This window comes from Polaromonas sp. CG_9.7 (assembly GCF_015752205.1).
Lineage (GTDB): Bacteria > Pseudomonadota > Gammaproteobacteria > Burkholderiales > Burkholderiaceae_C > Polaromonas.
This window is the reverse complement of record NZ_JADOVG010000003.1, coordinates 1-55,579: the sequence shown is the minus strand read 5'-3', so window position 1 is coordinate 55,579 and position 55,579 is coordinate 1. Positions and strand designations below refer to the sequence as shown.

54 protein-coding genes (1 of these 54 cut by a window edge) are annotated in these 55,579 nt (G+C 62.5%); 29 read left to right on the top strand and 25 right to left on the bottom strand.

The genetic code is table 11. The annotated features are described in order from the left end of the window. From IWX87_RS04140 to IWX87_RS04130, 3 genes are all read left to right on the top strand, one after another. Positions 1-239 carry the end of a DUF349 domain-containing protein gene (locus tag IWX87_RS04140; RefSeq protein WP_196862262.1) on the top strand. 2,623 nt of this gene lie to the left of the window's left edge, so only the last 239 of its 2,862 coding nucleotides appear in the window; the start codon falls outside the window, past its left edge; it ends in the stop codon at positions 237-239. Between the two features lie 182 nt (positions 240-421). Next, positions 422-655, top strand: coding sequence for a hypothetical protein (locus tag IWX87_RS04135; RefSeq protein WP_196862261.1), 234 nt, complete (start codon positions 422-424; stop codon positions 653-655). A 17-nt stretch (positions 656-672) separates the two neighbouring features. Next, positions 673-945 carry a hypothetical protein gene (locus IWX87_RS04130; protein WP_196862260.1) on the top strand — a complete coding sequence of 91 codons (273 nt, stop codon included), beginning with the start codon at positions 673-675 and terminating at the stop codon, positions 943-945. A 306-nt stretch (positions 946-1,251) separates the two neighbouring features. Here the strand turns inward: IWX87_RS04130 and kynA are convergent, their stop codons facing one another. Genes kynA through kynB form a run of 3 tightly spaced genes read right to left on the bottom strand, consistent with a single transcriptional unit; the run spans position 1,252 to position 4,082 of the window. Then, positions 1,252-2,100, bottom strand: a complete 849-nt coding sequence (gene kynA, locus IWX87_RS04125) for a tryptophan 2,3-dioxygenase (protein WP_196862259.1) — start codon at positions 2,098-2,100, stop codon at positions 1,252-1,254. Position 2,101: 1 nt separating this feature from the next. After that, the gene (gene kynU / locus IWX87_RS04120) at positions 2,102-3,379 is read right to left on the bottom strand and encodes a kynureninase (RefSeq protein ID WP_196862258.1); all 1,278 of its coding nucleotides are present in this window, start codon (positions 3,377-3,379) and stop codon (positions 2,102-2,104) included. 19 nt (positions 3,380-3,398) lie between these two features. Further along, entirely contained in the window at positions 3,399-4,082 is a 684-nt protein-coding gene (gene kynB, locus IWX87_RS04115) for an arylformamidase (RefSeq protein WP_196862257.1), read from the bottom strand. 170 nt (positions 4,083-4,252) lie between these two features. Here kynB and IWX87_RS04110 point away from each other — a divergent pair, with 170 nt between their 5' ends. From IWX87_RS04110 to IWX87_RS04090, 5 genes are all read left to right on the top strand, one after another. Further along, complete coding sequence (locus IWX87_RS04110) at positions 4,253-4,993, top strand: hypothetical protein (RefSeq protein WP_196862448.1); 741 nt, start codon at positions 4,253-4,255, stop codon at positions 4,991-4,993. A gap of 151 nt (positions 4,994-5,144) precedes the next feature. After that, positions 5,145-5,897, top strand: a complete 753-nt coding sequence (locus tag IWX87_RS04105; protein ID WP_196862256.1) for an SDR family oxidoreductase — start codon at positions 5,145-5,147, stop codon at positions 5,895-5,897. Positions 5,898-6,068: 171 nt separating this feature from the next. Then, positions 6,069-6,371, top strand: a complete 303-nt coding sequence (locus tag IWX87_RS04100; protein WP_196862255.1) for a FeoA family protein — start codon at positions 6,069-6,071, stop codon at positions 6,369-6,371. After that, positions 6,359-8,257, top strand: coding sequence for a ferrous iron transporter B (locus IWX87_RS04095; protein ID WP_370583770.1), 1,899 nt, complete (start codon positions 6,359-6,361; stop codon positions 8,255-8,257). Before IWX87_RS04100 ends, IWX87_RS04095 begins: the two co-directional genes overlap by 13 nt. Before the next feature lies 1 nt (position 8,258). Continuing rightward, a complete protein-coding gene (locus IWX87_RS04090) occupies positions 8,259-8,495 on the top strand; it encodes a hypothetical protein (RefSeq protein WP_196862253.1) in 237 nt (78 codons plus the stop codon). A gap of 28 nt (positions 8,496-8,523) precedes the next feature. Here IWX87_RS04090 and argF read toward each other — a convergent pair whose 3' ends face one another. Both argF and IWX87_RS04080 read right to left on the bottom strand, forming a co-directional pair. After that, the gene (gene argF / locus IWX87_RS04085) at positions 8,524-9,453 is read right to left on the bottom strand and encodes an ornithine carbamoyltransferase (RefSeq protein WP_196862447.1); all 930 of its coding nucleotides are present in this window, start codon (positions 9,451-9,453) and stop codon (positions 8,524-8,526) included. Positions 9,454-9,461: 8 nt separating this feature from the next. After that, on the bottom strand, positions 9,462-10,676 hold the full coding sequence (locus tag IWX87_RS04080; protein ID WP_196862252.1) for an aspartate aminotransferase family protein: 1,215 nt from the start codon (positions 10,674-10,676) through the stop codon (positions 9,462-9,464). Positions 10,677-10,926: 250 nt separating this feature from the next. Between IWX87_RS04080 and IWX87_RS04075 the strand changes: the two genes are divergently transcribed. Continuing rightward, entirely contained in the window at positions 10,927-11,244 is a 318-nt protein-coding gene (locus IWX87_RS04075; RefSeq protein ID WP_196862251.1) for a DUF3579 domain-containing protein, read from the top strand. Positions 11,245-11,492: 248 nt separating this feature from the next. Here the strand turns inward: IWX87_RS04075 and rpsT are convergent, their stop codons facing one another. Next, positions 11,493-11,813, bottom strand: coding sequence for a 30S ribosomal protein S20 (gene rpsT, locus IWX87_RS04070; protein ID WP_029525484.1), 321 nt, complete (start codon positions 11,811-11,813; stop codon positions 11,493-11,495). A 403-nt stretch (positions 11,814-12,216) separates the two neighbouring features. On the opposite strand from rpsT, the gene IWX87_RS20000 reads away from it, so the two are divergent. From IWX87_RS20000 to IWX87_RS04055, 3 genes are all read left to right on the top strand, one after another. After that, positions 12,217-12,585, top strand: a complete 369-nt coding sequence (locus tag IWX87_RS20000) for a hypothetical protein (protein ID WP_370583757.1) — start codon at positions 12,217-12,219, stop codon at positions 12,583-12,585. A 366-nt stretch (positions 12,586-12,951) separates the two neighbouring features. Beyond that, on the top strand, positions 12,952-14,280 hold the full coding sequence (locus IWX87_RS04060) for a sorbosone dehydrogenase family protein (protein WP_231374578.1): 1,329 nt from the start codon (positions 12,952-12,954) through the stop codon (positions 14,278-14,280). A 128-nt stretch (positions 14,281-14,408) separates the two neighbouring features. Then, positions 14,409-14,744 (top strand): c-type cytochrome, encoded by a 336-nt coding sequence (locus IWX87_RS04055; RefSeq protein WP_231374577.1) that lies wholly within the window; start codon positions 14,409-14,411, stop codon positions 14,742-14,744. Positions 14,745-15,020: 276 nt separating this feature from the next. Here the strand turns inward: IWX87_RS04055 and IWX87_RS04050 are convergent, their stop codons facing one another. Then, positions 15,021-17,117 carry a TonB-dependent receptor gene (locus IWX87_RS04050; protein WP_196862250.1) on the bottom strand — a complete coding sequence of 699 codons (2,097 nt, stop codon included), beginning with the start codon at positions 17,115-17,117 and terminating at the stop codon, positions 15,021-15,023. Positions 17,118-17,356: 239 nt separating this feature from the next. Between IWX87_RS04050 and murJ the strand changes: the two genes are divergently transcribed. After that, entirely contained in the window at positions 17,357-18,922 is a 1,566-nt protein-coding gene (murJ, locus tag IWX87_RS04045) for a murein biosynthesis integral membrane protein MurJ (RefSeq protein WP_196862249.1), read from the top strand. 93 nt (positions 18,923-19,015) lie between these two features. Beyond that, entirely contained in the window at positions 19,016-19,867 is an 852-nt protein-coding gene (locus IWX87_RS04040) for a SirB1 family protein (RefSeq protein ID WP_196862248.1), read from the top strand. A gap of 68 nt (positions 19,868-19,935) precedes the next feature. On the opposite strand, the gene IWX87_RS04035 is transcribed toward IWX87_RS04040, so the two are convergent. The 5 genes from IWX87_RS04035 to purM form a co-directional block, all read right to left on the bottom strand. Continuing rightward, positions 19,936-21,153 carry an MFS transporter gene (locus IWX87_RS04035; protein ID WP_196862247.1) on the bottom strand — a complete coding sequence of 406 codons (1,218 nt, stop codon included), beginning with the start codon at positions 21,151-21,153 and terminating at the stop codon, positions 19,936-19,938. A 164-nt stretch (positions 21,154-21,317) separates the two neighbouring features. After that, on the bottom strand, positions 21,318-21,995 hold the full coding sequence (locus IWX87_RS04030; protein WP_196862246.1) for a nitroreductase: 678 nt from the start codon (positions 21,993-21,995) through the stop codon (positions 21,318-21,320). A 157-nt stretch (positions 21,996-22,152) separates the two neighbouring features. Continuing rightward, positions 22,153-23,310 carry a flavin monoamine oxidase family protein gene (locus tag IWX87_RS04025; RefSeq protein ID WP_370583769.1) on the bottom strand — a complete coding sequence of 386 codons (1,158 nt, stop codon included), beginning with the start codon at positions 23,308-23,310 and terminating at the stop codon, positions 22,153-22,155. Between the two features lie 2 nt (positions 23,311-23,312). Beyond that, a complete protein-coding gene (locus tag IWX87_RS04020; protein WP_196862244.1) occupies positions 23,313-23,981 on the bottom strand; it encodes a cupin domain-containing protein in 669 nt (222 codons plus the stop codon). Between the two features lie 268 nt (positions 23,982-24,249). After that, positions 24,250-25,281, bottom strand: a complete 1,032-nt coding sequence (gene purM, locus IWX87_RS04015; RefSeq protein ID WP_196862243.1) for a phosphoribosylformylglycinamidine cyclo-ligase — start codon at positions 25,279-25,281, stop codon at positions 24,250-24,252. A 276-nt stretch (positions 25,282-25,557) separates the two neighbouring features. Here purM and hda point away from each other — a divergent pair, with 276 nt between their 5' ends. The 4 genes from hda (at position 25,558) to folK (ending at position 29,280) form a co-directional block, all read left to right on the top strand. Then, a complete protein-coding gene (gene hda, locus IWX87_RS04010; protein WP_196862444.1) occupies positions 25,558-26,244 on the top strand; it encodes a DnaA regulatory inactivator Hda in 687 nt (228 codons plus the stop codon). Next, a complete protein-coding gene (locus IWX87_RS04005; RefSeq protein WP_196862242.1) occupies positions 26,241-26,960 on the top strand; it encodes an HAD family phosphatase in 720 nt (239 codons plus the stop codon). The genes hda and IWX87_RS04005 overlap by 4 nt, the downstream gene beginning before the upstream one ends. A 111-nt stretch (positions 26,961-27,071) precedes the next feature. Next, positions 27,072-28,715, top strand: coding sequence for a polynucleotide adenylyltransferase PcnB (gene pcnB, locus IWX87_RS04000; protein ID WP_196862241.1), 1,644 nt, complete (start codon positions 27,072-27,074; stop codon positions 28,713-28,715). A gap of 16 nt (positions 28,716-28,731) precedes the next feature. Then, positions 28,732-29,280 carry a 2-amino-4-hydroxy-6-hydroxymethyldihydropteridine diphosphokinase gene (folK, locus tag IWX87_RS03995; RefSeq protein ID WP_196862240.1) on the top strand — a complete coding sequence of 183 codons (549 nt, stop codon included), beginning with the start codon at positions 28,732-28,734 and terminating at the stop codon, positions 29,278-29,280. A gap of 12 nt (positions 29,281-29,292) precedes the next feature. Here the strand turns inward: folK and pdxH are convergent, their stop codons facing one another. From pdxH to IWX87_RS03980, 3 genes are all read right to left on the bottom strand, one after another. Further along, positions 29,293-29,940 (bottom strand): pyridoxamine 5'-phosphate oxidase, encoded by a 648-nt coding sequence (gene pdxH / locus IWX87_RS03990; protein WP_196862239.1) that lies wholly within the window; start codon positions 29,938-29,940, stop codon positions 29,293-29,295. Between the two features lie 45 nt (positions 29,941-29,985). Beyond that, complete coding sequence (locus IWX87_RS03985; protein WP_196862238.1) at positions 29,986-30,504, bottom strand: superoxide dismutase family protein; 519 nt, start codon at positions 30,502-30,504, stop codon at positions 29,986-29,988. An 85-nt stretch (positions 30,505-30,589) separates the two neighbouring features. After that, entirely contained in the window at positions 30,590-31,138 is a 549-nt protein-coding gene (locus tag IWX87_RS03980; RefSeq protein ID WP_196862443.1) for a gamma-glutamylcyclotransferase, read from the bottom strand. Between the two features lie 107 nt (positions 31,139-31,245). On the opposite strand from IWX87_RS03980, the gene IWX87_RS03975 reads away from it, so the two are divergent. The 3 genes from IWX87_RS03975 to eda all read left to right on the top strand — a co-directional run bounded on the left by IWX87_RS03975 (position 31,246) and on the right by eda (position 34,478). Next, entirely contained in the window at positions 31,246-31,785 is a 540-nt protein-coding gene (locus IWX87_RS03975) for an OmpA family protein (RefSeq protein WP_196862237.1), read from the top strand. 198 nt (positions 31,786-31,983) lie between these two features. After that, complete coding sequence (gene edd, locus IWX87_RS03970) at positions 31,984-33,825, top strand: phosphogluconate dehydratase (protein WP_196862236.1); 1,842 nt, start codon at positions 31,984-31,986, stop codon at positions 33,823-33,825. Then, on the top strand, positions 33,816-34,478 hold the full coding sequence (eda, locus tag IWX87_RS03965) for a bifunctional 4-hydroxy-2-oxoglutarate aldolase/2-dehydro-3-deoxy-phosphogluconate aldolase (RefSeq protein ID WP_196862235.1): 663 nt from the start codon (positions 33,816-33,818) through the stop codon (positions 34,476-34,478). The genes edd and eda overlap by 10 nt, the downstream gene beginning before the upstream one ends. A 251-nt stretch (positions 34,479-34,729) precedes the next feature. On the opposite strand, the gene IWX87_RS03960 is transcribed toward eda, so the two are convergent. The 5 genes from IWX87_RS03960 to IWX87_RS03940 form a co-directional block, all read right to left on the bottom strand. Beyond that, positions 34,730-35,110, bottom strand: coding sequence for a cytochrome c (locus IWX87_RS03960; RefSeq protein WP_196862234.1), 381 nt, complete (start codon positions 35,108-35,110; stop codon positions 34,730-34,732). Positions 35,111-35,160: 50 nt separating this feature from the next. Then, positions 35,161-36,369 carry a sulfite oxidase gene (locus tag IWX87_RS03955; protein WP_196862233.1) on the bottom strand — a complete coding sequence of 403 codons (1,209 nt, stop codon included), beginning with the start codon at positions 36,367-36,369 and terminating at the stop codon, positions 35,161-35,163. 89 nt (positions 36,370-36,458) lie between these two features. Further along, a complete protein-coding gene (locus IWX87_RS03950; protein ID WP_196862232.1) occupies positions 36,459-37,058 on the bottom strand; it encodes a hypothetical protein in 600 nt (199 codons plus the stop codon). Further along, positions 37,059-37,619 carry an RNA polymerase sigma factor gene (locus tag IWX87_RS03945; RefSeq protein ID WP_196862231.1) on the bottom strand — a complete coding sequence of 187 codons (561 nt, stop codon included), beginning with the start codon at positions 37,617-37,619 and terminating at the stop codon, positions 37,059-37,061. It lies immediately after the preceding gene. A 27-nt stretch (positions 37,620-37,646) separates the two neighbouring features. After that, the gene (locus tag IWX87_RS03940; protein WP_196862230.1) at positions 37,647-38,639 is read right to left on the bottom strand and encodes a LysR family transcriptional regulator; all 993 of its coding nucleotides are present in this window, start codon (positions 38,637-38,639) and stop codon (positions 37,647-37,649) included. Positions 38,640-38,864: 225 nt separating this feature from the next. Between IWX87_RS03940 and IWX87_RS03935 the strand changes: the two genes are divergently transcribed. After that, positions 38,865-39,929 carry a YeiH family protein gene (locus IWX87_RS03935; RefSeq protein WP_231374592.1) on the top strand — a complete coding sequence of 355 codons (1,065 nt, stop codon included), beginning with the start codon at positions 38,865-38,867 and terminating at the stop codon, positions 39,927-39,929. A gap of 342 nt (positions 39,930-40,271) precedes the next feature. Here the strand turns inward: IWX87_RS03935 and gloA are convergent, their stop codons facing one another. The 3 genes from gloA to IWX87_RS03920 all read right to left on the bottom strand — a co-directional run bounded on the left by gloA (position 40,272) and on the right by IWX87_RS03920 (position 46,819). Beyond that, positions 40,272-40,682, bottom strand: coding sequence for a lactoylglutathione lyase (gloA, locus tag IWX87_RS03930; protein WP_196862228.1), 411 nt, complete (start codon positions 40,680-40,682; stop codon positions 40,272-40,274). 61 nt (positions 40,683-40,743) lie between these two features. Beyond that, positions 40,744-41,964, bottom strand: a complete 1,221-nt coding sequence (locus IWX87_RS03925) for a 6-phosphofructokinase (RefSeq protein ID WP_196862227.1) — start codon at positions 41,962-41,964, stop codon at positions 40,744-40,746. Positions 41,965-42,595: 631 nt separating this feature from the next. Beyond that, positions 42,596-46,819, bottom strand: a complete 4,224-nt coding sequence (locus tag IWX87_RS03920; RefSeq protein ID WP_196862226.1) for an ATP-binding protein — start codon at positions 46,817-46,819, stop codon at positions 42,596-42,598. 261 nt (positions 46,820-47,080) lie between these two features. On the opposite strand from IWX87_RS03920, the gene IWX87_RS03915 reads away from it, so the two are divergent. The 4 genes from IWX87_RS03915 (at position 47,081) to IWX87_RS03900 (ending at position 51,188) form a co-directional block, all read left to right on the top strand. Then, positions 47,081-47,242, top strand: coding sequence for a hypothetical protein (locus IWX87_RS03915; RefSeq protein ID WP_196862225.1), 162 nt, complete (start codon positions 47,081-47,083; stop codon positions 47,240-47,242). Between the two features lie 49 nt (positions 47,243-47,291). Beyond that, positions 47,292-48,482, top strand: coding sequence for an AAA family ATPase (locus IWX87_RS03910; RefSeq protein ID WP_196862224.1), 1,191 nt, complete (start codon positions 47,292-47,294; stop codon positions 48,480-48,482). Between the two features lie 212 nt (positions 48,483-48,694). Beyond that, on the top strand, positions 48,695-50,380 hold the full coding sequence (locus tag IWX87_RS03905) for an ExeA family protein (protein ID WP_196862223.1): 1,686 nt from the start codon (positions 48,695-48,697) through the stop codon (positions 50,378-50,380). Between the two features lie 4 nt (positions 50,381-50,384). Further along, positions 50,385-51,188, top strand: a complete 804-nt coding sequence (locus tag IWX87_RS03900; RefSeq protein WP_196862222.1) for a general secretion pathway protein GspB — start codon at positions 50,385-50,387, stop codon at positions 51,186-51,188. Between the two features lie 96 nt (positions 51,189-51,284). Here IWX87_RS03900 and IWX87_RS03895 read toward each other — a convergent pair whose 3' ends face one another. Beyond that, entirely contained in the window at positions 51,285-51,836 is a 552-nt protein-coding gene (locus IWX87_RS03895; protein WP_196862221.1) for a PaaI family thioesterase, read from the bottom strand. A gap of 53 nt (positions 51,837-51,889) precedes the next feature. On the opposite strand from IWX87_RS03895, the gene IWX87_RS03890 reads away from it, so the two are divergent. From IWX87_RS03890 to IWX87_RS03880, 3 genes are read left to right on the top strand one after another with little or no spacing between them, the layout of a single operon-like run. Next, complete coding sequence (locus IWX87_RS03890; protein ID WP_196862220.1) at positions 51,890-52,396, top strand: MarR family winged helix-turn-helix transcriptional regulator; 507 nt, start codon at positions 51,890-51,892, stop codon at positions 52,394-52,396. A 41-nt stretch (positions 52,397-52,437) separates the two neighbouring features. Next, a complete protein-coding gene (locus IWX87_RS03885) occupies positions 52,438-53,850 on the top strand; it encodes an MATE family efflux transporter (protein ID WP_196862219.1) in 1,413 nt (470 codons plus the stop codon). Between the two features lie 38 nt (positions 53,851-53,888). Next, positions 53,889-54,374: a MaoC family dehydratase gene (locus tag IWX87_RS03880; RefSeq protein WP_196862218.1), complete on the top strand. Its 486-nt coding sequence runs from the start codon at positions 53,889-53,891 to the stop codon at positions 54,372-54,374. A gap of 192 nt (positions 54,375-54,566) precedes the next feature. On the opposite strand, the gene IWX87_RS03875 is transcribed toward IWX87_RS03880, so the two are convergent. Beyond that, on the bottom strand, positions 54,567-55,175 hold the full coding sequence (locus IWX87_RS03875) for a hypothetical protein (RefSeq protein WP_280757661.1): 609 nt from the start codon (positions 55,173-55,175) through the stop codon (positions 54,567-54,569). Between the last annotated feature and the right edge of the window lie 404 nt (positions 55,176-55,579).

Genomic DNA, 55,579 nt, shown 5'->3' with positions numbered 1-55,579 from the left:
CAGCCGGAAAAGAGGCCGCTGAATCGCTGCTGCGCCTGGAAATGGCCGCCGAGCTGCCAACACCGGCCGAGCACATCAGCGCGCGCCGCATGTTGCAGCTGCAACTGCTGACCCGCCGCAATGCGCCGGCGCCAACCGAGACCTGGGGCGAGGACACCGCCAAGGTGCTGGCCGCCGAGTTCGACGCCAGCAATGCCCGACGCCTGCAAAACGCGCTGAAGGCCTTGCTCAAGCGCTGAAGCCGCGGGCCAGGTCCACAACGCAGCGTCGATGCCGCGTGACCCGGCCTCGATCAGCGCTGTCATTCCCGCGAAGGCGGGAATGACGAACGGAACCTCTGTCCCCGCCACCTTTTTCTTCCCACGCCATGACGCCCCAGGACTTTATTCAAAAATGAAGTCCCGGCGGCCCGGCGCACGGCATGAATGAAGAGCAGGGCGCGCAAAGCCATTTCCTGGACCTGTGCGAGCTGCTGGCCGTACCCAAGCCCGGCAGCGAAGCGGGCTATCTGTTCGAGGAAAAGAACAGCGTCATCGGCGGGCGCACGGGTTATGCCGACGTGTTCCGGCGCGGCGCCTTCGCCTCGGAAAACAAGGCGCCGGGCAAGAACCTCGACGCGCGCTCAAGCAACAGCTCAGCTACAGCCTCGCCCTAAGCAACCCGCCGATTCTGGTGGTCTGCGACCGCCTGACGATCCGCATTCACACCCAGTTCACCGGCCACCCGAGCGAAATGCACACGGTGCTGCTGGCCGAGCGCACACTGACCAAGCTCTACAACCAGCGCCCGGCGTGGCTGGACGCCGCCCACCAGGCGCTCGACGCCGCCGTGGCCGCCGCCTATGGCTGGCTGGACTACCGCGCCGACTTGCCGGACGAAGACATCCTCAAGCGCCTGCTGGCGCTGAACCTGCAGCGCGCCAAGACGCAGGGCGCTATTAAATAAATAGCTAATTAAGCATACGGGACGTGCGCAAAAGGCCTATTTGGTTAAAATTTTGCAAAGATTCACGGTTGAAACGCCTTTGCCCTCCCTGTCATTGCGGGCCTGACCCGCAATCCATGGCATCCCAGCCAGGCCGCAGCCAGGCAGCGGCTGGAACCCAGCGCACGTTTGACTGCGCAGGCAGGGCTGTCCGTCGGCAAAATTTTTTCGCTTGTCTGTCGTGCCGCATTTCTTTTCGGCCAGCGCCTGCGGTTTAGGGCTGAGACGCTTGATGCATCCAAGGGGTTTCTGGCCGATGCTGGCCGGCTACAAATCGGTGCGCAGCTTCCAGATTTCGGGAAACAGCACCACGTCGAGCATCTTGCGCAGGTAGCTCACGCCGCCGGTCCCGCCGGTGCCGCGCTTGAAGCCGATCACGCGCTCGACGGTGGTGACATGGCGAAAGCGCCAGAGCCGGAAGGCGTCCTCCAGATCGGTCAGTTCTTCGCCCAGCTGGTACAGGTCCCAGTACTTCTCGGGGTTGCGGTAAACCGTCAGCCAGGCGCTTTGCACCGCATCGTTTTCCGGGTAGCCCTGGGTCCAGTCGCGCTCGGTATGGCTGGCGGGCACATCCAGCCCGCGCCGGGCCAAAAGGCGCAATGCTTCGTCGTACAGCGACGGCGCTTCAAAAGCGGCTTGCACCTGTGCCAAAAGGTCGGGCCGGTGGGCGTGGGGTTTGAGCATGGCGGCGTTCTTGTTGCCCAGCGCAAACTCGATGCAGCGGTATTGCGCGCTCTGAAAACCGCTGGAGTTCGCCAGGTAGGGCCGTATGGCGCTGTATTCGGGCGGCGTCATGGTGGCCAGCACGTCCCAGGCGTGGACCAGTTGCTCCATGATCTTGCTGACGCGCGCCAGCTTCTTGAAGGCGCTGCCAAGTTCGTCCTGCGCCACGTTGGCAATCGCCGCATGCAGCTCGTGGAGCATCAGCTTCATCCAGAGTTCGCTGGTCTGGTGCTGGATGATGAACAGCATCTCGTCATGCGACGGCGACAGCGGCTGCTGCGCGCCGAGGAGGGCGTCCAGGTGCAGGTAGTCGCCATAGCTCATGCTCCGGCTGAAGTCGAGCTGCGCTTTTTCTTCGCGAACGATGTCGGCGGGTTGGGCGGTTGGGGTCATGTCAGGTCACCGCCTGCTTCTGGTTGAACCGGGCTTGCTGCCACTCGCCGGATTCCAGCACCTGCCGCAAATGCTCGACCGCCTGCCACACGTCTTCAAAGCCGATGTACAGCGGCGTCAATCCAAAGCGCAGGATGTCCAGGTGCCGGTTGCCGTCGCCCGCGCGGAAGTCGCCAATCACACCCCGGGCAATCAGCGCCTGCACGATGGCATAGGCGCCTTCGGGGCGCGTCAGGCAGACCTGCGAGCCGCGCTGCGCCGGGTCGCGCGGCGTTGCCAGCCCGAGGCCGTGGCCGGCGCAGCGCGCTTCAACCAGCGCGATGAACAGCTCGCTCAGCGCCAGCGACTTGGCGCGCAGCGCCGCCATGCCGCCCAATGGTTCGGCCGCCAGCACGGTGTCCAGCCCGCAATCGAGCGCTGCCAGGCTCAGGATTGGCTGCGTGCCGCACAAAAAGCGCGTGATGCCGGGGGCCGGGCGATAGTCGGGCGTGAACTCAAAGGGCGCGGCATGGCCCCACCAGCCGGCCAGCGGCTGCCAGAAACGGCTGGCGTGCCGTGAATGCGCCCAGACAAAGGCGGGTGCGCCGGGGCCGCCATTCAGGTATTTGTAGCTGCAGCCCACGGCGAAGTCGGCCTGCGCGCCGTTCAGGTCCACCGGCACCGCGCCGGCACTGTGCGCCAAGTCCCAGACCGCCAGGATGCCGGCTCGGTGGGCGGCCTGGGTCACGGCCGCGATGTCGTGCATCGCGCCGGTGCGGTAGTTGACATGCGTCAGCATCAGCACGGCAACTTCGGCGGTCAAGGCGCCGGCCATGTCCTCGGGCTCGACCAGCCGCAGTTGCAAGCCGCGTTCCCGGCACAGCGACTCGGCGATGTAGAGGTCGGTCGGAAAGTTGCTGCGTTCGCTGACCAGCACGGTGCGGACTGGCGCATCCTCGCGGGCGATGTTGAGCGCGGCGCTCAGCACCTTGTAGAGGTTGACCGACGTGCTGTCGGTGGCCACGACCTCGCCGGGCGCGGCGCCCACCAGCCGTGCAATCTTGTCGCCCAGGCGCTGCGGCGCATCGAACCAGCCGGCGCTGTTCCAGGAGCGGATCAGGCCCTGGCCCCATTCCTGCGTCACCGCCTCGGCCACGCGGGAGGCGGTGGCGGTGGGCAGCACGCCGAGCGAATTGCCATCGAGGTAAATCACGCCTTCGGGCAGCGTGAACTGCTGGCGCAGCGCGCGCAGCGGGTCTTGCGCATCCAGGGCGCGGCAGTCTTGCAGGGTGGGCGTCATGTCGGCGGTCTTTCAGGGTTCAGGGCAGTTCGCGCAGGATGGCGCGAACCGGCGAGGCGTCGGCCTGCATCAGCTTGAGGGGCAGGGCGATGAGTTCGTAGTCGCCTTCGGGCACGTCGTCGAGCACCAGGTTTTCCAGCACCCGCAGGCCGTGCGCCAGCAGCAGGTGGTGGCAGGGCAGGTCCTGGCTGGCGGCCGGGTCCACGCTGGGCGTGTCAATACCGATAAGCGCTATGTTTTTACTAGCTAGCAGCGCAAGCGTGGCGGGCGCAATCGCACTAAACGATGCCCAGGACTGGCTGGCGGCGCGGGATGTGCGCAGCAGCACTCGGGCGGGCAGGTTTTCAAGTGCGTGGGCCAGGTGCGCGGGCTCGATCAGCTGTCCGCTGTCCAGGCAATGGATGACGCGGCACGGCCCAAGGTAAGGCTGCAGATCGACCGCGCCAATCGCCGCTTCGCCGCTGGCGTAGTGCAGTGGCGCATCGGCATGTGCGCCGGTGTGCGGCGACAGCGTGATGCGGTTGACGTTGACCGGGCACTCGGGCGCGAGCGAAAAATGCAGTTGCTGCGAATAAGCGGTGTCGCCGGGAAAGACGTCGGAATGCGCGTCCACCGCAGGCGAGATGTCCCAGAGTTTCAGGCGCCTGGCGGGAGCAGCAGCGGCGGAAAAAGGGGAAGCAAGAGGGGAAGCGGGTTGCGTCATGCGGCAAAGGTAGCATTTAAGAAAAAGCCGCGGTGTCGGTTATTTCCAACTTATTTTGTAAATTTACAGTGAAGGCCACAGACCGGGCAGTTGCGCAGCGTCGGGGAAGGGCGGTGCGCGTGCGATGGATTCGAAAAACCTGGCGTGTCGCCGTGACTACACTGGTCCCGATGAGCCACCCTTATGAATCGCCTTTGGTACAGCACCGGCCAGTTTCGTATTACTGGAGCGGCGACGCCCTTCGCAGCCGAAGCGTCAGCAGCGTCGTGCTGTCTGGCACGGTCGATGTGCCTGTGCTGCCTGCCAGGCTGATGGCCGACTGGAACACGGACATCTCGCTGCGCCTGCAATTGGTCCCCGGTGACGTCGAGTCCCTGCCTTTGCCGCGCGCCCGTGCGCGCTGGCCGGACTACCGGCAATGCGTGCAAGCGGTGTCCGGCTGGACGACCTCGATCGGGTTGCCTGGCATGCTTGCCCAATGCGACGTCGCGCTGATGGTCTGCCGCGGCGCACGCTACCACCATGACGGCGCGCAGTACGGCAGCGCTGCGTTTTGCAATCTTTTTCTGAGCGACGACAAGGGCCTGGACCTGCATTTTCCGTCGAGCGGCCATCGAATTCCCCTGACAAAGGGAACGCTGGTGATCTTCGACACCGGCCAGCCGCATGCGGTTGTTCCGCGCGACAGCAGCGACTTTGATATTGGCGATTTCCCGAACGACCTCGACTGCACGCAGGTATTCCTGACCTGGGAGCTTGCCATCGAGCATGCCGACGTGGCGCGCGTGCTCGGGATCAAATTCGACATCGACAAGGCAGCATGTCTGCCATTGGATGAGGAGCAAGTCTGGCTTTACGGCGCACGGGCCGAAGTGTGTCCGGCTTCCGGCCGTTGGCGCCGCGTTGATTAATCCCCCAACCTGAAAAAATAGCCAGCTGGCCGACCACCATGGGCTGATTTTTCGTATTCATCATTTTGACAAGCATGGGCGAGAATCCTTGCTCGTGCGGCCACAGGGCTGCGTTGTTTCACGTTGACTTATAAAAGACAAAGGTTTTTTCATGACTTCAATCGACAAAGTGGCCCTCGTGACTGGCGCGGGAACCGGCATCGGCAAGGCGGTAGCGCTGGCGCTGCTGGCGGCAGGCTATCGCGTGGTGCTGGCCGGGCGCCGCATCGAGCTGCTGCAAGAGGTTGCCAAGGCTGCTGGCCGCGACCGTATCCTGCCCGTCGCCACCGATGTCAGCCAGCCCGAGTCGGTCGATGCGCTGTTTTCCACCATCAAGGAAAAATTTGGCCGCCTGGACGTTTTATTCAACAATGCTGGCGTCAATTCGCCACGCGCCGGCTTTGAAGACCTGACGTACGACCAGTGGCAAAACGTTGTGAACATCAACCTGACCGGTTCCTTCCTGTGCGCGCAGGGCGCTTTCAGGATGATGAAAAATCAATTGCCGCAGGGCGGCCGCATCATCAACAACGGCTCGATTTCGGCGCATGCGCCCCGGCCCAACTCGGCGCCTTACACGTCAACCAAGCATGCCATCACGGGCTTGACCAAGGCAATTTCGCTTGACGGCCGCAAGTACAACATCGCCTGCGGGCAGATCGACATTGGCAATGCGCTGACCGAGTTGTCGGCGCGCATGGCGACCGGCGTGCCGCAGGCGAATGGCGAGATCGCCATCGAAGCGATGATGGACGCGAGCGAAGTGGCCGATGCAGTGGTCCACATGGCAGCGCTGCCGCTGAGCACCAACATCCAGTTCATGACCATCATGGCGACGAAAATGCCATTTGTCGGCCGGGGCTGATGCCGCCAAAGCACTCTCCTGAAGGGCCTTGACGGCTTCAGATCGCCATCAGGCCGGCGCTTCGGCTTGGCAGGATGATCTGCATCAAGGTGATTCAGGCTGACGGGCATCACGATGCCATCTGTTACTTATACAATGAGAATCATTTTCATTTAATAGAGTGCGGCAACCATGACCCTGGCCCATTTATCCTCTGGTACGGCAGACATCGGACTCGATGAATGGCCGCAGCGCTTGCCCGCTCAGGTGCTCAGGCTGATGCCGCCAGGCGATGAGGAGGAGCGTGAAGTCTTGCTGCGCCTGCTGGAAATCGGTTTTCTGCCCGGCGAGCCGGTGCAGGTCATGGCGCGTGGTTTTCCGGGCAACGATCCGCTGGCGGTCAGGGTGGGGCATACGACGTTTGCCCTTCGGAGCCATGAGGCCGCGCTGATTCGTGTGGGCCCGCTGGCCGCTGTTGCGGCCTGCGCCGCGTGACCGCCGCTGTCAATGCGGTGGGTGAGCCACTGCGGGTGGCATTGCTGGGCAATCCCAACTGCGGCAAGACGGCACTGTTCAATTTGCTGACTGGTAGCCGCCAGAAGGTGGCGAACTATGCCGGCGTCACCGTCGAGCGCAAGGAAGGCCAGGTGCTGACGGCGTCGGGCCACCGCGTGATGGTGCTCGACCTGCCCGGTGCCTACAGCCTGAATGCCTTGAGTGCCGACGAAGCAGTGACTCGCGACATCGTCATCGGCCAGCGGCCTGGCGAGCCCTTGCCTGACCGGCTGGTGTGCGTCGCCGATGCAACCAACCTGCAACTCAACCTGCGCCTGGTGCTGGAAGCACGGGTGCTGGGCCTGCCAATGGTGCTGGCGCTGAACATGAGCGACGCCGCCCGCCGCGCCGGCATCGTGATTGACCGCAACGTGCTGTCGCACGAGCTGGGCATGCCGGTGGTTGAAACGGTGGGTGTGCGCCACGATGGCGCGCATGAACTGCTGCACTTTCTGGACGATTGGCCAGCGCCCAACGGAAAAATTGATGGCGTACCCGCCTGGCAGGCCCCGACTTTCGATCAGGTCATGGACACCCAGCTCGAAGTGCGCCGCATCATGCGGCTGGCGGTGCAGTCGCCGCCCGACAGCCTGCACGCCGACGACGCCATTGACCGGCTGGTGCTGCATCCGCTGTGGGGCATGCTGCTGCTGTGCGTGATCCTGTTCCTGATGTTCCAGGCCGTGTTCAGCTGGGCCACGCTGCCGATGGACGCCATCAAGTCGGCGATGGATGGCCTGTCCGGCCTGTTGCGCACGCACATGCCCGAAGGCGTGCTGCAAAGCCTGTTGGCCGATGGCATTCTGGCCGGGGCCGGTGGCGTGCTGGTGTTTTTGCCGCAGATCCTGATCCTGTTCTTTTTTATCCTGGCGCTGGAGGATTCGGGCTATCTGCCGCGCGCGGCTTTTTTGCTGGACCGCGTGATGGGCAGTGTCGGCCTGTCAGGTCGCTCCTTCATTCCGCTACTGTCGAGCTTTGCCTGCGCGATTCCGGGCGTGATGGCAACGCGCACGATTACCCACTGGCGCGACCGGCTGGTGACCATCATGATTGCGCCGCTGATGACCTGCTCGGCGCGCCTGCCGGTGTATGCGCTCTTGATTGGCGCCTTCATTCCTGAACGCACGGTAGCGGGCATCTTCAACCTGCAGGGGCTGGTCATGTTTGCGCTTTATGTCGGCGGCATCGTCAGTGCCATGGCGGTGGCGGCGCTGTTCAATCTCTGGCGCGGCCATGCGCGGCCCACGCCGCTGATCATGGAATTGCCCGCCTACCGGGTACCCAGCCTGCGCCAACTGGCCATGGGTCTGCATGAACGGGCGATGATTTTTTTAAAGCGCGTTGGCGGCATCATCCTGGCACTGACCGTGATCTTGTGGTTTTTGTCCACGTTTCCGGCACCGCCCGAGGGTGCTGTTGGCCCGGCCATCCAATACAGCCTGGCCGGACGCCTGGGCCATGCGCTGCAGGTGATTTTTGCGCCCATCGGTTTCAACTGGCAGATTGCAATTGCGCTGGTGCCGGGTCTGGCTGCACGCGAAGTAGCAGTCGGCGCCTTGGGCACGGTGTATGCGCTGTCGGCCACGGGCAATGACGTGGCGTCGGCGCTGGGTCCAGTGATTGCCCAGACCTGGTCGCTGGCTACCGCCATGTCGCTGCTGGTCTGGTATGTGTTTGCGCCGCAATGCATTTCGACCCTGGTCACAGTGCGGCGCGAGACCAACAGTTGGCGGTACGCCTTTTTCATGGCGGGCTACATGTTCGGGCTGGCCTATGGTGCCAGCTTGATCACTTATCGGCTGACGTTGTTATGGGGAGGTGTTTGAGATGCTGCAGCAATGGATTACCGGAATCATGGTGGCTTTTGCCGCTGCCTATGCGCTGTGGTACTGGATGCCCGCCGGCCTGCGCCGCCGGCTGGGGCGGCTGCAAAAAAAGCTGGGTGAAAAACCCGGTTGCGGTGCTTGCAGCAGTTGCGGCGGCTGCGCAACGGCTGGAAAGCGCCCTGCAGCGGTTAACGTTGAAGGGCAACGCCAGCCGCTGTGGATGAAGCCGGAGCGTTGACGTCGGGATTCTCGACGCTATTGCGTTGCTACAGGCGTCCGAGCAGCAGGAATTCCATCAGGGCTTTCTGCACATGCATGCGGTTCTCCGCCTCGTCCCAGACCACCGATTGCGGGCCGTCGATTACGTCGGCTTCGACCTCCTCGCCCCGGTGCGCCGGCAGGCAGTGCATGAACAGCGCATCGGGCTGTGCGGCGCGCATCATGTCGCTGTCCACGCACCAGTCGGCAAAGGCTGCCTTGCGGGCTTCGTTTTCTGCCTCGTAGCCCATGCTGGTCCAGACGTCGGTGGTCACCAGGTCGGCACAAAGGCAGGCCTGCATCGGGTCCTTGAAGACCTGGTAACTTTCGGTCGAGCGAATGCCGGCAATCGACTGGTCCACTTCATATCCGCCGGGCGTGCTCAGGTGGACCTTGAAGCCAAGGATTTCGCTGGCCTGCAGCCAGGTGTTGGCCATGTTGTTGCCGTCGCCGACCCAGGCCACCGTCTTGCCTTTGATCGAGCCCCGGTGCTCGATGTAGGTGAAGATGTCAGCCAGGATCTGGCAGGGGTGAAATTCGTTGGTCAGGCCGTTGATGACAGGCACCCGCGAATGCTCGGCAAAGCGCTCGATCTTGGTTTGCTCGAAGGTGCGGATCATCACCAGGTCGACCATGCGGCTAATGACCTTGGCGCTGTCCTCGATCGGTTCGGCGCGGCCCAGCTGGCTGCCTTCGGTGGTGAGGTTCACCACCGTGCCGCCCAGCTGGTACATGCCGGCCTCGAAACTCACGCGGGTGCGGGTCGAGGCTTTCTCGAAAATCATCACCAGCGTGCGGTCGATCAGCGGTTGGTGCTTTTCGTAGGCCTTGAATTTTTTCTTGATCAGCGCGGCACGCGCGAACACGTAGGCATAGTCATCAGCGCTCAGGTCGCTGAACTGGAGGTAATGCTTGAGAGGCGTAGGGGGGCTGGACATGCTCATGGTCATGCACCTTCCTGCAGCAGTTGCTTGATCAGCGGACACAAGATCGCCACGACTTCATCGGCCTCGGCCATGGTCATGATGAGCGAAGGCACCATGCGGATCACGGTGTCGGCGGTAACGCTGATCAGCAGGCCGTTTTCGGCAGCACGGCCAACCAGTACGCCGCAAGGCTTTGTCAGTTCGATGCCGAGCATCAGGCCAAGACCACGAATTTCCTTGAAGCCCGGCAGATCGCCGAGTTCGCGGGTGAACGCAGTTCGCAAATGGTCGCCCACCATCACCGCATTGGCCATCAGGCCTTCTTCTTCCATGATGCGAATGGTTTCCACGCCGGCACGCATGGCCAGCGGATTGCCGCCAAAAGTCGTGCCGTGGTTGCCAGGGCCAAAAATATGCGCTGCCTTGGCGCCCGCCACCACCGCGCCAATCGGCACGCCCGAACCCAGCCCCTTGGCCAGTGGCATGACGTCGGGCTTGATGCCGGCCCACTGGTGCGCAAACCATTTGCCGGTGCGGCCCATGCCACATTGCACTTCGTCAATCATCAGCAGCCAGTCGCGTTCGTCGCACAGGGCGCGCACCTGTTGCAAATACTCGTTGTTCATCGGGTGAACGCCGCCTTCGCCCTGAATGGCTTCAAAAAACACCGCCACCACATTCGGATTGCCTTCTGTAGCCGCTTTCAGTTCGTCGATGTTGTTGATCGGCACGCGAATGAATCCTTCGACCAGCGGGCCAAAACCGGCCTGAACCTTCGGGTTGCCGGTGGCGCTCAGCGTGGCGATGCTGCGGCCGTGGAAGGCTTTTTCGTACACCACGATCTCCGGGCGTTCAACGCCCTTGTCGTGACCGAACTTGCGTGCCAGCTTGAGTGCGGCTTCGTTCGCTTCCAGTCCGGTCGAGCAGAAAAACACGTTTTCAAGTCCTGACAGTTCCACCAGCTTGGCCGCCAGCGTTTCCTGCAGCGGCACATGGTAGTAGTTGGAGCTGTGGATGATCTTTCCGACCTGATCGCGCAATGCCGCCACCAGCTTGGGGTGGTTATGGCCCACGGTATTGACGGCAATGCCGCCCAGCGCATCGAGGTATGACTTGCCGTTCACATCCCAGACGCGGCAGCCCTGGCCGTGCGAGAGGGCAATCGGCAAGCGGCCGTAGGTGTTCATCACATGCGGGGAAGCGGCTTCGATGTGATCGGGAAGGGCAGCGGTCATGGGAAAACTCCGGGACAGTGGCAAGCAACAAGGTGGCCGCGATAAATTGAGCGGGTCTGAAGTTTATTTTAGGCGCAGACTTCACACGCTTTCGTGACCATGCCGCATCACTGTCATGCGCTCTGCGAGTGGCCCCAACAGGCGCTGGGGATTGCCGGATAAGGGCTGAGTCTTATATAAGATAGAATTGTTGTGCGGCGCAGCATGGGGTTTATCCTCACCCCTGGCACGTACAAAAACCTTCCATCCGATGGTCTCCAATTCCCCTAAAGAAGTCTTTATTCAGGGCATCACGCTTGATGGCAAAACCTTCCGCCCCAGTGACTGGGCAGACAGGCTGTGCGGCGTGATGAGCCAGTTTCGCCCGGGCGGTCCACGACCTGGCAGCCATCTGACGTATTCACCCTGGTGCGTGCCGACGGTCGTCAACGGCATCAAATGTGTGGTGGTGAATGCCGAACTGCGCGACGCCGAACCCATGGCCTGGGACTTTGCCATCAACTTTGCCAAGGACAACAGTCTGCAACTGGTCGAGGCCTGCCTGATTCCTGATGTGCCCGAACGCTGAGTTTCGATTGCAGCGTCATTTGCCTTAAACCGTCAGTCGTCAGTTGGTTCAACTTGTCTGGTTTGATGTCAAAAAGCCTATTTGCGCAAGCGTTTCTTGGTTAAGCAGCTACTAATTTTATAGCGATCAAAGAAGTTCACCCATAAAAAAACCGCCCGAAGGCGGTTTTTTACTTTTGCTGCAGCGCACCCGACAAAACGGCAGACTGGCTTTTATGAAAAATCAGTCCGGGCGATTTGCCTGAATGATCAGGCGGTTGCGGTTTCCGGGGCGGGCTTCAGGGCCAGGGCTTTCACTTTGGCGGACAGACGGCTCTTGTCGCGCGCGGCCTTGTTCTTGTGGAAGATGCCCTTGTCGGAAATCGTGTCCACAATGCTTTGGGCCTTGGCGAACAAGTCCTTGGCTTTGTCTTTGTCGCCGGCCAGAACAGCTTTTTCGACGTTCTTGACAGCAGTGCGGTATTTCGAGCGCAGCGAGGTGTTCGCGGCATTGAGTTTGACGTCCTGGCGGACGCGCTTGCGGCCGGAGGCGAGACGGGGGTTCTTTTTCTTGGGTTTGGCGGTTGCCATAATAAATTTCCTTTAATCCTGGGAGGAGTCTGTGGATGATGCAGCAAAGCCTCCGATTATACGACGAAGCTTTTCCAGGTCTGTACTAGAGCACCAACAACCACCCAGAGTGTCGGCACCTTCAAAATTCTCTCAGACACCTCTGGCACGCTGCAACGCCGTCACACAGCGCCCGGCGGTATTCATTGAGGGACACACAGCAAAACCCCGTCCTTTGTCGGGTGGCTGTAAGCGCTCAGTAGCATCTTTTCTTGTCATGAGACAAACAAGCCTTGAACTGAAACTGAACGTTAAAAGAACGCGCAAGCTCGAGTTCCTGGAGCAGATGCAGCATGTTCTCCCTGGGACGCGCTGATCGTGCCGTATTTCGCCAGGGGCCGAACCGGGCAAGCGTGGCGCGGAGATGCGTTCGAGCCAGAAGGTCAACCAGTGGCACTTCGGGAGGAAGACGCATATTTGCGTAGATGCCGACTACGGTCTAGGGCCCACCCTGCGCGGCACAGCCGATCATGTGGCCGACGTCACCGATGGCAACGCGCCGGCGCACGGAGAAGAAACTGGTGTTTATTTCGATGGAGGGTGTCAAGGTGCCGACAAGCGGCCCGATGCCACGCCTGATGCGCGCATGAGCATCGCCATGCGTCCAGGCAAGCGTCGAGAGTTTGATAAGGCGGGCAATCCTGTCGATGCGCTCATTGACAAAATCGGGAGGTGCAATGCTGGCATCCGGGCCAAGGTCAAGCCCCAGTTCAGGTTTGTGAAAATGCGCTAATCCGGGATTGAAGAAAAAACGCTGGAACTCAAAACACTCTCCGACCTGTGGATGGCCCGGCACCAGCTGACAGCCGCACAGGCATGAGTTCGTCCCAACACAAGCGAGCCGCAGTGAATAGGGGAAAAATTCTCCATTACCACTTCAAAATGGTCTCCAAAAAGCCTGAATTGAAAGCCAATTGCCTCGAATGAGCAATACCATGCCGCTAAAACGCCTGACTTTGTGTTGTTGGAACCTTACCTAGAGTAAACCCGGGGAGCGAAGGGGCCATGGTTAGGTTAAAACCAATTTTTGGTGACTGCACAAATGTTTTGGAGACTGGGTTCTTGTTCAAGCGGTAATTACTTTTATATTGGAGACAAAATGAATAAGTGGATTCGCAAAAATAAAAACCATACGCCGTCCGGGCGTTTTGGAAGACTTACCAGTTATATGCTCTTGGCAGGTACTGGCATTCTGGCTTCTTGTGCGGCAGGACCCCAACTGGGTCAAGGGCCGGTACAAGCGCCAAATTTATCCTCAACCACCGTGTTGTCGAAGTTGAGCAGTCCGTGGGATATGGCTTTCCTGCCTGACGGGACGATGTTTTTTACCGAGAAATGCAAAGGCTTGTCGGCCCGGATGCCATCGGGCTCCGTCAATCGTCTGCTCGGGATGAAAGATGCGCAGGGCTACGCCACCACGGCCAATGACCTGTTCTGCGAGGGCCAAGCGGGCATGGCCGGTGTCGCTGTCGACCCCGACTTTGCTTCAAATCGTTTCATTTACGTGTATTCCACTTCAAGCATGGCGTCGCCCGCTGACAACCGCGTCATGCGCTTTACGGTCAGTGCCGACGGGAGTCGACTGGCAGACCGCAAGGACATCGTGACCGGAATTCCTTACAAGGTAGCGGCAAGCGATCTTCCTTTCGGTGGGCCAGGTGCCCACAATGGCGGGCGCCTGCGGTTCGGCCCCAGCGACGGGTTTCTTTATGTAACCACGGGTGATACTCACAACGGCGAAGTGCCTCAGAGCCCGACGCGCATCGGTGGCAAGGTCTTGCGCATCGACCGTGAAGGCAAGGCTGCAGCGGGGAACAACCCGCCGCAGGGATTCGATCCGCGCATTTATACCTATGGGCACCGCAATCCCCAAGGCATTACATTCCGTCCGGGAACCAACCAACCCTTCACAGCCGAAAATGGCCCTTGGCATTCGGATGAGGTAACGGCGCTGGTGCCGGGTGGAAACGGCGGATGGGATCCGCGGCCAAACAAAAATGGTCGGGGAGATTGTCCTGCCAATTACTGCGGCTACAGCCCCAACCAGATGGGTGCCATGGACCCCAAAGAACGATCCTCATTCATGTCCATGACCGACCTTCGCGCCTATCCGAGTGCGATGAAACCCGCCTGGAACAACGAGGGCTTGTCCCAGGGCATGTCTTCAGGGACGTTCTTGAGTGGCAAGCAATGGAAGAACTGGGACGGAAAGATGGTTGTGTCCTTTATGGGCATCGGTATTCACGGCACGCCGGTCGGCAACCGCCTTGACATTCTGGACATCAGCACTGACGGCTTGTCGGCCAAAAGAAGTACCGTGTCCCTGCCTATGCCAGCGGGCCGTTTCCGCTCTGTGGTTCAGGGACCGGATGGAAACTTGTACGTCGCCACGGACGAGGGTGAAATTTACCGAATGACGCCCATTTGATGTGTTCCCGGCCGCACGGTTGAATGCCAGTGCGGCCGGGTACCAGGGTGCTTACCCATTAATTTCTGTCCCATGAGAACAGCTGCAGGGCCAGCAGGTCTCTCAGAGCTTTTTTATATGAAGTGAATATGAATATGAATATGAAATTGACAATTCGTAAAGGTGTAACCGTCGGATTGGCCTCTACTGCCCTGTTTTCCGCTGGATTGGCTTTCGCAAACGAAGAATTGTTTAAAAAATCCAACTGCATGGCTTGCCACGCCATTGATCAAAGACGGCTAGGGCCGTCGATGAAGGAAGTGGCTGCCAAATACAAGGGCGATGGCAGTGCCGCTGAGATGTTAGCCAAGAAAATCCGAGCTGGCGGAGGCGGTGTTTGGGGACAGATGGCCATGCCACCGCAGCTTCAAGTCACCGAGGCTGACGCTAAGACGCTGGCTGAGTACATCCTGACAATAAATTAACCCGACGGTCACCCTAGCGGAAGTGAACGTGACCACCTCTTTAGCGTTTTTGTATCCTGAGTTGACGGCGCAACCTGTGTCCCCAAAGCAGGCGCGCGTTATGTATGGACGAACTTGACTGTTGGCATCAAACCAGCATCGACGTTGATCTGGTTTGCTCCCTTTTGCGTCAGTGTTGCTGCGGAGATGTTTTAGACACTCAGCATGGCAGACGAATACTTTAATGTGATCATCGTTCTCACAGAATTCCAGCAACAGTATCAAAAATAAGCGGGTCTAAAACTTGCTGCGAACGCCGACAAACAGACGCCGGCCAGCCGCCGCTTCAAAATAACGCGCGTTGTTGTCATTGACGATCACCGATCCGGCATAGGTCTTGTCAAGCAGGTTATCGATGCGGCCGTACAGCAGCATCTTGGCGCCGTTGAAGCGGAATTCGCGGCTCAGGCTCGCATTGAAGACAGCGTAACCCGGCGCTGCGTCGGTGTTCAGGTCGTTGACATACGTTTTGCTTTCCAGGCGCGTTTCCAGTCCGGCCTTGACCGATTCGGTAATGCTGGCCTGCACATCGGCAAACAGGCTGTGCCGTGGGGCGCCGGGCAGGCGGTTGCCGACAGGCACCGGACCTTGCGCGCCGGTATAGGCCGACTCGAAGCGTGCATCGAGCAACGTGTAGGCCAGGCGCGTATCCAGGCCGCCGGTCCAGTGGGCAGACCACGATGCTTCCAGGCCACGCCGGGTGGTCTTGTCGGCGTTCTGAAAAATCGCCCGGCCGCCGCTCGACAGTGACGACACGATTTCGTCCTTGCTTCTGGCTTCAAACAGCGCCGCGTCAAAACTGTGCGGGCCGCTGCGCAGCTTGACGCCTATTTCGCCCTGCGTGCTTTTAGAGGCTTTCAGCGCAAAGTTCGGTCCGGGTGCGCCGCCCGGACGGTAGGCGCTTTCGGCCAGCGTCGGGGTTTCGAATCCAGTGCCCAGGTTGGCGTACACATTGAGGGTTTCGGCGGCATGCCAGACCAGGCCAATGACCGGGCTCGTGTTGCGGTATTCCACGCTGCCGCTGGTGCTGCTGGCCGCCGGGTTGAAGCGGTCATCGACGCTGAACTTCACCCGGCTGGCGCGCACGCCGGCAATCGCCTGCCAGTCGGGCGAAAAGGTCCAGTCAAGCTGGCCAAACACATCGTTGTTGCGCGCGGTGTCGTCTTCGTTGCGGCGCAGCGCCCCGTTGTTGCCGGCGAGGTTGTCAAAGCCCTTGCGGGTTTCGCGCAACTGGTCGGCTTCGACGCCCACCGTCCAGCGCACCGGCAACTGGTTGACCTGCATGGCATGCGTCCAGCTGGCGCCGACGCCGCCGTAGCTGCGGTCCAGGTTCACTACGCCATTGGTCTGGAAGGCCAGTTTCTGGTCCACCTTGCGCGTGCCGCCGTACAGGCGCGCATTGAGCGTGTCGCTGGCGGTCAGCTTGTGCTCGACCACCAGCCCGGCCTGGTCTTGCTCGATGGTCTTGCGCGTGTTGAAGGTGATGGCGCCCGGCACCACTTGGCGCGGGTTTTGCTGGAACTGCGAACGCGTCAGACCCAGCGGGTCTTCGGCCAGTGGCTGGCGGAACAGATTGACGATGCCGGTAAGGGTGGTGTCCGCCGACGGCTTGGCAACGACCTTGGCATTGAGCTGCTCGCGCCGTGCCGCACTGTGGTCGCGAAAACCGTCGGTGCTGTAGCGCGATGCATCCAGCAGTCCGCCCAGCGTGTCGCTGCCGCCCGCAATGCCGGCGGCGATGCGGCGCTGGCCGTCCGAGCCGGCACCGGCGGACAGGCTGTATTCGGGCTTGTCCGGCGTCACCGGCGGGTCTTTGGTGAACACCTGCAGCACGCCGCCCGCTGCGTTGCCATACAGCTGGGCCAGCGGCCCGCGCAGCAGTTCGATGCGCTTGGCCGAGGTCAGGCTGGCGGTGGCCGCCTGGCCCTGGCCATCGGGCATGGTCGCCGGAATGCCGTCGACCAGGATGCGCACGCCGCGCACGCCAAAGGTCGAGCGCGTGCCAAAACCGCGCACCGACACCTGCAAATCCTGCGCAAAGTTCTGCCGGTCCCGAATCTGCAGGCCGGGCACGCTGCCCATCAGTTCGGACAGGTTGACCAGCGGGGAGGCGGTGCGAAACGGATCGACCTGTACCGCGTCAATGGCGCCCGGCGCATCAAAGCGGCGCTGCTCGGCCCGGCTGGCGCTGACGACCACCTCCTGCAGTGCGGGGTTTGCGCTTTCCTGCGCTTGGCTCTTGACAGGCGCCAGGGCGATGGCAAGAAACGCAGCGCAGGCCAGACTGACGCCATGACGCGCAGGAGTGAAAGGGGCAAAGGCTGCGCGAGGCATGAATCGAGACGTCAATGTGCGCGATGGGCAGGAAAGGATCATGTATGTGGTCGCTGAATGTTGCGTGGTGTATGGGTGCAGGATGCATCGAAACACGAAGTGGACTCCGTTGCGGCATGGTTCGCCACAGGGGAAACACCCATTTGATAATACTTGCGCCGGGCCGGTGCCGGCATGGACTGCGCCCGACAAATTTGTTTTCGGACGTTGCTGGCGCAAGCAGCGCATAAACTCCTGCGGTGTCACTTTTCAAATCCGCCTCCACCGTCTCCCTGTTCACTTTGCTGTCCCGCGTCACCGGCCTGGTGCGTGAACTGCTGATTGCCTCCAGCTTTGGCGCCAGCGCCATGACCGATGCCTTCAATGTGGCCTTTCGCATTCCCAACCTGTTTCGCCGCCTGTTTGCCGAAGGCGCATTCAGCCAGGCTTTCGTGCCAGTGCTGGCGGCGAACAAGGCGCAGCATGGCGAAGCCGCCACCAAGCTGCTGATCGACCGCGTTGCCACGCTGCTGTTCTGGGTGCTGCTGCTGACCTGCGTGCTGGGCGTGGCGGCTGCGCCACTGCTGGTCTGGGCCATGGCCAGCGGCTTGCAGCAGGCGCCGCGCGGCTACGACGCCGCCGTGGTCATGACGCGCTGGATGTTTCCGTACATCGCCTTCATGTCGCTGGTGGCGCTGTCGTCCGGTGTGCTTAACACCTGGCGGCGTTTTGCCGTTCCAGCTGCCACGCCGGTGCTGCTCAACGTGTCCATGATTGGCGCGGCCTGGCTGGGCGCGCCGTGGTTCAAGTCGCTGGGCATCGAGCCGGTGTATGCGCTGGGCGTCGGCGTGATGCTGGGCGGCGTGCTACAGCTTGGCGTGCAGGTGCCGGCGTTGCTCAGGCTGGGGCTGCTGCCGAAAATCGGCTTCAGCCTGTCGGCGCTGCGAACGGCTTGGGCCGAGCCCGGCAGCAAGAACATTGCCAAGCTGATGTTGCCGGCCCTGCTGGGCGTCAGCGTTGCGCAAATCTCGTTGCTGATCAACACCCAGATCGCCTCGCACCTGACGCCCGGCAGTGTCAGCTGGCTGACCTACGCCGACCGGCTGATGGAGTTCCCGACCGCCATGCTGGGCGTGGCCATCGGCGTGGTGCTGACGCCGCAACTGGCGGCGGCCAGGGGTGAGGGTGACGACGTCAAATACTCGGCCATGCTCGACTGGGGGCTGCGCATCGTCGTGCTGCTGGCTGTGCCCTGCGCGGTGGCGCTGCTGACGTTCTCGGAACCGCTGGTGGCAACGCTGTATCACTACGGCGCGTTCACCGACCGTGACGTGCAGCAGACCACCACTGCGCTGATGGGCTACGGCGCCGGCCTGGTCGGGCTGGTGGCCATCAAGGTGCTGGCCCCGGGTTTTTATGCCAGCCAGAACATCAAGACGCCAGTGAAGATTGCCGTGGTCGTGCTGGTCATTACGCAACTGCTGAATTTGGCGCTGGTGCCGTATTTTCAGCATGCCGGGCTGGCGCTGGCCATTGGTATCGGCGCGCTGATCAATGCGCTGAGCCTGCTGGTCGGGCTGATCAAGCGCGGCAGCTTCACGCCGGCGCCGGGCTGGGTGCTGTTTGGCCTGCAGGTTTTTTCAGCCAGCGCACTGCTGGCGGTGTTTTTGCTCTGGGCTGCCGAGGGTGTGAACTGGATCGGCCTGAAGCACCAATACTTTCAGCGAATCGGGCTGCTTGCGCTTGTCCTGACTGCATCAGGCGCTATATATTTCATAGTCCTCCGGGTGTCGGGCCTGAACCTGCGAAAATTGCTTAAACGCTGACGCAGCCTATCGGTTGGTTTGCACTTGAAGCACCGCAAGCAGCGGTATATTTACCAATACACACCGGGGTTCGGTTTGTGAGAAAGTAGTGCCATGCCATTAAATTTCGCCGTTCCGTCGCCGCTTCAATACTTTTCCAGCCTGGTGCAAAGCGATGCGCATTTTCCCTTGCTGGAAACCGCCGTCAGCCTGGCGCAGGATGAATACCCCGACCTGGACGTCGAGCAGGTGCTGGGCGATGTGGACCAGTTGCTGGCCCGCCTCAAGCGCCGGCTGCCCCTTGATGCCCCCGAACTGCAGCGCCTGCGCGCGCTGAACCAGTTCTTTTTCCGCGACCTGGGCTTTGGCGGCAACATCAACGACTACTACGACCCCGACAACAGCTACCTGAACACCGTGCTGCGCACCCGGCGCGGCATCCCGATCACGCTGGCCGTGCTGTGGCTGGAACTGGCCGTTGGCCTGGGGCTGAACGCGCGTGGCGTGGCTTTTCCGGGGCATTTCATGGTCAAGGTCAACCTGCCCAAGGGCCAGGTGGTGATCGACCCGTTCAATGGCCAGTCGCTGAGCCGCGAGGAGCTGGCCGAGCGGCTGGAGCCTTTTCGCCAGCGCAGCCCTGTCAGCGAAGAGTTTGAAGTGCCGATGGGGCTGTACCTGCAGTCAGCGCCGCCGCGCGAGATCATTGCCCGCATGCTGCGCAACCTGCAGGACATCCACAAAACCCAGGAAGACTGGCCCCGCCTGATTGCCGTGCAGGACCGGCTCATCGTGCTGCAGCCCGACGCCTGGACCGAATACCGCGACCGGGGCCTGGCCTGGGCGGCGCAGGGCGACGTGGGTTCAGCGGTGGCCGACCTGGAAACCTACCTGGCGCATGCCGACGATGCGCTGGATACCGACGCGATTGCTGCGCGTGTGAGCCAGTTGCGCCGCGCTGGCAACTGATATTTAGACAAAAAAGGCCATTTCCGCAGGTGGCAAGGGCGCTGGTAGCTATCTTTAAAGGAGCACTGTCATGGCGTCATGCCGCGCCAGTGCCACAACAATCCCAGCGCCGCCAGGCTGAAAAAAGCGCCTGCCGCAAACGTGGCCGGCGCGCCCAGCTGGTCCCACAGCACGCCGGCCACGGTGCTGGCCAGCAGCATCGCCAGCCCGCTCATCAAATTGAAAAAACCAAAGGCCGTGCCGCGCAGGTCGGGTGGCGCCGTATCGGCCACCATGGTGGCGAGCAAGCCCTGGGTCATCGCCATGTGCAGACCCCACAGCAAAATGCCGGCTGCGATCCAGATGAGGCTGCTGCCTGACGCCAGCAGGGCGTCAGCAGCGATCAGCACCACCAGGCCCCATGCCAGCAGCGCGCGGTGGCTGACGGCGTCCGACAGCTTGCCAAAGGGATAGGCACCCAGGGCATAGACGATGTTCATGCCGATCAGCACCAGCGGCGTGTACGCCACCGGCAAGCCGCCCTGCAGCGCACGCAGCAGTAAAAACGCCTCGCTGAAACGCGCCAGCGTGAACACCGCGCCAATGGCGACCACGCGCCAGTACGGCGCGCTCAGCCGGCGCAAGTTGGCCTGGCTGATCGGGTTGACGCGCGCCGCCTCGTTGGGCAGGCGCACACGCTCCGGCTCTTGCACGCCGAACAGCAGCAGCGCCACCGCCATGAAGCCTGGCACCATCGCCACCCAGAAAATCGCCCGGAAGTCATTTGCCCAGAGCAGCATCAGGCCCATGGCGATCAGCGGGCCGACGAAGGCGCCCACGGTGTCGAGCGACTGGCGCAGGCCGAACGCCGCGCCGCGCATGCCGGGCGGTGCCAGGTCGGCCACCAGCGCATCGCGTGGCGCGCCGCGAATGCCCTTGCCGACGCGGTCAATCAAACGCGCAGCCAGCACCAGGCCGGTCGTGGATGCCAGCGCAAACAGCGGTTTGGACGCCGCGCCCAGTCCATAGCCCAGCACCGCCAGCGGCTTTCGCTTGCCCCAGTAGTCGCTGAGAACGCCAGAAAACACCTTGACGATGAGGGCCGTGGCTTCTGCCGCGCCTTCGATCATCCCGACAGCCCACATGCTGGTGCCCAGCACCGTGACCATGAAGACCGGCAGCAGGCTGTGGATCATCTCGGAAGAAATGTCCATCAAGAGGCTGACAAAGCCCAGCGCCCAGATGGCGGCGGGCAGACGCCGCGAACCGGGGGAGGTGGGGACTGGCTGGCGGGGGGAATCAGACATGGGATTTGCTTTGAAGCGCGCGATTCGAAGTATGCGGGTTTTAGGGTTGCAACGTTACGTCAAAAAATATGACTTGTCTGGTTCCAGAGCGATCGCTATTGTTCATCCGTCGGCGTTTTGGCAGGACCCGATAGTCGTGCTGTCGTGCTGCTTTACTCACTGACTCAATCTCCAAACCCCAGAAACGTCGCCGCTTCATCCACCGGCTTGCGCTGCGAGACCACGGCGTTGGCCGGAAAGCTCTCGTCGGGCCAGCCCATGGCGATGCAGGTCTGAATCACCTGGTCGTCGGGAATGCCGGCCTCAGCTCGCACCACGGGCGACTGCATGATGCCCTGGCTGTTGATCACGCAGCCCAGGCCACGCGCCCAGGCGGCATTGACGATGCAGTTGACCACGCCGCCGCAGTCGAAGGGCGCAATGTCGCTGCCCTGAATGGCGCGGTCGTATGTCACCACGATCGAGACAGGTGCGTCGAACTGGCGAAAGCCGCGCAGCACCCAGTCCTGCCGTTTTTCCTTGTTCTCGCGCTCAATGCCCATGGCGGCGAACAGTTGCTTGGCAACGCCAATCTGTCGTTCGCGGTGCGGGCCTGCGTAATTCGGCCCCAGGCGAAACTCGCGTGAATCGGGCACGCCTGCCAGATTGCGCTCCACGTTGCCTGCGCGAATGCGGTCCAGCACCTCGCCGGTGACCACGTAAAAATTCCAGGGCTGGGTGTTGAGCGAGGTGGGGGCGCGCATGGCCAGTTCCAGCACCTCGCGGATGAGCGCCTTGGGCACGGGCTTGTTCAGGTAGCCGCGAATACTGCGGCGCTGCCGGATGACGTCGTCAAATTTCATGGGGGTCTCTTGGCGTTGGGAGTATGCGGCCCGTGCGGCGCCGCTGGTTGGCTGCTGTCACATTCTGCAAGGACTGCACTGTCTCAAGGGTCAACTGCGTGACTCGCCCGGCCCTTGTCGTCTTCGCAAGGGCAGGGGCATCGCCTTCCTCGTTGCATCACGCAGCCAATGGACGCAATCCCTCCACGCCCAAGCCCGCTGCCTCAACGGCCCCAGCCACATACCCCGCAAACTGCGGCGACCATTCGCTGGCGATGCCGGTCAGGCGCCCTGCCCACGGGCCAGACGTGGCAGTAGCGGCGGGCGCTTGGGCGTGTTGGCCCGTGCCTTCCAAATCGGCAGCGGTGGCGGTGAACGGGTCCAGTGCCCAATCCTTGATGAATTCGGCCTTGGGCGTGGCCGCCTGGCTGCCGAACAGGCGTACGAGCTGGTCGCGGCAATGCGCCTTCAGTCCGGCCTCGGGCAAGCTTTGGCGGACGTGCGAAGGGACGCCAAAAAAGCCGAACAGGGCAGCGCTGCCGCCCGGCATGGACGCATCGTGAATCTCACCCAGTGGCCCGCGTGCGCTTCTGGCCTCGCCGGACAAGCCTTGTTCGCGCCAGAACGGGGTGTCATAAGTGGCGATGTACTTGGCATGGGGCGCCATCCAGGTGGCGGTTGCGCGCCATTGCCGGGCCAGCGCTGGCGGCAGGGCAGGCACGAATTCAATACTGCTTTCCAGCAGGCGCGGCGGCAGCGCCAGCAACACGTGTTCTGCACGCCAAGTGGTTGTTTGGCCTTGCGCGTCAGTCACGTCTTGGCTGTCCAGCTCCACATGCTGCGCCGTGCTGCGCAGGCGGCGCACCGCTTGCCCGGTGTGAATTCGCGTGGCGTCCAGGCGGCGGTGCAGCGCGTCGGTCAACGCGCCCATGCCGCCTGTCAGGCGCATCGAGGCAGGCGAATTGGCATAACCGCGCACCCGCGCAGGCGGCTCGTGGGGCGAACGCTCCATCACCGTGTCGCCGACCTCATGTTGCTCAAAGCTCGCCAGGTTCAATTCATCAACCAGGCGCCCCAGCTGGGGCTGGTAGCCGGGCCAAAACCAGGCTGGCCCCAGGTCAATACGGTCAATAAGGTCAATAAGGTCGATTCTGGCTGCACTTGTCGCTGTCCCGGTTGCCAGTGGTCCCGAAGCCGCAACGGACGCAATACGCCCGCCCAGGGTGTCTCGAGCTTCCAGCAGCACATAGTCCTTGATGCCTTGCTGCTCTAGCAAATAGGCGGCATACAGGCCGCTCAAGCCTGCACCGACGATGGCGATGCGCGTTGTCTGCAGGTTCATGCCGTCTCAGTCATGCGGACCAAGTGACCGGTCTTGAGGTAAACGGTAGCGCCCTGTGCGTTGGCCGCGATTTTTGAAGGGTCGCCCTCGGGCAGGCGTATCCAGCTTCTGGGCGCGCAGGTTTGGCCAGCCATTGCCACGCTGCCGTCCAGCACCAGCAGTTCAGCGCTGTTGGCGGATTCGGCGAACACGTTTTGGCCAGGCCCAAGGCGTTGCAGGCAGACCTGTTCGATGTCGCTTGAGAACAGCGGGCAGACCTCTCGCCCTTCCTGGTGCTTCCAAGCCGCGGGGTCGTTCGTGTCGACGCGCACGGTGTGGCTGTCGCTTGGCTGCATCTGCCACAGCTTGACAAAGATGGTGGCGCCGGGGACGCTGAAAGGCTGGTGGGACGATCCGGGTGGATTGCGCAAATACCAGCCTGCCGGATAGTGCCCATGCTCGTCCGAAAAGGTGCCAGACAGCACGAAGATTTCTTCGCCGCCGGGATGCAGGTGGCGCGCAAAGTGTGAATCGGGTGCGTAGCGCACGATGCTGGTGGCGCGGGCTTTTTCTTCGCCCACGCGGTCCAGCATCACGCGCTCGACACCGGCCATGGGCGAGGGCACCCATTGGTGCTGATCGGGTGTGACGATGGCGCGGCATGAAAAATCGGCGTGGATGCGCATGGGTGTTCTTTCAACAATGAATGGAAGCGCGTTCGGTTGGGTGTGTGACATGTGGCAGTCAGGTGCTAAAGCGGCTGCAAGCGCCCAAGCCGGGACACACTCAATACCCCATTGGGCGCGAAAAGAGTACTTTGCGCATGCGGTGGGGTTTATCCATGCTGCCTGTCGCAGGGTGACAGCGCGCAGGCGCATCTCCAACTACAGCGGACGCCTGAAAATGAAAAAAGCCGCTCGAAGCGGCTTTTTTGTGCGGGAAATGCGTTTGCGTTCAGACGACGATGACCGCCGCGCCGTCGCCGCGCTCGGCTATCACGCCAATTTCGTAGACCTGCTCGCCAGCCTCACGAAGCATGGCGGCACAAGCGGCGGCACTGGCCGCATCAATCACCACCACCATGCCGATGCCGTTGTTGAAGGTTCGGTTCATCTCGATGTCGTCGATGCCGGCGGTCTTTTGCAGCCAGGCGAACAGCTCGGTCTGCGGCCAGCTGCCTTTGGTCAGGTGCGCCGCCGTGCCTTCGGGCAGCACGCGCGGAATGTTCTCGAGCAAGCCGCCGCCGGTGATGTGCGCCAGCGCCTTGATCGGGTGCGCAGCCAGCGCGGCCAGCACGTTTTTGACGTACAGGCGGGTCGGCTGCATCAGCGCCTCTTTGAACGGCTTGCCGTCCAGCGTGGCGGGCAGGTCGCTGCCAGCGCGCTCGATGCATTTGCGCACCAGGCTGAAACCATTGGAATGCACGCCGCTGCTGGCCAGGCCCAGCACCACGTCGCCGGGCGTCACGTCCTTGCCGGTCAGGATTTTGGATTTTTCGACCGCGCCGACGGCAAAACCAGCCAGGTCGTATTCGCCAGCCGGGTACATGCCGGGCATCTCGGCGGTTTCGCCGCCAATCAGGGCGCAACCCGAGAGTTCGCAGCCTTTGGCAATGCCGCCGATCACGGCTGCAGCGGTGTCGATGTCAAGCTTGCCGCAGGCGAAATAGTCGAGGAAAAAAAGCGGCTCGGCGCCTTGCACCAGCACGTCGTTGACGCTCATGGCGACCAGGTCGATGCCAACGGTGTCGTGCATATTCCATTCAAACGCCAGCTTGAGCTTGGTGCCCACGCCGTCGGTGCCAGACACCAGCACCGGTTCCTTGTAGCGCTTGGGCACTTCAAACAGCGCACCAAAGCCGCCAATGCCGGCCATCACGCCTTCGCGCATGGTCTTTTTGGCCAGTGGCTTGATGCGTTCAACCAGGGCGTCGCCCGCGTCGATGTCAACGCCGGCGTCTTTGTAGGAAAGGGGGGTAGTGGTCATGGTGTCGGGAGGTAATGCGGTGGGAGCCGGGACAGCTCGAAGGGGCAGGGCGGTGGTCAGGAGGCCGCTGGCCAAGCCCGATAGAATCCAGCCTGAGATTCTAAAGGCTATACCTCCTAGCTTCTGCCGGTCCCTTGCGGACCAGCGCATTCCAAGGCTTCATGCAACCTACCCTGACATTCCAACGCGCCGAAACCTGGTGCACAACCTGCGCACCGGCGGCCAGGCGCTGTTCGCATGGCCTTTGAAACCGGGATGCGGCCTGCCAAACCCGCCATGAAACAACTCGCCCTGGACATCGGACTTGCTTCCGACCCCTCGTTTGCCAATTTTTTCATCGGACCGAATGAAGCGGCCGTCAGGCAACTGGCGTCGTGGGCGCAAAGCCTGCCGGATTCGCCGGTGCCGACTTACCTGTGGGGCGGTGAAGCCAGCGGCAAGACGCATCTGCTCAAGGCGGTCAGCGAAGCCTTGCGCGACCAGGGTGCTTCAAGCGGCTGGATGGACGCATCGATGCTGGAGCCCCCCGAGTTCAACGAAGCCTGGTCCGCCGTGATCATGGACGAATGCCATCTCTATAACGCCGCGCAGCAGCGCAGCGCCTTCAACTGGTTCGTCAATGCGCTGAGCACTGACGACGGCCAGCCGCGCTGGGTGGTGGCTGCCGGCAATGTGCCGCCTGCCGACCTGCCGCTGCGCGAAGACCTGCGGACCCGCCTGGGCTGGGGCCACGTGTTTGCGCTGCAGGCGCTGAGCGACGACGAACGGCGCGCCGTGATCAAGCAGGAAGCCGACGCACGCGGCTTTTTGCTCAATGACGAGGTGGTGGATTTCATGCTGACGCGCTTTTCACGTGATTTGGGCAGCCTGATGCAACTGCTCGACAAACTGGACAGCTACGCGCTGCAAACCAAGCGGGCCATCACCATCCCGCTGATCAAAACCATGCTGGAGACGGAATGACGGTTGATGTGAGTGTTGACAGGAAAGAAGCCGTGAACAACGCGCAAACTCTCCGGAAATTGGCATTGTTTGATCTGGACCATACCTTGATCCCGATGGACTCTGACTACGAATGGGGCGAGTTCACGATTGCGCTGGGCTGGTGCGACGCGACCGAATTCAAGCGCCGCAATGCCGAGTTTTTCGAGCAATACCGGGCTGGAACGCTCAATATCCAGGACTATGTGCGTTTTGCCACGCAGGCTATTCGCGAACAGGGTACTATTAATTCAATAGCTGCTCACGCCCGTTTTATGAGCGATATCGTGCATAAAGCTATCAAGCCGCAGGCGCTGGAACTGGTCGAACGGCACCGCGCTGCCGGCGACGAAGTGCTTATCGTGACGGCCACCAACGAGTTCGTGACGCGGCCAATTGCCGATGCTTTTGGCGTGTCCGAACTGATCGCCGTTCAACTGGAACGTGACGCCCAAGGCAACCTGACCGGCGAGATCCAGGGCACGCCATCGGCCCGCGAAGGAAAAGTGACCCGCATGGAACAATGGCTGGCTGCCCGCCAATTGGGCTGGGGCGACGTGCACACGACGTTTTATACCGATTCAATGAATGACCTGGCGCTGCTGGAAAAGGTCAACCATCCGGTCGCCACCAACCCGGATGCTCGCCTGCGGGCGCTGGCCCTTGACCGCGGATGGCGCATACTTGACCTGTTTTAAGCGCCGCGAATGGCGCTTGCCGCCGGGCAGCGGCGGCCGCCTCCGGCCTGAAAAAGGCAGGGACAACGCTTGCTGCCAAGGGGCGGCATCTCCCTCAAAAATTTAAATTTCATGATCAAAAAATTCATCGACAAACTGTTCGGCAAATCCGACAGCGCCGAATCCCTCTCCAAACGGGTTCCAAAGTCCCCCTTCGGCAAGCGCCACGACATCGAGTTCAAGGACCACGGCATCAATGTCAAGCTGGTGGACGAACGCGCCATGGACGTGGTGCATGTGCTCAAGCAAGCCGGTTTCCAGGCCTATATCGTCGGCGGCGCGGTGCGCGACCTGCTGGTGGGCTTGAAGCCGAAAGACTTCGATGTGGCCACCGATGCCACGCCGGAACAGGTCAAGTCGCTGTTTCGCCGCGCCTTCATCATCGGCCGGCGCTTTCGCATCGTCCACGTCATTTATGGCCGGGGTCGCGAGCACGAGGTGATCGAGGTCTCGACCTTTCGTGCCCACATGGACAGTGCCCTGGCCGAGCAGGTCGGCGGCAACGAGCGCACCAGCAAGAGCGAACTCGCCGGCATGAAGCATGCCGTGCATGCGTCGGGCCGCGTGCTGCGCGACAACGTCTGGGGACCGATGGAAGAAGACGCTGCGCGGCGTGACTTCACCATCAACGCCATGTACTACGACCCGGAAACTGAAGTAGTCGTTGATTACCACAACGGCATTGGCGACTCGAAAAAGAGAATTGTCCGCATGATCGGCAACCCGGCGTTGCGCTACCGCGAAGACCCGGTGCGCATCATTCGCGCCGTGCGTTTTGGCGCCAAGCTCAATGCGCTCGGCTTCAGGTACGAGGAAAAAACGGTGGCGCCGCTGAAGGAAATGTGCGGCCTGCTGGCCGACGTTCCGCAGTCACGGTTGTTCGACGAAATGCTCAAACTGCTGCAGACCGGCCATTCGCTGGCCAGCATTGCGCAGCTCAAGGCGCTGGGCATGGGCACCGGCATTTATCCGCTGCTCGACGTGGTGGTTGAAATGTCCGACGATCCGTTCCTGAAACTGGCCTTGCAGGACACCGATCGCCGCGTTGGTGAAGGCAAGCCGGTCGCGCCCAGCTTTTTGCTGTCGTGCGTGCTCTGGAATGATGTGCGCAGCGGCTGGGACCGGCGCCTCAAGCGCAATGAACCCCCGATGCCGGCGCTGCAGGACGCGATTGACGAAGCGTTCAACAGCAAGATCGGCGATGTGTCGGGACGCGGCAAGCTGGGCATCGACATGCGCGAAATCTGGACCATGCAGCCACGTTTTGAAAAACGCGTCGGCAATGCGCCGTATTCGCTGCTGGATCAGCCGCGCTTTCGCGCCGGCTTTGACTTTTTGCGCCTGCGCGGCCAGGTCGGCGAAATCGATCCGGCGTTGGGCGAATGGTGGGAAAAGTTCAGCACCGCCTACGACGACGAGCGCCACGACATGATCGAGGCAATGCGCGAAACGCAGCAGAAAAAACCGCAGGCGCGCACCCGGGTCAAGCGTGCCGATGTCGAGGATGGTCGACCTTCCGACACGGCACCAGCGCTGTCGCCGGCCAGCAATCGGGTTGACGGTGACGGACTGGAGTTGGCCTTGCCAGAAGGCGATGCCGCCCCCGCCAAAAAACGCCGCCGCCGCCGCAAACCCGTCAGCCGTGCCGCCGAGGGCCAGGAGAGCGGCAGCGAGTCGCTACCGCCCGCCGGTGCTTCCCCGCTTGGCGGTGACTGAGCGCCAACGCTGCGACATGGCCACAGCCGCTACGGATGAAAAAAAAGCGGCCAGGGCAGGGCGCGAGCCGGTCACGGCCTTTATCGCGCTGGGTGCCAACCTTGGCGATGCACGTGCTGCACTGCGTCACGCGGTGCAAGCCCTTGACGGGCTGCCCCTGACGCAAGTTCGCCAGCAGTCCGGACTTTATAAAACCGCACCGCTAAACACCGATACCGGCCATGAAGCGCCAGCGCCCGGGGCGGATTACCTGAATGCCGTGGTGGAAATTGAAACCGGCCTGAATGCATGCGCCTTGCTTGACGGGTTGCAGCAGCTGGAACTGCAAGCCGGGCGCGAGAGGCCGTTTCGCAATGCGCCCCGCACCTTGGACCTGGATTTATTGCTGTATGGCAGCGCGCGCATCGACTCGGCCCGGCTGTCGGTGCCGCATCCGCGCATGCACCAGCGCGCTTTTGTACTGGCACCGCTGGCTGAGATTGCGCCTGATCAGGTCAGCGCTGGCGCGCTCGATTCGGTCAAGCACCAGGCCATCGAGCGGCTGGGCGGCTTGATGACGGCTTGACCGCCTGAGCCTTCAGGGCGCTAGACGTTCGCGCAGCCAGCTGGCATCGTCCTGCAGCGTATAGCGCAGGCGGTCATGCAGGCGGCTTTTGCGGCCTTGCCAGAACTGCCAGTTGTCCGGCTTGAGGCGGTAGCCGCCCCAGTGCGGCGGGCGCGGTGGGTTCAGCATGAACTTGGCACCGTACCTGGCGGCGTTGGCCACCAGCACGCCTCGGCCGGAGATCACTTCGCTTTGCGGGCTGGCCCAGGCGCCAATGCGCGAGTCCAGCGGCCGGCTGTTGAAGTAGGCGTCGCTTTCTTCGTCCGCAATTTTTTCCACCACGCCTTCGATGCGCACCACCCGTTCGAGCTCGACCCAGTGGAACTGCAGCGCTGCATACGGGTTGCCGGCCAGTTCCAGCCCCTTGCGGCTGGCGTAGTTGGTGTACCAGACAATGCCTTGCGCATCCAGGCCCTTGATCAGCACCACGCGGGTGGATGGGCGCAGGTTGCTGCCCACGGTGGCCAGGGTCATGGCATTGGGTTCGGGCACCTGGGCTGAAATGGCTTCGCCAAGCCACTGGTCGAACTGCTTGAGCGGATCGGCATGCGAGGCGTCTTCATTGAGTTCGGCGCGCTCATAGCTTTTGCGAAGGTCGGCGATGGAGGTGTGGTCAAGCATGGCCCGGAGTATAAAGTCCGGCGTCCGATTCGCGCCGTTTCAGGCTCAGCTTGGGGTCACCACGGCGCAGGCCAGGCGCGGTCCGGAGTTGCCGGTGGGCTGGGTGGTGTAGTCGTCAGGATCGCGGTGAACGATCAGCCCCCGCCCGATGATGTTGCCGGTGCCGCTACCGACAGAAATGCCTGCGGCTTCGAAACTGAACCGGGCGACGCCGTTGGCATCGGCTGTGAGGCTGCGCAGGTCGCCTGCATGGTGATGCATGGCGGCATGCTGGCCGTGGGGCTGGCCGGTTGGGTTGAAGTGGCCGCCTGCGCTTACGCCGTCGCCGCTGGAGCAGTCGCCTTTTTCATGCAGGTGAAAGCCATGTTCGGCATTCGGCTTGAGGCCGCTGACCATGCCAGAAACCAGAACCTTGTCGCCGCTTTGGGTGAAGGTGACCGAGCCGCTGGCTGTATTGCCAGTGGTGCTTTGCAGCTGGGCCACGGCGCGCGGACCGGTGGTGGCGGTGCTGGCGCAGGCGCCAAGTGCCAGCACGCTGGCCAGCAAGATGAAAGTGCGTGTCATGAAGACTCCCGGAGGGTTGTTGTTCAATATGCAAGGCTGGGGCATCTGACGATTCAAGCCAGCGCCGCCCAATGCGCGAGGCCTGTCAGTGCCTGGCCAGTTGCAGCAGTTTGCCAAGCGCCTGGTCGTCAATGCCCATCATGCGCAGTTTGTCATAAGTCAGCTGCGCATAGTCACGCGTCGTGCCATAACGGCCGCAGGCACTGGAGAATATTTGCCGGTAGTGGTCTTCACTCAACACACCGGTGTGGTTGGGGCTGCGGCGGGACAGCGTGAAGGCCAGTGCCTTGATGTCGCCCTGCGCCGTGCGGCAGCGCAGCCACTTGGGGTCATAGATGCCGTTGGGCATTTCGCGCGCCCACAGGGCGGGCAGGGCAGCGGGCACATGGTCCCTGGGCAGCCGATAGGCCATTCCCCTGCAGCTGCCACCCGACAGCAGGCCAAACACCAGGCCCGGCTGGGCAGGCGTGCCGCGGTTGACGCGGCTCCACATTTTCAGCGCGCGGTGGTAGCCGTGCAACGTGGCAAAGCGCTGCTCGGCTGATTCAAATTCGGGTCGCCAGATCAGCGATGCGTAGCCAAAAACCCACAAGTCGGTCTGGCCGCCCCATTGCCGGATGGTAGCGTCGAGCATTGTGGCGGGGTCACGGGCTTTGTAAGCCAATTCGTCAGGGGCGTTTGCTAGAGTGGTCACAGCCTCACTTTACAATATCGCCACGTTTTTTAAAAAGGAAGTTTTCCATGGTTTCTCAGAGTGACGACAGCCCGCAACGCGTGGCGCTGTTTTTGGTGTTTGGATTGATTGCCATCGTGGTTGCCTCGGTGCTGGTGTTTGCCGTGAAGCATCGCGGCGCTCCGGCCCAGGCAGTCGCCCCGGCTGCCGGGGTGGCTATTGCGCCGGCCATGCCAGCTGATGCCTCCATTGCAATGGCGCAGGCAGCTTCCGACGCAGCCAGCGTCAAGGTCGAGCAGGGCATCGTCAAGTTTTACTTTGCTTCGGGCAAGGCCGACCTGGCCGCTGGCGCCAGCGAAGCATTGACTGATGTGGTCAAGGGCGCGCAGGCTGGCCGCAAGGTCGCTATTTCTGGTTTTCACGACGCAACTGGCGATGCTGACCAAAATGCCGAATTGGCCAAGCAGCGCGCGCTGGCCGTGCGCGATGCGCTGACGACGGCGGGCGTGCCTGAGAGCCAGATCGAACTCAATAAGCCCGAGCCGATCGCCTCCAGCGCCACGGGTAGCGATGCCGAAGCCCGCCGCGTCGAAATCAGCCTGCAGTAACTCGCACGCTTGCGGCCCGCATGGCGGGCGAAATGAATCCGCAGTGCTTTGCGCCCGGCGGATTTTTTTTGCCTGTCCTTCGTTTGGTAACCGCAAAGTAACCATTCGGGGTGAAAACAGCCGCGATATTAGTTACCATGGACGCCGTAATAAAGTTACATCCCCGTGTCCGGGATGGCTAAATTGAAAGGTTTCACCATGGCGCTTCATTCCGCCGTTGCAGACATCACCGCCCGCATTCAGGAGCGCAGCCGGCCAACACGCAATGCCTATCTGGCCCAACTGCAGGCCGACAGCACTCGCCCCCCCAGCATGGACCGCATGGGCTGCGCCAACATCGCGCATGCAGTGGCCGGCATGCCGCTGGATGACCGTTTCAAGATCGTGACCGAGCGCCAGCCCAACATCGGCATCGTCACCGCCTACAACGACATGTTGTCGGCGCACACGCCGCTGCTGGGTTACCCCGCGCTGATCAAGGACGAGGCGCGCAGACACGGCGCCACGGCGCAGGTGGCTGGCGGTGTGCCGGCCATGTGCGATGGCGTCACGCAGGGCACCAGTGGCATGGAGTTGAGCCTGTTCAGCCGCGATGTGATTGCCATGGGCACGGCCGTAGCGCTGTCGCATGACATGTTTGATGCGGCGCTGTTGCTTGGCGTGTGCGACAAGATCGTTCCCGGCCTGCTGATTGGCGCGCTGCAGTTCGGCCATTTGCCGATGGTGTTCGTGCCGGCCGGCCCCATGCCGTCGGGCCTGCCGAACAAAGAAAAAGCCCGCATCCGGGAACAGGCCGCGCAAGGTCTGGTCGGGCGCGATGCGCTGCTGGAAGGCGAACTCAAGTCTTACCACAGCCCCGGCACCTGCACCTTTTATGGCACGGCCAACAGCAACCAGATGCTGATGGAGGCCATGGGACTGCATGTGCCCGGCACGGCGTTTGTCCAGCCCGGCGACGCGCTTCGCGACGAACTCACACGTGAGGCGGCCCGCACTGTGCTCGGCATCACCAAGGCCAAGCGCTTTGCGCCCATCGGCCATGTCGTCGATGAACGCGCCATCGTCAACGCGATGGTGGCGCTGCTGGCCACTGGCGGCTCGACCAACCACCTGATCCACTGGGTGGCGGTGGCGCAGTCGGCCGGCATCATGATCGACTGGAATGACTTTTCGGCGCTGTCCGATGTCGTGCCGCTCCTGACGCATGTCTATCCCAACGGCAGCGCCGATGTGAATGACTTCCAGGCCGCCGGCGGGCCGGGGCTGGTGATTCGGGAACTGCTGGACGCCGGCCTGATGCATGAGGACGTATTGACAGTGCGCGCAGGCGGCATCCGTGAATATGGCCGCATTCCGGTGATGGACGGTGCGTCGCTGGCCTGGCATGAGGTGGGCGACTCAAAGGACGAGTCCATCGTGCGGCCTGCAGACCGGCCCTTCAGCCCCACCGGCGGGCTCAAGCTGCTCACCGGCAACCTCGGGCGCAGCGTGATCAAGGTGTCCGCCGTGCCTGATGACCGGCATGTGATTGAAGCGCCGGCCCGGGTGTTTGATTCGCAGGAAGACTTGCTGGCGGCCTTCAGTGCGGGCGAGCTTGAACGGATGTGCCTGGAAAATCCACAACACGGCGTTGTCTGCGTGGTGCGCTGGCAGGGACCCCAGGCCAACGGCATGCCCGAGCTGCACAAGCTCACGCCGCCGCTGGCGGTGCTGCAGGGCAAGGGTTTCAGGGTGGCGCTGGTGACCGATGGCCGCATGAGCGGCGCATCGGGCAAGGTGCCAGCGGCGATTCATGTGTCGCCGGAAGCAGCCGCCGGCGGGCCACTCGCCAAGGTGATTGATGGCGATGTGATCCGTGTTGATGGACTCACCGGCAAGTTGCTGGTGCTGGTGGATGAGGCCGAATGGGCCGCACGGCCTGTCAGCGTGATGCCGGACGCATTGCGTCAGCGCAACGGCATCGGTATGGGGCGGGGATTGTTTTCGGGCATGCGTGCCCGTGCATTGACAGCAGAAGAAGGAGCCATGTCATGGATGTAACGATGAACATCAGCCAAAAACTCAGTGCCCTGCAGGTGATGCAGGATGCGCCCGTGATTCCGGTCATCGTGCTGAACGATATTGGCCAGGCGGTGCTGCTGGCCCGCGCCCTGGTGGCGGGCGGCATCCGCATGCTTGAAGTCACCCTGCGCACGCCGCAGGCGCTGGCCTGCATCGAGGCGATTGCCCGCGATGTGCCCGAGGCGGTGGTGGGCGCAGGCACAGTGCGCAGCGCCGCCGACGCCCAGGCGTGTGCCATGGCCGGCGCGCGCTTTGTCGTCAGCCCCGGCTACACCCATGCGGTTGGCCAGGCCTGCCGCGATGCCGGACTGGCGCTGCTGCCCGGCGTGGCCACCGGCAGCGAAATCATGATGGCGCAGGAAGACGGATTGACCGAACTGAAGTTTTTTCCGGCGCTGCAGGCTGGCGGCACGGCCATGCTCAAAGCCTGGGGCGGGCCGTTTGGCGATGTGAAGTTTTGCCCCACGGGTGGTGTGTCAATGGCCAATGCCGCCGAGTTTCTGGCGCTGCCCAACGTCGCCTGCGTTGGCGGCTCGTGGCTCACGCCCGCCGATGCACTGGCGTCTGGCGACTGGGACCGCGTGACCGACCTGGCGCGTCAGGCCTGCCTTTTGACACGCCGCGCGGTCTGAAGCAGCGCATGCATGGTGGTGAGCGCAACGCGGAAATCCATCTTTTGGCGCCTCATCGGCCCGGCATCGCCATGACCTGCGGCCTTGCGATGAAGGTGCTGAAGCCAAGTTGCAGAGCATGAGCGTGTGAATCGGTACGATTTTTAATGAAATCATCCATTTGCGCATAAAGGACGGGCGCTTTGAGCTATCAAAAAAGTAGCTGAAAGCGCCCGTTCATGCCGCTTTGGTTCCGGTTGACCGGCGGTGGCTTATTTCTCCGCGCCTGATGCCCTGGACACGTAAAACGACAGCGCGTCGATTTGGGCTTCGGTCAAGGTGGCCTTGTAGGAGGGCATGGCGCCCAGGCCGTCGTACAGCGCTTTTTTTACCCGCGCGGCGTTGGGCTTGAGGTCGTCGAACACGGGCCCGACCGCGCCTTCACTGCCGGCGTCCTTCAGGGTGTGGCACAGCGCGCAGGCCGGAACGGCCCCGGCGGTGAACAGCTGTTTGCCAATCGCCATCTTGTCGGCGTCCTCAGCGGCGCTGGCCGGCAGGCTGATGACGGTTGCAGCCGCCAGCAGCAGGCCTTGCGACAGCAGCAGTCGCAAGGGTTGCGCCGAAAACCTTGAAAGCAAAGGGGATGGGGTCATGGCATCACTGGGCCTGTAAAGTTTTAAAAGTGGGAACAGGTTGAAACGCATCACGCCACGCTGACCTTCACTGCGTGGTCCTGCCAGCTGGCGTTGTTGTAGCCGCTGACGTTCTCGCCGCGTGTTTCGGGTTGCACGTTGCCGGCCCTGTCGGTGGCGCGGCTGGTGACGACGTAGTTGCCGCGCGCAAAGTGCGCGGGCAGCACAAACTGGCGCCAGGCGTATTTGCCGAGGTCGGGGCCGACCAGGCGTGCCTGTTGCCAGGTTTTGCCGCCGTCAATCGACACTTCCACGCCCTTGACGGCATGCATGCCGCCAAAGGCCACGCCGTTGATCTGCATCCAGCCTTCGCGGTGGGCGCCATCGTCGGGGCTGGGTGAGTTGACCCAGGACTTGACCGACATTTCCTGCACCGACGGCTGGCTCGGGTCGGCTTTCTGGCCGGGGGGCGTGAGGCGGTAACCGTGCGCCATGATCCGGGCATCGCTTTCCTTGGCGGTGAAGGCCAGTTGCTTGACGTATTTGATGCTGTTCACGCCGGTAAAACCCGGCACGATCAAGCGCAGCGGGCCGCCGTGGGCCAGCGGGATCGGCGCGCCGTTCATCTCCCAGGCCAGCAGCGCGTCCTGCATGGCGGCAGCGGGCACCGAGCGCTCGACGATGATGCTTTTCGGGTCGAGTCCGGCTGGCAGCTTCTCCCCGCCGGTGCTGGTCATGTAGTTCATGCCGGGGCTGACGCCGCCCAGCGCCTGCACCACTTCGCGCACCGGCACACCGCTCCAGACCACGCAGCCGGCGGCGCCCACCGTCCAGCCGGTGCCGCTGGGCTTGGAGGGGAAAAAGCCCCGGCCGTTGCCCGAACACTGCAGCACCATGGCAACGGTCTCCAGACCCATGGTCTTGAGGTCGCCCACGGTGAGCGAGCGCGGATTTTTCACGCCGTCCAGCGTCAGCACCCAGGCGTCGCGGTCGGCCACGATCGAGGCGTCAGGCGTGGGCAGGTTGTTGCGAATGTAGAGCTGATCGGCCGGCGTGATGACGCTGGTGCCAAAAGCACCGCGCTTGGTCTCGATGGTGTTGCCGCTGTGCACGATGACACTGTTCAGGTCTTTCCAGGCGAGGTCGGTGGGCAATGGCTTGGCGGCTGCCGCTTGCGCCATGGCGCCGTGGCTCCATGTCGCCAGGCCGGCGGCCGCCAGCGCGGTGGCGCTGCGGGTCAGCAGGTGGCGGCGGGGCAATGAGCTGGGGGTGTCGATCATGTGTGTCTCCGTGAGTTGTTGAAAGGGAACGTGAAAAGAAACGTGAGTACGAACGAAAAACGGGCTTGCTGAATAACTCAAGAATCTGCCTAGCCGCCCACGTGGGCAGTTTGGCCGGACGGTTTGCCGAAATGGTGGTTTGCCATGGCCAGCGCCTTCTTTTTCTGCGCCACCAACACCAGTGGCTTGCCCTGGCGCGAATCAATGACCTGCCAGTACATGTCGTTCCACCAGCCGCTGCCGGTCTTGAGTGTCACCGGCTGGTCAAAGGCAAACACCGTGACCATGCCGCCTTTTTCAAGGAAAGTGGTCAGGTGGTAGGCCAGGCGGCCGTCGATGTCGCAGGGCCGCATCAACTGCGGGTAGCCCGGAACCGGCTGCTGCTGGTTTAACCCCAGGTGCGCCAGCAACTGGCTGGTTTGCATGAAGCTGCCGCGCAGCGTGCGTTCGTAATACTCGTGCTCGATGGCGCCGCGAACCAGCGTGGGCGGACGCATTGCAAATACCGCACCGGTGCCAGTGGCCGCCAGCAGCGTCGCGACCAGACCGCGTTGAAAGCTGCGCCGCGACAACAACGGGGTGTGCCTGAAAAGATGCGCCGGGGGCTGGCCAGGGTCAAAGGCCAGCGCCATCTCTGCGCGGGCGCGCAGGTCAAAGGCACTGTCGGGCGGAAGCTCAAAGTCCGTCATTCAAATCTTTCTGAACTGGCGCACGCTGGAAGCCGGAGCGAGGGCAGCGGCCCCGGGCGCATCTGTCCGGGAATGGCCATCAAGCGCCGCCTTCAGGGCCTCGCGGGCGCGCGACAGGCGTGACAACACAGTGCCCGGCGCAATGTCGAGCGCCTCGGCCATTTGCGCCGTCGGCATGTCGTCAAAGTAAAACAGCACCAGCACCTCACGGTGAATCGGCGCGATGCGGCCCAAAGCCTGCACCACGTCGCGCTGGTTGTCCAGGCGCTCCGTGCTGGCCTGCGGTTCGGCGGCATCGAATTCGCCATAGTCCTCATCCAGCCGTTGCGGGCCCGGTACCACATGGCGCAGCACATGCCGGCGCATGATGCGAAACAGCCAGGCGCGCGCCAATTCGGGCTGGCGCAGCTGGCTGCGGTATTGCCAGGCGCTGGTGAAGCAGTCCTGCACCACATCCTCGGCAATGGCGCGCGAACCCGTCAGGCCCCAGGCGCTGCGCAGCAAAAAGCGGTAGTGCTCGCGCACCCATTGGTTGTACCGGGACTCGGCCGTCTGGATCATGTGTACAAGAGCACTGGCAAAGGCGCTTTATTCCCTCGGTTTCAGTTTGTTTGCATGGGGTTTACCCTTCAATGGGCCTAAATGGGCGGACGGAAAAGCCTGGGCTTGCGTCATAAAGGCTTCCAGCGCTGCCGTAGGCTGCTTGTCGCGGTGAACGACCAGGAAGCACTGCCGCAGCATGCGCGGCAGTGTGGTGCGGACGGGGCTCAGCCGCCCGGTGGCCATCAGGTCGCGCACCACCAGCATTGACAGGCAGGCTGCGCCCAGGCCTTCGGCGGCGGCATGCTTGATGGCTTCAGAGCTGCCCAGCTCGATGCTGCGCCGGTAAGTGTGCAGGTGCGGCAGCAGCAGCTGGTCGGTGACCTCGCGTGTGCCCGAGCCGGCCTCTCGCAGCAGCCACAGGGCGCCCCGCAGCGCCTTGAGTGGCACGCGGATATTTTCGTCGGTAGCGCCCTGCGTTGACGCGACGAGTTCGCTGCGCGGGCTGGCCACAATCACCAGTTCGTCCTGCAGCCAGGGCGTGATCGCCAGTGCCGCCTGATTGCTGGGCCCTTCAATCAGGCCAATGTCCAGTTCAAAGGCCGCCACCGCATCGCAGATGGTTTCGGTGTTGCCGATGCTGACGCGCGAGCGCCAGGCGGTAGCGCTGCCGGCTTGGCTGGCCGCCAGGAACTGCCCGAGCAAAGCCGGCAGGACATAGTTGCCAATGGTGGTGCTGGCGCCTATGCGCAGTGACTGCGTCTGCGCGCTTGCGTCGCGCGCCATGTGCTCGATGTCGGCCGCGCCGTCAAGCAGCGCCAGCGCGCGCGGCAGCAGGGCACGGCCGTTGTCATTGAGCAGCAGGCGCTTGCCGGCGCGGTCGAACAGGCGCAACGACAGCAAGCGCTCCAGCTCGTTGACCGCCGAGCTGGTGGCCGACTGCGACAGCGCAATGTCGGCGCTGGCCGCCGTGGTGCTGCCGTTGCGCGCCACAGCGGCAAAAATCTGCAATTGGCGCAGGGTGAGTCGCAAGACATCCATTTAAAACCTCCTGATCGTTCTTGATAGCGATTGAATGGGTAAATCTTACTGAAACTAGCCGTTGGACGGGTTGCGTGAATTTTCCTAAAGTTGCATTGAACATTATTCGACTCCTGCTTTTGAGAGGAAAACGCCATGAGCACCCCCGGCAACCCCCTGTCCAGCCTGGCCAGCCAAGCCCGTCACCATGCGCCATCGCCGCCCGCGCCGTCATGGGCACGGCGCATGCTGCCCGGCCTGGCGCTCAGTGCCGCGCTGGCGGCTGCCGCCGTTTCGCTGGGAAACATCCGTTGGCTGCAGGACCATGGCCTGAGCGCGCTGACGCTCGCCATCGTGCTCGGCATGCTGGTCGGCAACACGGTTTACCCGCGTTTTGCCAGTGTCAGCGGGCCGGGCGTCAACTTTTCCAAGCAAACGCTGCTGCGCCTGGGTGTGGTGCTGTACGGCCTGCGCCTGACGGTGCAGGACGTGGGGCAGGTCGGCATGGCCGGTGTGGCGATCGATGCGCTGGTACTGGGCTCGACCTTTGCGCTGGCCTGCTGGGTCGGCACGCGCTGGCTGGGGATGGACCGCAAGACCGTCATGCTGATAGGCGCGGGCAGCTCGATCTGCGGTGCGGCGGCGGTGATGGCGGCCGAGCCGGTGGTCAAGGGCCGCGCCGAGCAGGTCACGGTGGCCGTGGCCACGGTGGTGATGTTTGGCACGCTGTCGATCTTTTTGTACCCCCTGCTGTTCGAGCTGAACCAGCACTTCCATTTCATTGGCGGCGGCACGCAGGGCTTTGGCATTTACGTCGGTTCGACCATTCACGAGGTGGCGCAGGTGGTGGCCGCCGCGCGCTCGATTGGCACCGAGGCCGCCGACACGGCGGTGATCGCCAAGATGGTGCGCGTGATGATGCTGGCGCCGTTCCTGATCATGCTGTCGGCCTGGCTGGCACGCGACGAGGCGCGTTCGTCCGCTCGGTCTGGCGACGCCAGCGCCGCGTCGAACACGTCAGGCAAGCCGTCAAAGACCAAACTGGCCATTCCCGGCTTTGCCCTTGGTTTTGTCGCCGTCGTGCTGTTCAACTCGCTGAACCTGCTGCCCGCCAAAGTGCTGCCCGTGATGACTGATATCGACACGGCGCTGCTGGCCATGGCCATGGCTGCGCTGGGTTTGTCAACGCATATGTCGGCGATTCGCAAGGCCGGCTTCAAGCCGATGCTGCTGGCGCTGATCCTGTTTGCCTGGCTGGTGGTTGGCGGTGCGCTGATCAACCGCTGGGTGCCGGCGCTGCTGGCCGGTTGACTGGTTGAATTCGCTAAAGGACTGAATCAAGGTAATTACTCAGCTCCCTCGAAGCTCTCCGTAATCTCTTTTGTCATTGCTTACTTGATGAGCCTGCCCCGGACTTGATCCGGGGCAATCCATGACCCCGTTTGGGGAGAAGTCATGGTTCCCGGGTGCTGAAACCCCGGGCTTGATCCGGGGCCGGGATGACAGAGGCTGATTTCATTGCGCTTTAAACTGAAAAGTGACCTGAGTAGTTACGAATCAAGCATGTAAAAGGCGGTTTTCGCACATGGGACGTGCGCTGACAGCTATTTAAACCATAGCAATGGCATTTGCCGTCGCCTCAGCCCCCACAAATCAGCGCAGGCCGCCGCCGCTGGCACCCTCGACGCGCTGGATCAGCTCGATCTTGTAGCCGTCCGGGTCGGTGACAAAGGCAATCACGGTGCTGCCGCCCTTGACCGGACCGGCTTCGCGCGTGACGTTGCCGCCGGCGGCCTTGATCTTTTCGCAGGCGGCATACGCGTCGGGAACGCCCAGGGCAATGTGGCCGTAAGCCGTGCCCATCTCGTAGCTTTCCGTTCCCCAGTTGAAGGTCAACTCGATTTCGGCCTGCGCCGGATTGCCCTCGTAACCGACAAAGGCCAGGCTGTATTTATAGTCCGGATTTTCTGACTGGCGCAGCAGCTGCATGCCCAGAACCTGGGTATAAAAATCAATCGAGCGCTGAAGGTTGCCAACGCGGAGCATGGTATGAAGTAATCGCATCACCGGATTATCACGTCGGCGTGAGAACTGTGCAGGCGGCACTGCCGCATGGAAGGCCGCTTCAAGGGTTGCGGTTCAGCACCCTGGCCACCGGATGGTGGCGCAGCCTGAACGCGTCGGGCATGCCTGAGCCGAGCAGCGGGCGCAGGTACATCCTGAACGCATCGGTCACGTCGGTGCCGCTGGCGCTGATGAATTCATCCTCCATCACCCGCGTCTTGCCGGCCACGGCTTCAAGAGGCAGCAGCTCGTAATCGACCGAATAAAAGCCCGTCCGCTTGATGGCGACCGAGCCGTCCTGCGCGCCCCACATGGCGAACTGCACGGCTTTTTCGCCGACCTCGCGAGCTTCGCGCTGGTCCACGTCGGACACGCAGCCGATGAACGAGCGCTGCAGATAGCCAAAGGTGTCGCCACGCACCCGCTTGATGCCGAGCTTGGCCTTGATTTCCTCGCACAGCAGGTCGGCCAGTGCGCCGTTGCCCGACAACTGCACATTGCCGTGGTCGTCATGTTCCAGGTCTTTCGCCAGCAGGCTGGCAATCGGCGCGCCCGACGCATCGTGGATGCCTTCGGACACGGCGACCACGCAGCGCCCGAAGCGCGCATAAGTCGCCTTCACATCAGCCAGGAAATTCTCCAGCACGAAGGTGCGCTCAGGCAGGTAGATCAGGTGCGGGCCGTCGTCGGGAAACTTCTTGCCCAACGCCGAGGCGGCCGTCAAAAATCCGGCATGCCGGCCCATCACCACGCCCACGTACACGCCGGGCAGGGCGGCGTTGTCCAGGTTTGCGCCGGCAAACGCCTGCGCCACGAAGCGCGCCGCAGACGGGAAGCCCGGCGTGTGGTCGCTCCCCACCAGGTCGTTGTCGATGGTCTTGGGAATGTGGATGGAGCGCAGCGGGTAACCGGCCTTTTGCGCTTCCAGGCTGACGATGCGCACCGTGTCCGACGAGTCGTTGCCGCCGATGTAGAAAAAGTGCTCGATCTGGTGCGCCTGCAGCACCTTGAAAATCTCCTGGCAATAGCGCACGTCGGGCTTGTCACGCGTCGAGCCGAGCGCCGACGACGGCGTGTTGGCGACGAGTTCAAGGTTGTGGCTGGTTTCCTGCGTCAGGTCCACGAAGTCTTCATCGACGATGCCGCGCACACCGTGGCGCGCGCCGTAGATGCGTGTGACCTCGCCAAAGCGCCGCGCCTCCAGCGCCACGCCGACCAGCGACTGGTTGATCACCGCCGTCGGGCCGCCGCCCTGGGCGACAAGAATTTTTCCGGATGCCATGGATTGTTCCCTTTGGTTGCGATGTTGAAGCGCTCGACGTCATCGTACACATCGCAGCGGGCCGGGCAAGATGGGCCGCCGGCTTTTTCGGCAGAGAAGACGTGGGTGGAAATTTTTGCTATTGAAAATATAGCTGTTTGCGAATGCCTGTATTGCGCCAGAGGCCGATTTGATGCCTGATATGGTTAAAACAATTAGTTAATTTCAACCAGTAGCGATCACAGGATGTGGCGCCGTTTTACGGGAAAGTGGCGCAGTTCGATCTTTAGACTATTTGCGGTCAGTTAGCCGCGGAGCGTCCCGGACAGCACACGACGACAAAGCGGCCAGGCCAGCGGCTCTGTTGGCTTCCTCGAAGTTGCCGCTCGCCAGATGGAGCAGGATTGACTGAAGCACCATGTCCGCAGTTCCTGCAAGGATGGGGAAGAAGACGTTCATCGATCAAGCGCATTGCCCGTGCAAGTGCCCAATGAATCGCTTTGTCTATCGAGTTTTGCTCGGCCCTTTCATGCAACTCAAACCTCGCTTTTCATCTGTCATGCGGGAGCAAAACAGTGCGCAGGCGGGTGTGCCCCTCTTGGGCAGTCTTCAACACGTTGAGGTTAGACAAGCGTGCCGTCGGGGTGAACCATCACGCGCGCTGCGGCTGCAAGCCGGCCAACAGCGCCATCAAGGCGTCGACGTCTAGCGGTTTGACAAAGTGATGATCGAAACCCGCGTCCGCGCTCCTTTGCAGGTCGTCCATTTGGCCGTAGCCGGTCAGGGCCACCTGCACGATGTCCTTGCCCCATTCCTCGGCTCGTATGCTGCGGGCTGTGTCGTACCCGTTCATCTTCGGCATCCCGATGTCGCACAACAGTATGTCGGGCCGAAACTCCTTGGCCGCCTTGATGCCCGACTCCCCGTCGTAGAAAGTGATGACCTCGTTCCCCAACATCTCGAGAAGCTGACCGAGCGAGTTCGCCGCGTCCACGTTGTCGTCCACGACCAGAATGCGGTGGCGTGTAGCGGGATAGACGGGGTCAGGCTGATTAGTAGGCTCGTCCCCGGCGGCCGACAAAGCCACCGGCAGGCGCACAACGAACTCGCTGCCCCTGCCTTGACCGTCGCTGTGGGCCTCAACCGACCCGCCGTGCATCTCGACCAGGCGCTTGACGATAGAAAGGCCGATACCCAAACCACCCTTCGAGCGTTCCAGGTTGCCTTCAACCTGGGCGAACATGTCGAAGACGTGCGGGAGCATGTGCGTCGGGATGCCGCTGCCGTTGTCCTGAATCGAGACGACCGCTTCAGCTCCCAGGCGTTGCATGCTCAATCGGATCTGACCTCCACGATCCGTGAACTTGGCGGCGTTGTTCAACAGGTTAGCGAACACCTGTGCCAGCCGTGTCAGGTCAGCGTCCACATGCATTGGGTCGGAGGGAAATTTGATCAGCAACTCGTGATCAGCCTGTGCAATGGACGGTCTGCTGGCCTCGATGGCCTGCTGAATGGCCGTTGCCAAATCAATGCGCTCCTTGCGAAGATCGATCTTGCCGCGGCTGATGCGGCTCAGGTCCAGCAGGTCGTCGATCAGATGCACCATCTGCCCAAGCTGGCGTTCCATCATCGAGCGGATCCGCTCGGTCGCTTCCGCGTCGCCTGGTGCCAGACGCATGATCTGCAGGCCAGTGCGGATCGGAGCCAGAGGATTGCGCAGTTCGTGGGCCAGCGTGGCCAGGAACTCGTCTTTGCGCTGGTCCTCCTCTCGAAGACGGGCGACCAGCCGTTCTCGTTCCTCCTCACCCCGCTTTCGGTCGCTGATGTCGTTGAACAAGAGGGCAACCTTGTAACTTCCGGTGCCGCCGAGGCGAAACGCGTAGACGTCGAACCATCGGCCACCCAGTTCCGCGGCCTGGCCGACGAATCGCGTTACCTCTCCGGTGACGGCCACCCGGCCGTATGTCTCGAACCAGTGGGCTTCGTGATTCGGGGCCAGCTCCCGCATTCGCTTGCCCTGCGCATTGCGCAGGCCGGTGTGCTTCTCGAACGCCGGATTCACTTCCAGAAACAGGTAGTCGACAGACCGCTGGTCGGCGTCGAAGATCATCTCGATCACGCAATAGCCTTCATCCATCGACTCGAACAGCGTGCGGTACTTTTGCTCACTCAGCCTTAGGGCCTCCTGGGCCTGCTTGCGGGCGGTCACGTCGCTGGCCATGCCGAACCACTCGACCACCGTGCCGTCTTTGTCCATCAGCGGGATGGCCCGCGAGAACGTCCAGCCCAGCGTGCCGTCGATCCGCAAGACCCGGTGCTCCAGCTCGAAGGTGCCTTGGGTGCGGACGGCTGCCCCGATGGTCTCCATGACGCGCTGCTGGTCGTCAGGATGAATGTACTTCTCCAACCAGGAGCGGTTCGGCTCGTGGGTGTCGGCAATGAACTCCCGGCCCTGAAGCTGGCGCATCTCGGTCCAGTCCGCGTTCATGCGATACACGACGTCCGAACTGGCACTGACCAGAGCGCGGAACTGATTCTCGCTGGCCCGGATTGCCTCTATGCTCTCACGCCGCATTCGTGCCATTTGAAGTTGAGCCGCCACACAGGCCAACAACTCCCGGGCACTGAAAGGTTTCACCAGATGGTCGTCGGCCCCTTTTTGCAAGCCCTCGATCCGGCTTTCCTCCCCGGCACGGGCAGACAGCATGATGACCGGCACGGCGCTGGTACGGGCGTTGGCGCGCAGCGCCTTCAACAGCCCGAAGCCGTCAAGCCGGGGCATCATCACGTCGGTCAGGATCAGATCCGGCGTCCGCTCGCGCGCCGCCGCCAGCGCCGCCTCTCCGTCCGGCACGGCCTCAGTGCGGTAATGCGCGCCCAGCAGACGGACGACGTACTGCCGCATGTCGGCGTTGTCGTCGGCGACCAGTACCAGGGGACGTTCGTCCTCGGTTCGCTGGGGTGACGGGGCGGGGCCCGTTGGGTCGTCCTGGAATGCCGGCAACTTTGAGCCGGGTGCCGGTTGCTGATCGGCGTCGGGCAGCCAGCGCAGCGCTTCTTCGACGAACAGATTCGCTTCCGTGGTGAGCTGCGCGGCGAGGGGCCGGTTGCGGACCTGGTCACCTGGCAGGTGCTGCGATCCCAGCGGAATCGAGAGGGTGAACATCGTGCCTCTCCCGAGTTCGCTGTCGGCGCGGATCGAGCCGCCGTGCAGCTTGACCAGTTCCTGCACCAGGGCCAGCCCAATGCCGCTGCCCTCGTGTGTCCGTCCCCGTGCGGTTTCGACCCGGTGGAAGCGTTCAAACAGCCGCGGAACTTCCTCTGCGGAGACGCCCGTACCCGTGTCGCTGACGCGCAGTTCGACCGCGCGGTCAACCTGTCGCAGTGAGACGGCGATTGCCCCCTCAAAGGTGAACTTGAATGCGTTTGACAACACGTTGAGAACAATCTTTTCCCACATGTGCCGGTCGACAAACACTGGCTCGCCAAGCGGTGGGCAATCGACGCGGAGTTTCAGCCCGGCCTTCTCGCAAGCCGAGCGAAAGTTGCTCGCGAGCTCGGCGGTGAATTCAGCCAGAGCTGTCGGCTCATAGGCTGCGCGGATCCGACCGGCCTCAATGCGTGAGAAATCCAGCAGGGTATTCACGAGGCGTTGGAGTCGCAGCCCGTTGCGGTGAACGACTTCCAGGCGCTCCCGTTGCAACGGCGGCAAACGCTCGTCCGATGCAGCCAGCGCGTCTTCGACTGGCCCCAGCATCAAGGTCAGTGGCGTGCGGAACTCGTGGCTGACGTTGGAGAAGAAGGTGGTCTTGGCCCGGTCGAGTTCGGCCAGCGCCTTGGCCCGTTGCCGCTCGTCGTCATATGCACGGGCATTCACGACGGCGGTGGTCACGGCAGAAGCGAGCAGGTCGTAGAAGCTCCGGTACGCCTCGTTCATCCTCAAGCGAGCGCTGACCCCCGCAATGAAGATGGCGGCGGGGTCGCTGGCTCCTGGCAGGATGATCGGCAGCGCCAAGGCCTCGGTGGGCGGTTCGGGATAGGGACCGAGGGCCGCCTGGCCGATCCTGTGCCGCACGTCGTGTACCTGCACCTGCACTGCAGACCCCGAGCGAACAACTTCTTCCAAGGGCCATGGGGTTTGCTTTTGAGCGCTCGAACCGACCTTGCCCAGGCTGGCGACGGTCTCCGCCTCGAGGTTGGTCGCAGCAACCAGCCGGGCGTGATCTCCGTCTTTGTCTACTGCGTAGAGTTGGACAAAGGGCAGGTCGAGGGCGTACTCCGCAAGAGCCTGAGCGGACAAGGCGAGCGCTTCGCTGACGGACTTCGCTTTGCTTGTTTGAGCGGTCAGGTCTCGCAGCGTCCGTGTCCGCCGCTCGCTGAGCATCTGGGTCGTCATCTCGATGACGGGGTGAAACAGGCCGCCGACCCGACCGGCCTCGTCCCGAATGGGGCTGAATGAGAACGTGAAGAAGCACTCTTCCACGTAGCCGTGCCGTTCAAGGAAAATTTGCTGGCCTTCGAGGAAGGCCGTGTTGCCAGCCAAGGCCGTGTCGTGCGCCTCGCCAATGACCGGCCATGCCTCCGTCCAGCACTCGGCGAAGTTCTGCCCCATGGAGCGAGGATGCTTGTTGCCGCAAATGACCCGGTAGGCATCGTTGTAGAGCTGGACGAGGCCCGGCCCCCAGATGACGCAGATAGGCAAATCCGAGGCCAGGCAGATGCTGACGGTCGTGCGCAGGCTCTGCGGCCACACCTCAACCGGCCCCAGCGGGGTCGCTGACCAGTCCATCGACCGGATCAAGCCGCCCATTTCGCCGCCCCCCAACAAAAATGCGAGGGGGTTGGGTTCGGCGGCCAGCTTGTCGTTGCGTTTCATACATCCTTGTAGGTACGGGAATTGCGCCACTGCATTGCGGCCTTCAGGTTCAGTCGCACGCCATTCTGCGCTGCGCCATCCAACCGCCACCACTTGAGGAGCGATGGCGGTCGAAATGCCTGGTTTGGCTCTGGCTGGAGCCGAATGAGTGTACGTCTCTGAAGACGGCTCCTGAGTGTCGCTTATTAGCCCTTTGAGGCCCGTCGAATCCGAAATGCGAAGGGCCGCAAACGCTGCAAAGGAGCCACTGGAAAAACCATTTTGACGCTTCTCATCGATACAAAAAAGATAGCTGCTAACGCCCATGCCTATTGCGTAAACGCCCGATTTAATCCAAAAACCTTGTTTGAAAAGCAGCTGTGGAACGCCGATGAGCGCCTAGCGCAAGGCGACTCGAAGGAAAAAACTCCCCACTTTATTTAAAATTATGCAAATGCCATAATTATCAAACTTCTCCAGAAATCCATAAACCATGACCTTTCGCCGCACCGCCCTCGCGCAGGAAATGGCCAAGCAGTTGCTCCGGCCCACTTTTCTTGACACCTCATTGCGCTCCGGGCTTTTTCTTTCCGGGCAGCGGCGGGTCGGCAAAACCACGTTTCTCGCCACCGACCTGATCCCGGCGCTGCAGGACCTGGGGGCCATCGTCATCTATGTGGACCTGTGGAGCCAGCCGCAGGCCAACCCGGCGGACCTGGTGCACGGCGCCATCCGCGCATGCCTGAAAGAGTTACAAACCTCCGGTTCAGCGATGCTCCAGCACCTCAAACGGGTTGCCAGCGTCGAAGCAGGGGCGGCGGGCTTCAAGTTTGGCTTCAAGCTCGCCGATGTGGGCAAGGAAGGCGGCGTCAGCCTGGCGCAGGCGTTCACCGAACTGATCGCCCAGTCCAAAACCGACCTGGTGCTGATTGTTGACGAGGTGCAGCATGCGCTGGGCAGCGCCGAGGGCGACAACATGCTGCACGCGCTGAAAGCCGCGCGCGACGCCATCAACACGCGGCCCGCAACGCCGGGCTACTTTTTGTTTGTCGGGACCGGCTCGCATCGCGCGCGCGTGCAGGAACTCTCGCTGAAGGGCAACCAGGCGTTCAACGGCGCGGTGACGCACGAGTTTCCGGTGCTGGGGCTTGAATTTGTCGAATACGTCCTGGCACAAGTCACGCCGCAACTGGGCGTCATGGCGCCCTCGGCCGGCGTCACTGAAGCGGCGTTCAAAAGAATGGGGAGCCGGCCCGAGGAACTGATGAAAGCCCTCAATGTCTTGCGCGCCCTGCCGCAGGGCGCCAACCCCGACGAGCATTTGCCGACCATCGCCCAGTCGTTTGGTGCTGCGGCGGCGGACATCGAGCTGCAAAAAATTGAAGCCTTCGGCCCGTTGGCGCAAGCCGTCTTTTCGCGCATCTGCGGCATCGGCGGCAACGTCAAGGGCGTGTTCACCGCCGACGCGCTGAAGGAATACTCAGCCCGGATCGGCCGGGAAACCACCACCCAGGAAGTTCAGGGCGTTTTGGGTTTGATGACTTCGGCCAACTTGCTGATGCGCGTCAAGCACGGGCACTATGGTGTCACGGACAGCTTTGTCGAAAAAGCCTGGGGAACACGTTTGCAGGCCGACACGCTGTTGAAGCCCGGAGCGTCCACTGACCCGGCTGCGCCGGATTGAGGGGTTGGATAGCAAGCCAAAAGTGAGGAAACCGCAGACCTCTCATTTTGGAACAGGGAATGCCGAGCTACGAAAGCACAGTCATCAGCCTGCGGGATCACTGCGGACAAGTGCCTGAATCATGGATCAAACGCACATAACGGCAGCCGCCGCACGTTCCTCCTGCCCACGGGGGTTAACGGCCAGTCCCGTGCCGGCTATGCTTGCACCCTATGTACGAGCACCATTTCGGCTTGAGCCAGGACCCGTTTTCCATCGCGCCCGACCCGCGTTACCTGTTCATGAGCGAGCGCCACCGCGAGGCGCTGGCGCATCTGCTGTATGGCGTGGCCGGGCCGCACGGCGCTGGCAGCGGCACGGGCGGCGGTTTTGTGCTGCTCACGGGTGACATCGGCACCGGCAAGACCACGATTTGCCGCTGCTTCATGGAGCAGATTCCCGCCGGCTGCCATGTCGCCTATATCTTCAACCCCAAGCTCACCGTGACCGAGCTGCTGCAGTCGGTTTGCGAGGAATTCCACATCACGGCGGCGGCGGCGACGGCTTCAGGCGCGCCGACGGTGAAGGACTACATCGATGCGCTGAACAGCTTTTTGCTCAAGAGCCATGCCGCCGGGGAAAGCAGCGTGTTGATCATCGACGAGGCGCAGAACCTCAGCGCCGATGTGCTGGAGCAACTGCGCCTGCTGACCAACCTGGAAACCAGCGAGCGCAAGCTGCTGCAGATCGTGTTGATCGGCCAGCCCGAATTGCGCACGCTGCTGGCCCGCCCTGAAATGGAGCAACTGGCGCAGCGCGTGATTGCCCGCTTTCACCTCGACGCGCTGACCGAGGCCGAGAGCGCGCAGTACATCGAGCACCGCCTGTCGGTGGCCGGGTTCACCGGCCCGCTGCCGTTTGACCGTTCCGCGATCCAGCGCATTCACCGCCTCACACGCGGTGTGCCGCGCCGCATCAACCTGCTGTGCGGGCGCGCGCTGCTGGGCGCCTGGGCCAATGGCCTGTTTCGCGTGAACCGGCCCGTGGTCGACAAGGCGGCGGTCGAGGTGTTCGGGCTGGATGCCGGGCAGGCAAGGGGCGTCGGCAAGCGGCCAGTTTCCTACGCACTGGGCGGCCTGGCCTTGCTGGCCGGTGCCGTGGTGGCGGGTTTTTTGCTGGTCAATCCAGCGCAAAAAGAGTTGGCGCCGTCCCTGGCTTCAAGCGCGCCGGCGCCCCAGGCTGGCGCTTCATCACCTGAACCTGAAAAGCCGCCGGCCCTGCGGCCTGCCGAAGAACTCGATACCCTTGTGGCGCAATTCCCGGCCGACATCAACACGGCCTGGCGTGCGCTGGCGCCCGCCTGGAAGCTGCCCGCCTCTGACGGCGACCCGTGCCTGGCCGCCAGCGCGCAGCAGTTGCAGTGCTACCGCACCAGTAACCTGAGCGTGCCGCTGCTGCGCCAGCTTGACCGCCCCGGCATCCTGACGCTGCATACAGGCAACGGTCCGCCGGTGCATGCCATCCTAGTGGGGCTGGACGACCAGACCGCCACGCTGCAGGACGCTGCCGGCCTGCACACCGTCAGATTGGTGTCGCTGGGTCGGCTGTGGCGCGGCGAGTTCGCCACTTACTGGCGCCCGCCTCCGGGTTACACGCCGGGACTGCAGGGCGACAGCGCCGTTCCGGTGATCCGCCAGCTGGCCAGTCAACTGGCCGTGCTGGAAGGCGCGCCCGTGCCGCTCGCTTATGCCTCACCGCCGCTGCTGGATACGTTCCTCAGGGCGCGTGTGCGCGCCTTCCAGCGCGCCCAGGGGTTGGAAGCCGACGGGCAACCCGGCCCGCTGACCTTCATGCAGATCGACAGCGCCACGAATGCGAATGCGCCGCACCTGCAAACCCAACCGCCATCGCTCCGGTAAATCTATGTCCTATATCCTTGATGCCCTCAAACGCGCCGAAGCCGAGCGCGAGCTTGGCGCCGTGCCCGGTGTGCATGCCCGCCAGGCGATCACCCCCGCGCCCCAGACGGCTGGCCGCACACAACGCCGCATCTGGACAGGCGCCGGCATCACCCTGGCACTGGCTGGCATGGCGACGGCCGGCCTGTGGCTCTGGCAAAAGCCCGACGCGGCCGTACGACTGGCAGCGGTAGACCCTGTCGTGGAAATGCCACCGGTACCCGCGCCGATACTCATGCCGACACCGACACCGACACCGACACCGACACCGACACCGACACCGACACCGACACCGACACCGACGCCCAGACCCACGTCCAGACTCCCCCCCCCGGCAGTGACCGCATCGCCATCCGTGCAACAGCCCGCTCCAGCGTCGACGCCACGCGAAGCCGTGTCGCCGCCGCTGCCCGCTGTTGCCCCCGCCGCTTCCAGGCCTGCGTCAAAAGCAGAGCCAGAAGTGCGCGCCATGGCAACGCCGCCTATGTCCAAGCCCAAGCCTGACCCGGTCGCCAAGGCAGCGCCAAGCCAGGCGGCGCCTGCCGTGCGGCTGCTCGGCGAACTGCCCCCGGACCTGCGTGGCCAGATTCCGCCATTGGCCATCACCGGTTCGGTTTATTCGGCCAACCCCGACAAGCGGCTGTTGTTGGTGAACAACCAGGTGCTTGCGCAGGGCAGCCTGGCCGCCCCCGAAGTGACACTGGTGGAAATCCAGGCGAAAAGTTCGGTGTTCAGTTTTCGAGGCACACGTTTTCGCGTGATGCATTAACTTTTTTTCGCAGGTTGGGACACCTTGGTTGCTCAGTGGACTGGCATGCTTTCAACGCCATGCAGCAAGTGCAGGGTGATATAGCGCTCTGGCTTTTTACTGCCGCTTTGGCAACTCAAACACCAGGCAGGTGGTCGTGGCATGGGCGTACAACTTGCCGTCCGGCCCGACGATGCGGCCTTCGGCCGTGGCCAGTTGCTTGCCGCAGTGGATCACCGTGCCGATGGCGCGCAGCGGCCCGGTCTGGTGCGAGGCTGCCCGAACGATGTTGATGCTCAACTCAGCCGTGGTGTAGCCACGGCCCGCCGGCATCATGGTGTGCACCGCGCAGCCGACTGCTGAATCGAGCAGCGTGGCATACCAGCCGCCATGCACCGTGCCCAATGGGTTGTAGTGCTTGAGTTGCGGCGTGCCCTGGAAGGTGGCCTTGCCGGGCTCGACAGCGATCAGCGCGAAGTCCAGCGTTTCGGCGATGTGCGGGTAGGGCAGTTCACCATCCAGCATGGCCTGCATGATTTGCATGCCGGTCTTGCCGGCGACCCCTTCGGTGCTGGCCAGGCCAGGCTTGCCGCCGCCGGCCAGCATCTTGATGCGCACCGCCGCGCTTTCTTCCATCCATTCGGCCAATGTGTCCCGCTTGCCAGTCATGTCATTCCTCTGAATTAATTTGCATATGCAACAGTTGCAGCTACAATTAAATTATGCACGACAAGCCAGAACCTGTTCAAAGCCTGCCTGACGCCGAACTCCTGGCCGCACTAAAAACTCTGGGCTGCACCAACTTCAAGCTGCGCCAGTTGATGCGCCAGGTGGCCCAGCATTACGACGTGGAAATGGTGGGCGCCGGACTCAAGACCACGCAGTATTCGCTGCTCAGTCATGTGCTCAAGCTCGGCCCGCTGCGGCCGGGCGAACTGGCCAGGCGCATGAGGATGAGCGCCTCCACCCTGACACGCAACCTCAAGCCGCTGGTGGACGCCGGCTGGGTCGAACTGGCCACCGGCAGCGATGCGCGCAGCCGGACCGTCAGCATCACGCCGGCCGGCCATGCCAAGCGCAAGGAAGCGCTGGGCCACTGGAAGATTGCCCAGGAAAGCCTGAACCAACGTCTGGGTGCGAGTCGCGTGCTGGCGCTTCACGGCCTGATCAATGAATCCCTTGAGTTGCTGGTGCCTGTCGACAGTGGCACGGGCGCCGATGATGAATAAATTTCCAGTCCCTGGCGCACTGCCTGCCCACGGAGAAATCAATGACCGCCATTGACCCGCGCACCCGCCTGCTGCTGGAAGCGCCGATTGGCCGCACGCTGCTGCGCCTGGCCCTGCCCAATGTGGTGGTGATGGTGGCGCAGGCCTGCGTCGGCCTGATCGAAACCTATTTCGTCGGCAAGCTCGGCCTGGACGCGCTCGCCGGCATGGCGCTGGTGTTTCCGGTCGTGATGCTGATGCAGATGACCTCGGCCGGTGCGATGGGTGGCGGCATTGCCTCGTCGATTGCGCGCGCCCTTGGGGGTGGGCGGCGCGAGGACGCCAACGCGCTGGTCCTGCATGCGCTGGTGATTGCGCTGGGCTTTGGCCTGGCGTTTTCGCTGGCGTTGCTGCTCGGCGGGCGCTGGCTGTTTGCGTTGATGGGCGGCAGTGGCGCCTCGCTGGAGGCGGCGCTGACTTATTCGCACTGGGTGTTCGGCGGTGCGGTACTGGTGTGGCTGTTCAATTCGCTGGCGGCGGTGATACGCGGCACCGGCAACATGACGGTGCCAGCCAATGTGACCGTGGCCGGCGTGGTGGCACTGGTCCCGCTGTCGCCGCTGCTGATTTTTGGCTGGGGCCCGGTGCCGGCGCTGGGCATTGCCGGTGGGGCCATCGCGCTGCTGCTGTACTACGCGCTGGGCACCCTGGCGCTGGCGGCTTACCTGTGCTCCCGCCGCAGCCTGCTCAAGCCGTCGCTGGCATGGTCCGGGCTGCGCTGGCGGTTGTTTCGCGACATTCTGCGCATCGGTCTGATCGGCTCGATCTCCACCGTGGCAACCAACCTGTCGATTGGCGTGGCCACGACGCTTGCGGGTGGTTTCGGTCCGGCCGCGATTGCCGGTTACGGCACGGCATCCAGGCTGGAATACCTTTTGGTGCCGCTGGTGTTCGGCCTGGGTGCGCCGCTGGTGGCCATGGTCGGCACCTGCATGGGGGCCGGCCAGCATGCGCGCGCGCTGCGTGCCACGTGGACAGGCGCGGCCATGGCGTTCACCCTGACCGGAGGGATTGGCCTGGCTGCGGCCCTTTTCCCCCGGGCATGGCTGTCCCTGTTCGGCAGTGACCCGGCGATGCTTGACGCCGGAACGCTTTACTTGCGCACGGTGGCGCCGTTCTATGGTTTTTTCGGTGTCGGACTGGTGCTGTACTTCGCCTCGCAGGGTGCCGGCCGGCTGCTTTGGCCCGTGGCCGGCAATGTCGCGCGGCTGGCTGTGGCCGCCGTCGGTGGCTGGCTGGTGATCCGCTGGGGCGGCGGACTGGTCGGTGTCTTCATGGCGCAGGCTGCGGCCCTGGTGGTGTATGGCGTCGTGATTGCAGCGGCGATTGCCGGGGGGGCCTGGTTTGGCCGTCTGGGCTGGCCTTGCGCACCGGCCACGCTGCTGCGCCGCCTGGAGCAAGTGAAATCACTCTAATTGAGCTAAAAAACTGCATCATCAGAAAGCACATCATCATGAATTCCACGCTGTCCGAACTGTCCCAAACCCCTGCCGCTCCACTTCGCTACCTTGATGATCTGCAGGTTGGGGATCGTTTTTCCAGCGCCGGCTTCTTGCTTGACGAGACACAGATCAAGGCCTTTGCCTTGCAGTTCGACCCCCAGCCTTTCCATCTGGACCACGAGGCGGCCAAAGAAACGCTGTTTGGCGGCCTGGCTGCCAGCGGCTGGCACACAGCGGCCGTCACCATGCGCCTGCTGGTTGGCGGCGGCCTGCCGCTGGCGGGCGGCATCATCGGCGCTGGCGGCGAAATCAGCTGGCCCCAGCCCACACGGCCCGGCGATATCCTGCAGGTCGAGACCGAAGTGGTCAGCGTCACGCCTTCGCGTTCGCGGCCAGAACGCGGCTTGGTGGTGGTGCGCAGCACAACGCAAAACCAGCACGGCCATGTGCTGCAGCTTTCAGTCTACAAGCTGGTGGTGCCGCGCAAGGCGCAATGATGCAAGCGAAATGGCTGTGCAGGGAGTTTGCCGAGCCTGACGGTTTTCCCCTTGTCGGCGGTGCTTGCGCCGCCATGCTGTGAAATACTGAAAAAAATGGAATTTTGCGCTTTAGGGTAAAGAAAAGCTTGCTATTTAAAGAGTAGCAGACGGATTCACGCGCTTGTGCATCAGTTCAGGCCTCGTATGGTGTCAAGGAGATTTGCTCAAAAATCTGCTTGTGTCGTCGTCTTCGACATACCTTGCCCGGCCGGCTCTGACATGCCGAACAATGCGCGGCTCGGGGATTTCAAAAGCTTCAGGATCCTTTGCATCTGGCCGTTCACCGTCCCGGTACTGGCTGCGAAGGGCCAGGGCGCCAGCAGCCAGGCCAATCGCAAGCGCGACATGCACCCCCAGCAGCGCGCCGGTTGACAGGCGATGCTCGTAGCCGGGTGTAAAGCGCTGTGGCGTGAATTTGAAATCTATCAAGGCCGCCGTGGCGCTGGTAGCCACTGCACCCAGGACGATGCCGGGCGTGGTGCGCAAAGCCGGCCGGTTGCTGGCAAGGGCCGCATAGAGCGTGGACCAGAAGGTGGCCGCGACATGGTGCGTCAGGTAGCCCGCCGCTGTGTGCGTAAGGTCGGTTTTGTCGTGGCGCAAGGCTTCGTCACCCCAGTACCAGTGACTGACGGCGTTCAGCGGAGCCGCAGCGCTGCCTGATTCGCGACGGCCGGCAAGTGCCAGCACGGTTGTGGAAATCAGGCTGGCAAGACTGCCCGCCACAACCCCTTGGGTCAGGATTAGTTTCCATTTTTTCACCGTCAGTCTCCTAAAAGAACCCACTGTGCCTCAGACAACGCCAAGTGCTTGTAGGCGCGCGCCGAAGGACGCGATAAGGCGGTGTCTGCCTTTCGTATTAGCAGCAAATTGAACCTTCCTGTGTTGCCTGTGCGCATCAGAGACAGCTCATCGGGATGTAAAAAATTCTTCAAAAAGCTAAGCGATCAGGGTGATTTTGCGGAATTTCCTGCCTTGTTGATCGACGCTGACTCCGGTTTCAAAACAATTCGAGCCGGACCCGATGCGCGTATCACGGTGTGGGCAGGCGGCGGCACAGACTTCAAGTTACTAGTAGACAGTCAACCTGATTCGTTGTCTGCGTGCGGATAGACCCAAGCCATTTTTTGGCGTGCCTTGCTTAAGTTGAATTGCCAGCGTATTGG

What these genes read in the sequence shown, in the direction of transcription:
- IWX87_RS04135 (WP_196862261.1), top strand. Translation starts at nt 422, where the DNA reads ATGAATGAAGAGCAGGGCGCGCAAAGCCATTTCCTGGACCTGTGCGAG.
- kynA (WP_196862259.1), bottom strand. Translation starts at nt 2,100, where the DNA reads ATGACCCCAACCGCCCAACCCGCCGACATCGTTCGCGAAGAAAAAGCG.
- kynU (WP_196862258.1), bottom strand. Translation starts at nt 3,379, where the DNA reads ATGACGCCCACCCTGCAAGACTGCCGCGCCCTGGATGCGCAAGACCCG.
- kynB (WP_196862257.1), bottom strand. Translation starts at nt 4,082, where the DNA reads ATGACGCAACCCGCTTCCCCTCTTGCTTCCCCTTTTTCCGCCGCTGCT.
- IWX87_RS04110 (WP_196862448.1), top strand. Translation starts at nt 4,253, where the DNA reads ATGAGCCACCCTTATGAATCGCCTTTGGTACAGCACCGGCCAGTTTCG.
- IWX87_RS04105 (WP_196862256.1), top strand. Translation starts at nt 5,145, where the DNA reads ATGACTTCAATCGACAAAGTGGCCCTCGTGACTGGCGCGGGAACCGGC.
- IWX87_RS04100 (WP_196862255.1), top strand. Translation starts at nt 6,069, where the DNA reads ATGACCCTGGCCCATTTATCCTCTGGTACGGCAGACATCGGACTCGAT.
- IWX87_RS04090 (WP_196862253.1), top strand. Translation starts at nt 8,259, where the DNA reads ATGCTGCAGCAATGGATTACCGGAATCATGGTGGCTTTTGCCGCTGCC.
- argF (WP_196862447.1), bottom strand. Translation starts at nt 9,453, where the DNA reads ATGTCCAGCCCCCCTACGCCTCTCAAGCATTACCTCCAGTTCAGCGAC.
- IWX87_RS04080 (WP_196862252.1), bottom strand. Translation starts at nt 10,676, where the DNA reads ATGACCGCTGCCCTTCCCGATCACATCGAAGCCGCTTCCCCGCATGTG.
- IWX87_RS04075 (WP_196862251.1), top strand. Translation starts at nt 10,927, where the DNA reads ATGGTCTCCAATTCCCCTAAAGAAGTCTTTATTCAGGGCATCACGCTT.
- rpsT (WP_029525484.1), bottom strand. Translation starts at nt 11,813, where the DNA reads ATGGCAACCGCCAAACCCAAGAAAAAGAACCCCCGTCTCGCCTCCGGC.
- IWX87_RS20000 (WP_370583757.1), top strand. Translation starts at nt 12,217, where the DNA reads ATGCGTTCGAGCCAGAAGGTCAACCAGTGGCACTTCGGGAGGAAGACG.
- IWX87_RS04060 (WP_231374578.1), top strand. Translation starts at nt 12,952, where the DNA reads ATGAATAAGTGGATTCGCAAAAATAAAAACCATACGCCGTCCGGGCGT.
- IWX87_RS04055 (WP_231374577.1), top strand. Translation starts at nt 14,409, where the DNA reads ATGAATATGAATATGAAATTGACAATTCGTAAAGGTGTAACCGTCGGA.
- IWX87_RS04050 (WP_196862250.1), bottom strand. Translation starts at nt 17,117, where the DNA reads ATGCCTCGCGCAGCCTTTGCCCCTTTCACTCCTGCGCGTCATGGCGTC.
- IWX87_RS04040 (WP_196862248.1), top strand. Translation starts at nt 19,016, where the DNA reads ATGCCATTAAATTTCGCCGTTCCGTCGCCGCTTCAATACTTTTCCAGC.
- IWX87_RS04035 (WP_196862247.1), bottom strand. Translation starts at nt 21,153, where the DNA reads ATGTCTGATTCCCCCCGCCAGCCAGTCCCCACCTCCCCCGGTTCGCGG.
- IWX87_RS04030 (WP_196862246.1), bottom strand. Translation starts at nt 21,995, where the DNA reads ATGAAATTTGACGACGTCATCCGGCAGCGCCGCAGTATTCGCGGCTAC.
- IWX87_RS04020 (WP_196862244.1), bottom strand. Translation starts at nt 23,981, where the DNA reads ATGCGCATCCACGCCGATTTTTCATGCCGCGCCATCGTCACACCCGAT.
- purM (WP_196862243.1), bottom strand. Translation starts at nt 25,281, where the DNA reads ATGACCACTACCCCCCTTTCCTACAAAGACGCCGGCGTTGACATCGAC.
- hda (WP_196862444.1), top strand. Translation starts at nt 25,558, where the DNA reads ATGAAACAACTCGCCCTGGACATCGGACTTGCTTCCGACCCCTCGTTT.
- IWX87_RS04005 (WP_196862242.1), top strand. Translation starts at nt 26,241, where the DNA reads ATGACGGTTGATGTGAGTGTTGACAGGAAAGAAGCCGTGAACAACGCG.
- pcnB (WP_196862241.1), top strand. Translation starts at nt 27,072, where the DNA reads ATGATCAAAAAATTCATCGACAAACTGTTCGGCAAATCCGACAGCGCC.
- folK (WP_196862240.1), top strand. Translation starts at nt 28,732, where the DNA reads ATGGCCACAGCCGCTACGGATGAAAAAAAAGCGGCCAGGGCAGGGCGC.
- pdxH (WP_196862239.1), bottom strand. Translation starts at nt 29,940, where the DNA reads ATGCTTGACCACACCTCCATCGCCGACCTTCGCAAAAGCTATGAGCGC.
- IWX87_RS03985 (WP_196862238.1), bottom strand. Translation starts at nt 30,504, where the DNA reads ATGACACGCACTTTCATCTTGCTGGCCAGCGTGCTGGCACTTGGCGCC.
- IWX87_RS03980 (WP_196862443.1), bottom strand. Translation starts at nt 31,138, where the DNA reads ATGCTCGACGCTACCATCCGGCAATGGGGCGGCCAGACCGACTTGTGG.
- IWX87_RS03975 (WP_196862237.1), top strand. Translation starts at nt 31,246, where the DNA reads ATGGTTTCTCAGAGTGACGACAGCCCGCAACGCGTGGCGCTGTTTTTG.
- edd (WP_196862236.1), top strand. Translation starts at nt 31,984, where the DNA reads ATGGCGCTTCATTCCGCCGTTGCAGACATCACCGCCCGCATTCAGGAG.
- eda (WP_196862235.1), top strand. Translation starts at nt 33,816, where the DNA reads ATGGATGTAACGATGAACATCAGCCAAAAACTCAGTGCCCTGCAGGTG.
- IWX87_RS03960 (WP_196862234.1), bottom strand. Translation starts at nt 35,110, where the DNA reads ATGACCCCATCCCCTTTGCTTTCAAGGTTTTCGGCGCAACCCTTGCGA.
- IWX87_RS03955 (WP_196862233.1), bottom strand. Translation starts at nt 36,369, where the DNA reads ATGATCGACACCCCCAGCTCATTGCCCCGCCGCCACCTGCTGACCCGC.
- IWX87_RS03950 (WP_196862232.1), bottom strand. Translation starts at nt 37,058, where the DNA reads ATGACGGACTTTGAGCTTCCGCCCGACAGTGCCTTTGACCTGCGCGCC.
- IWX87_RS03945 (WP_196862231.1), bottom strand. Translation starts at nt 37,619, where the DNA reads ATGATCCAGACGGCCGAGTCCCGGTACAACCAATGGGTGCGCGAGCAC.
- IWX87_RS03940 (WP_196862230.1), bottom strand. Translation starts at nt 38,639, where the DNA reads ATGGATGTCTTGCGACTCACCCTGCGCCAATTGCAGATTTTTGCCGCT.
- IWX87_RS03935 (WP_231374592.1), top strand. Translation starts at nt 38,865, where the DNA reads ATGCTGCCCGGCCTGGCGCTCAGTGCCGCGCTGGCGGCTGCCGCCGTT.
- gloA (WP_196862228.1), bottom strand. Translation starts at nt 40,682, where the DNA reads ATGCGATTACTTCATACCATGCTCCGCGTTGGCAACCTTCAGCGCTCG.
- IWX87_RS03925 (WP_196862227.1), bottom strand. Translation starts at nt 41,964, where the DNA reads ATGGCATCCGGAAAAATTCTTGTCGCCCAGGGCGGCGGCCCGACGGCG.
- IWX87_RS03920 (WP_196862226.1), bottom strand. Translation starts at nt 46,819, where the DNA reads ATGAAACGCAACGACAAGCTGGCCGCCGAACCCAACCCCCTCGCATTT.
- IWX87_RS03910 (WP_196862224.1), top strand. Translation starts at nt 47,292, where the DNA reads ATGACCTTTCGCCGCACCGCCCTCGCGCAGGAAATGGCCAAGCAGTTG.
- IWX87_RS03905 (WP_196862223.1), top strand. Translation starts at nt 48,695, where the DNA reads ATGTACGAGCACCATTTCGGCTTGAGCCAGGACCCGTTTTCCATCGCG.
- IWX87_RS03900 (WP_196862222.1), top strand. Translation starts at nt 50,385, where the DNA reads ATGTCCTATATCCTTGATGCCCTCAAACGCGCCGAAGCCGAGCGCGAG.
- IWX87_RS03895 (WP_196862221.1), bottom strand. Translation starts at nt 51,836, where the DNA reads ATGACTGGCAAGCGGGACACATTGGCCGAATGGATGGAAGAAAGCGCG.
- IWX87_RS03890 (WP_196862220.1), top strand. Translation starts at nt 51,890, where the DNA reads ATGCACGACAAGCCAGAACCTGTTCAAAGCCTGCCTGACGCCGAACTC.
- IWX87_RS03885 (WP_196862219.1), top strand. Translation starts at nt 52,438, where the DNA reads ATGACCGCCATTGACCCGCGCACCCGCCTGCTGCTGGAAGCGCCGATT.
- IWX87_RS03880 (WP_196862218.1), top strand. Translation starts at nt 53,889, where the DNA reads ATGAATTCCACGCTGTCCGAACTGTCCCAAACCCCTGCCGCTCCACTT.